This is a genomic window from Rhizobacter sp. OV335 (assembly GCF_900142965.1).
Lineage (GTDB): Bacteria > Pseudomonadota > Gammaproteobacteria > Burkholderiales > Burkholderiaceae_C > Rhizobacter.
On the sequence record NZ_FRCQ01000026.1, the window covers coordinates 56,727 to 108,054 of the forward strand.

Annotated in this window: 46 protein-coding genes (1 of these 46 running past the window's edge); 32 read left to right on the forward strand and 14 right to left on the reverse strand. The window is 69.4% G+C overall.

Annotated elements, in window-relative coordinates:
* From BUE42_RS23615 to BUE42_RS23640, 6 genes are all read left to right on the forward strand, one after another.
* A protein-coding gene (locus BUE42_RS23615) for a FecR family protein (protein WP_159445483.1) crosses the window boundary here: on the forward strand, positions 1 to 405 show its 3' portion. Its footprint begins 1,293 nt before the window's first position; the window shows 405 of its 1,698 coding nt (coding positions 1,294–1,698); its start codon lies beyond the left edge, outside the window; its stop codon occupies positions 403 to 405.
* A gap of 66 nt (positions 406 to 471) precedes the next feature.
* Positions 472 to 3,264, forward strand: a complete 2,793-nt coding sequence (locus BUE42_RS23620; protein WP_073467741.1) for an ATP-binding protein — start codon at positions 472 to 474, stop codon at positions 3,262 to 3,264.
* Positions 3,265 to 3,552: 288 nt separating this feature from the next.
* Positions 3,553 to 5,874, forward strand: a complete 2,322-nt coding sequence (locus BUE42_RS23625; protein ID WP_073467742.1) for an alkaline phosphatase family protein — start codon at positions 3,553 to 3,555, stop codon at positions 5,872 to 5,874.
* Between the two features lie 50 nt (positions 5,875 to 5,924).
* A complete protein-coding gene (locus BUE42_RS23630; RefSeq protein WP_073467782.1) occupies positions 5,925 to 7,280 on the forward strand; it encodes a cytochrome-c peroxidase in 1,356 nt (451 codons plus the stop codon).
* Entirely contained in the window at positions 7,277 to 7,909 is a 633-nt protein-coding gene (locus tag BUE42_RS23635) for a hypothetical protein (RefSeq protein ID WP_073467743.1), read from the forward strand. Before BUE42_RS23630 ends, BUE42_RS23635 begins: the two co-directional genes overlap by 4 nt.
* Positions 7,906 to 8,745 carry a 2OG-Fe(II) oxygenase gene (locus BUE42_RS23640; RefSeq protein ID WP_073467744.1) on the forward strand — a complete coding sequence of 280 codons (840 nt, stop codon included), beginning with the start codon at positions 7,906 to 7,908 and terminating at the stop codon, positions 8,743 to 8,745. The genes BUE42_RS23635 and BUE42_RS23640 overlap by 4 nt, the downstream gene beginning before the upstream one ends.
* 28 nt (positions 8,746 to 8,773) lie before the next feature.
* Here BUE42_RS23640 and BUE42_RS23645 read toward each other — a convergent pair whose 3' ends face one another.
* On the reverse strand, positions 8,774 to 9,301 hold the full coding sequence (locus BUE42_RS23645) for a chorismate--pyruvate lyase family protein (RefSeq protein ID WP_143171711.1): 528 nt from the start codon (positions 9,299 to 9,301) through the stop codon (positions 8,774 to 8,776).
* Positions 9,302 to 9,327: 26 nt separating this feature from the next.
* Here BUE42_RS23645 and pabB point away from each other — a divergent pair, with 26 nt between their 5' ends.
* The 3 genes from pabB to BUE42_RS23660 all read left to right on the forward strand — a co-directional run bounded on the left by pabB (position 9,328) and on the right by BUE42_RS23660 (position 13,156).
* Positions 9,328 to 10,743, forward strand: coding sequence for an aminodeoxychorismate synthase component I (gene pabB / locus BUE42_RS23650; protein WP_159445484.1), 1,416 nt, complete (start codon positions 9,328 to 9,330; stop codon positions 10,741 to 10,743).
* On the forward strand, positions 10,740 to 11,468 hold the full coding sequence (locus BUE42_RS23655) for a hypothetical protein (protein ID WP_073467746.1): 729 nt from the start codon (positions 10,740 to 10,742) through the stop codon (positions 11,466 to 11,468). The genes pabB and BUE42_RS23655 overlap by 4 nt, the downstream gene beginning before the upstream one ends.
* Positions 11,469 to 11,542: 74 nt before the next feature.
* A complete protein-coding gene (locus tag BUE42_RS23660) occupies positions 11,543 to 13,156 on the forward strand; it encodes a thioredoxin family protein (protein WP_083614475.1) in 1,614 nt (537 codons plus the stop codon).
* Between the two features lie 10 nt (positions 13,157 to 13,166).
* Here the strand turns inward: BUE42_RS23660 and BUE42_RS23665 are convergent, their stop codons facing one another.
* Both BUE42_RS23665 and gstA read right to left on the reverse strand, forming a co-directional pair.
* A complete protein-coding gene (locus BUE42_RS23665) occupies positions 13,167 to 13,541 on the reverse strand; it encodes a hypothetical protein (protein WP_143171713.1) in 375 nt (124 codons plus the stop codon).
* A complete protein-coding gene (gene gstA, locus BUE42_RS23670; protein WP_073467748.1) occupies positions 13,538 to 14,143 on the reverse strand; it encodes a glutathione transferase GstA in 606 nt (201 codons plus the stop codon). The genes BUE42_RS23665 and gstA overlap by 4 nt, the downstream gene beginning before the upstream one ends.
* Positions 14,144 to 14,272: 129 nt before the next feature.
* Here gstA and BUE42_RS23675 point away from each other — a divergent pair, with 129 nt between their 5' ends.
* Genes BUE42_RS23675 through BUE42_RS23695 form a run of 5 tightly spaced genes read left to right on the forward strand, consistent with a single transcriptional unit; the run spans position 14,273 to position 18,575 of the window.
* The gene (locus tag BUE42_RS23675) at positions 14,273 to 14,641 is read left to right on the forward strand and encodes a glutaredoxin domain-containing protein (RefSeq protein WP_073467749.1); all 369 of its coding nucleotides are present in this window, start codon (positions 14,273 to 14,275) and stop codon (positions 14,639 to 14,641) included.
* Entirely contained in the window at positions 14,638 to 16,110 is a 1,473-nt protein-coding gene (locus tag BUE42_RS23680) for an alpha/beta hydrolase (protein WP_073467750.1), read from the forward strand. The genes BUE42_RS23675 and BUE42_RS23680 overlap by 4 nt, the downstream gene beginning before the upstream one ends.
* The gene (locus BUE42_RS23685; RefSeq protein WP_073467751.1) at positions 16,107 to 16,886 is read left to right on the forward strand and encodes an ABC transporter ATP-binding protein; all 780 of its coding nucleotides are present in this window, start codon (positions 16,107 to 16,109) and stop codon (positions 16,884 to 16,886) included. The genes BUE42_RS23680 and BUE42_RS23685 overlap by 4 nt, the downstream gene beginning before the upstream one ends.
* Entirely contained in the window at positions 16,883 to 18,055 is a 1,173-nt protein-coding gene (locus tag BUE42_RS23690) for an ABC transporter permease (protein WP_073467752.1), read from the forward strand. The genes BUE42_RS23685 and BUE42_RS23690 overlap by 4 nt, the downstream gene beginning before the upstream one ends.
* A 37-nt stretch (positions 18,056 to 18,092) precedes the next feature.
* Positions 18,093 to 18,575 carry a GNAT family N-acetyltransferase gene (locus BUE42_RS23695; RefSeq protein WP_073467753.1) on the forward strand — a complete coding sequence of 161 codons (483 nt, stop codon included), beginning with the start codon at positions 18,093 to 18,095 and terminating at the stop codon, positions 18,573 to 18,575.
* 13 nt (positions 18,576 to 18,588) lie between these two features.
* On the opposite strand, the gene BUE42_RS23700 is transcribed toward BUE42_RS23695, so the two are convergent.
* Positions 18,589 to 18,960 (reverse strand): hypothetical protein, encoded by a 372-nt coding sequence (locus BUE42_RS23700; protein ID WP_047503652.1) that lies wholly within the window; start codon positions 18,958 to 18,960, stop codon positions 18,589 to 18,591.
* A 187-nt stretch (positions 18,961 to 19,147) separates the two neighbouring features.
* On the opposite strand from BUE42_RS23700, the gene BUE42_RS23705 reads away from it, so the two are divergent.
* Both BUE42_RS23705 and BUE42_RS33170 read left to right on the forward strand, forming a co-directional pair.
* On the forward strand, positions 19,148 to 19,843 hold the full coding sequence (locus BUE42_RS23705; RefSeq protein ID WP_159445485.1) for a helix-turn-helix transcriptional regulator: 696 nt from the start codon (positions 19,148 to 19,150) through the stop codon (positions 19,841 to 19,843).
* A gap of 128 nt (positions 19,844 to 19,971) precedes the next feature.
* A complete protein-coding gene (locus BUE42_RS33170) occupies positions 19,972 to 20,130 on the forward strand; it encodes a hypothetical protein (RefSeq protein ID WP_159445486.1) in 159 nt (52 codons plus the stop codon).
* A gap of 298 nt (positions 20,131 to 20,428) precedes the next feature.
* Here BUE42_RS33170 and BUE42_RS23710 read toward each other — a convergent pair whose 3' ends face one another.
* The 3 genes from BUE42_RS23710 to BUE42_RS23720 all read right to left on the reverse strand — a co-directional run bounded on the left by BUE42_RS23710 (position 20,429) and on the right by BUE42_RS23720 (position 23,954).
* Positions 20,429 to 22,456, reverse strand: a complete 2,028-nt coding sequence (locus BUE42_RS23710) for a diguanylate cyclase domain-containing protein (protein ID WP_073467755.1) — start codon at positions 22,454 to 22,456, stop codon at positions 20,429 to 20,431.
* 158 nt (positions 22,457 to 22,614) lie between these two features.
* Positions 22,615 to 23,598, reverse strand: a complete 984-nt coding sequence (locus BUE42_RS23715; protein WP_073467756.1) for a Bug family tripartite tricarboxylate transporter substrate binding protein — start codon at positions 23,596 to 23,598, stop codon at positions 22,615 to 22,617.
* A 14-nt stretch (positions 23,599 to 23,612) separates the two neighbouring features.
* Entirely contained in the window at positions 23,613 to 23,954 is a 342-nt protein-coding gene (locus BUE42_RS23720; RefSeq protein ID WP_083614477.1) for a YkgJ family cysteine cluster protein, read from the reverse strand.
* Positions 23,955 to 24,128: 174 nt separating this feature from the next.
* Between BUE42_RS23720 and mnmG the strand changes: the two genes are divergently transcribed.
* The 4 genes from mnmG to BUE42_RS23740 are packed head-to-tail and all read left to right on the forward strand — an operon-like array spanning position 24,129 to position 28,174.
* Entirely contained in the window at positions 24,129 to 26,111 is a 1,983-nt protein-coding gene (gene mnmG, locus BUE42_RS23725) for a tRNA uridine-5-carboxymethylaminomethyl(34) synthesis enzyme MnmG (protein WP_073467757.1), read from the forward strand.
* Positions 26,098 to 26,754: a 16S rRNA (guanine(527)-N(7))-methyltransferase RsmG gene (gene rsmG, locus BUE42_RS23730; RefSeq protein WP_073467758.1), complete on the forward strand. Its 657-nt coding sequence runs from the start codon at positions 26,098 to 26,100 to the stop codon at positions 26,752 to 26,754. The genes mnmG and rsmG overlap by 14 nt, the downstream gene beginning before the upstream one ends.
* Before the next feature lie 2 nt (positions 26,755 to 26,756).
* Positions 26,757 to 27,368: a LysE family transporter gene (locus BUE42_RS23735; RefSeq protein ID WP_073467785.1), complete on the forward strand. Its 612-nt coding sequence runs from the start codon at positions 26,757 to 26,759 to the stop codon at positions 27,366 to 27,368.
* A 26-nt stretch (positions 27,369 to 27,394) separates the two neighbouring features.
* Positions 27,395 to 28,174: a ParA family protein gene (locus tag BUE42_RS23740; RefSeq protein WP_073467759.1), complete on the forward strand. Its 780-nt coding sequence runs from the start codon at positions 27,395 to 27,397 to the stop codon at positions 28,172 to 28,174.
* Between the two features lie 17 nt (positions 28,175 to 28,191).
* Here the strand turns inward: BUE42_RS23740 and argC are convergent, their stop codons facing one another.
* Positions 28,192 to 29,133, reverse strand: coding sequence for an N-acetyl-gamma-glutamyl-phosphate reductase (gene argC / locus BUE42_RS23745; RefSeq protein ID WP_073467760.1), 942 nt, complete (start codon positions 29,131 to 29,133; stop codon positions 28,192 to 28,194).
* 55 nt (positions 29,134 to 29,188) lie between these two features.
* On the opposite strand from argC, the gene BUE42_RS23750 reads away from it, so the two are divergent.
* The 5 genes from BUE42_RS23750 (at position 29,189) to BUE42_RS23770 (ending at position 35,881) form a co-directional block, all read left to right on the forward strand.
* The gene (locus tag BUE42_RS23750) at positions 29,189 to 29,767 is read left to right on the forward strand and encodes an RBBP9/YdeN family alpha/beta hydrolase (protein ID WP_200799018.1); all 579 of its coding nucleotides are present in this window, start codon (positions 29,189 to 29,191) and stop codon (positions 29,765 to 29,767) included.
* Positions 29,768 to 29,784: 17 nt separating this feature from the next.
* Complete coding sequence (locus tag BUE42_RS23755) at positions 29,785 to 30,678, forward strand: ParB/RepB/Spo0J family partition protein (RefSeq protein ID WP_073467761.1); 894 nt, start codon at positions 29,785 to 29,787, stop codon at positions 30,676 to 30,678.
* 371 nt (positions 30,679 to 31,049) lie between these two features.
* On the forward strand, positions 31,050 to 32,972 hold the full coding sequence (locus tag BUE42_RS23760; protein ID WP_073467762.1) for a PrkA family serine protein kinase: 1,923 nt from the start codon (positions 31,050 to 31,052) through the stop codon (positions 32,970 to 32,972).
* Positions 32,973 to 32,996: 24 nt separating this feature from the next.
* Positions 32,997 to 34,274: a YeaH/YhbH family protein gene (locus BUE42_RS23765; protein WP_073467763.1), complete on the forward strand. Its 1,278-nt coding sequence runs from the start codon at positions 32,997 to 32,999 to the stop codon at positions 34,272 to 34,274.
* Positions 34,271 to 35,881, forward strand: coding sequence for a SpoVR family protein (locus BUE42_RS23770; RefSeq protein WP_083614479.1), 1,611 nt, complete (start codon positions 34,271 to 34,273; stop codon positions 35,879 to 35,881). Before BUE42_RS23765 ends, BUE42_RS23770 begins: the two co-directional genes overlap by 4 nt.
* Before the next feature lie 9 nt (positions 35,882 to 35,890).
* Here BUE42_RS23770 and BUE42_RS23775 read toward each other — a convergent pair whose 3' ends face one another.
* The 3 genes from BUE42_RS23775 to BUE42_RS23785 form a co-directional block, all read right to left on the reverse strand.
* Positions 35,891 to 36,508 (reverse strand): DJ-1/PfpI family protein, encoded by a 618-nt coding sequence (locus BUE42_RS23775; protein ID WP_073467788.1) that lies wholly within the window; start codon positions 36,506 to 36,508, stop codon positions 35,891 to 35,893.
* A 31-nt stretch (positions 36,509 to 36,539) separates the two neighbouring features.
* Positions 36,540 to 37,013 (reverse strand): Dps family protein, encoded by a 474-nt coding sequence (locus BUE42_RS23780; RefSeq protein WP_143171714.1) that lies wholly within the window; start codon positions 37,011 to 37,013, stop codon positions 36,540 to 36,542.
* 122 nt (positions 37,014 to 37,135) lie between these two features.
* The gene (locus tag BUE42_RS23785) at positions 37,136 to 38,056 is read right to left on the reverse strand and encodes a LysR substrate-binding domain-containing protein (RefSeq protein ID WP_073467765.1); all 921 of its coding nucleotides are present in this window, start codon (positions 38,054 to 38,056) and stop codon (positions 37,136 to 37,138) included.
* A 175-nt stretch (positions 38,057 to 38,231) separates the two neighbouring features.
* Here BUE42_RS23785 and BUE42_RS23790 point away from each other — a divergent pair, with 175 nt between their 5' ends.
* Positions 38,232 to 38,804, forward strand: a complete 573-nt coding sequence (locus BUE42_RS23790; protein ID WP_073467766.1) for a hypothetical protein — start codon at positions 38,232 to 38,234, stop codon at positions 38,802 to 38,804.
* Between the two features lie 6 nt (positions 38,805 to 38,810).
* Here BUE42_RS23790 and BUE42_RS23795 read toward each other — a convergent pair whose 3' ends face one another.
* The gene (locus BUE42_RS23795; protein ID WP_073467767.1) at positions 38,811 to 40,022 is read right to left on the reverse strand and encodes a Yip1 family protein; all 1,212 of its coding nucleotides are present in this window, start codon (positions 40,020 to 40,022) and stop codon (positions 38,811 to 38,813) included.
* 111 nt (positions 40,023 to 40,133) lie between these two features.
* Entirely contained in the window at positions 40,134 to 42,224 is a 2,091-nt protein-coding gene (recG, locus tag BUE42_RS23800; RefSeq protein ID WP_073467768.1) for an ATP-dependent DNA helicase RecG, read from the reverse strand.
* 81 nt (positions 42,225 to 42,305) lie between these two features.
* Here recG and queA point away from each other — a divergent pair, with 81 nt between their 5' ends.
* The 4 genes from queA to BUE42_RS23820 all read left to right on the forward strand — a co-directional run bounded on the left by queA (position 42,306) and on the right by BUE42_RS23820 (position 48,574).
* Complete coding sequence (queA, locus tag BUE42_RS23805) at positions 42,306 to 43,406, forward strand: tRNA preQ1(34) S-adenosylmethionine ribosyltransferase-isomerase QueA (RefSeq protein WP_073467769.1); 1,101 nt, start codon at positions 42,306 to 42,308, stop codon at positions 43,404 to 43,406.
* On the forward strand, positions 43,393 to 44,550 hold the full coding sequence (gene tgt, locus BUE42_RS23810) for a tRNA guanosine(34) transglycosylase Tgt (RefSeq protein ID WP_073467770.1): 1,158 nt from the start codon (positions 43,393 to 43,395) through the stop codon (positions 44,548 to 44,550). The genes queA and tgt overlap by 14 nt, the downstream gene beginning before the upstream one ends.
* Positions 44,551 to 44,639: 89 nt before the next feature.
* Positions 44,640 to 46,958, forward strand: coding sequence for a putative bifunctional diguanylate cyclase/phosphodiesterase (locus tag BUE42_RS23815; RefSeq protein WP_083614480.1), 2,319 nt, complete (start codon positions 44,640 to 44,642; stop codon positions 46,956 to 46,958).
* 17 nt (positions 46,959 to 46,975) lie between these two features.
* Positions 46,976 to 48,574, forward strand: a complete 1,599-nt coding sequence (locus BUE42_RS23820; RefSeq protein WP_073467772.1) for a GMC family oxidoreductase — start codon at positions 46,976 to 46,978, stop codon at positions 48,572 to 48,574.
* A 4-nt stretch (positions 48,575 to 48,578) separates the two neighbouring features.
* Here the strand turns inward: BUE42_RS23820 and BUE42_RS23825 are convergent, their stop codons facing one another.
* Complete coding sequence (locus BUE42_RS23825; RefSeq protein WP_083614484.1) at positions 48,579 to 49,763, reverse strand: class I SAM-dependent methyltransferase; 1,185 nt, start codon at positions 49,761 to 49,763, stop codon at positions 48,579 to 48,581.
* Positions 49,764 to 49,821: 58 nt separating this feature from the next.
* Between BUE42_RS23825 and BUE42_RS23830 the strand changes: the two genes are divergently transcribed.
* Complete coding sequence (locus BUE42_RS23830) at positions 49,822 to 50,817, forward strand: threonine ammonia-lyase (RefSeq protein WP_073467774.1); 996 nt, start codon at positions 49,822 to 49,824, stop codon at positions 50,815 to 50,817.
* A 5-nt stretch (positions 50,818 to 50,822) separates the two neighbouring features.
* On the forward strand, positions 50,823 to 51,155 hold the full coding sequence (locus BUE42_RS23835) for a hypothetical protein (RefSeq protein ID WP_073467775.1): 333 nt from the start codon (positions 50,823 to 50,825) through the stop codon (positions 51,153 to 51,155).
* Positions 51,156 to 51,328: the final 173 nt, after the last annotated feature.

Below are 51,328 nucleotides of genomic sequence, written 5' to 3' on the forward strand. Positions count from 1 at the left end.
CGCTACCACTGGCGCATCGCGAGCATCGCCGCCGGCGACGACCCCGGCCCGTTCAGCGACGCCAGCAGCTTCGAGCTGCGCGAGACGCCACCGCCGGCCACGCTCGCACCGCCGAAGGACGAGGGCGGGCAACTGGTGTTCCGCTGGCGCGCCCGCAGCAGCGACGACGCCTACGACGTGCAGGTCGCGACCGATGCCGCCTTCACGCAGCTGGTGCTGGAGCGGCGCGAGAACCTGCCCGAGCTGGTGTTGTCGCGCCCTGCCCCCGGCCGCTACTTCCTGCGCGTGCGCACGCAGCAGGCCGACGGCTTCACCGGCCCGTGGGGCGCGACCCAGCAGTTCGACGTGCCGCGCAGCCTGTGGTGGTGGCTGCTGCCGGGCGCCGCGGTGCTGCTGTTGCTGTGAGGGCGGTGCCGTGAGGGCCACGCCATGAGGGCCACGCCATGAGGGCCACGCCATGAGGGCCACGCCATGAAATGGCCCGCGCCGACCGGCCGCCGCGCGGTGCTCCTCGCGCTCGTGGCGAGCGTGCTGCTCGCCGGGCTGATCGCCGCCAGCGGCACGCTGGCGCCGGCGCAGACCGCCTGGCACGACCTGCAGGCGCGCGTGCTCGCAGCGCGCGACGGTGCGCCCGGCGTGCTGGTGGTCGACATCGACGAGGCCTCGGTCGCGGCGCTGCGTCCGCAGTTCGGCGGCTGGCCGCCCGATCGCGCGCTGCTCGCGCTGGTCACCGAGTACCTGCTGGACATCGGCGCGCGCAGCGTCGCGATCGACCTGGTGCTGGCCGACCCGCGCGACGGCGATGCGGCGCTCGCCGCCACGCTCGCGCGCCACCCGGGCCGCATCGTGCTGGCGGTCAGCGTGGCGCCGTCGCCGCCCGGCGACGGCGAGTGGCTGCCGCCGCAGCCCGGCCCGGGCGGTTGCGGTGCGCAGGCCTGGCCGGGGCTGCTGATGCCGTCGGCTGCGCTGATGGCGGCCTCGCCGGTGCTCGGCATGGTGTCGACGCCGACCGATGACGACGGCCAGTTGCGCGCGCTGTCGCTGTGGCATGCGTCCACCGTGCAGGGCGTGCCGGCGCTGGCGCTGGCCTCGCTGCTGGCGGCCGACGGCGTTGCGCCGGGCGGCCTCGCGTGCGCCGCGGGGCAGGCGCGGGCGGGCGATCGCCGCTGGCCGGTCGACGCGGCCAGCCGCGTGCGGCCGCGCTGGCCGGCGCGCGGCGACGCCGTCGCGCTGCGGCCCTACCTGTCGGTGGTGCAGGCCGCGCGCGGCGTGCTGCGCGATGACGACCTGCGCGTCCAGGTGCAGGGCCGCAGCATCGTGATCGGCGCGAGCGCGGTGCTGAACGACCGGGTGCAGACGCCGCTCGGCCCGCGCTGGGCGCCGGCGGCGCTCGCGCAGATGCAATCGGCGCTGGCGACCGGGGCCTTGTTCGCGCCGCCGCGTCTCGCGCTCGATGCACTGTGGTGGCTGCTCGCGTTGCTGCCCGGTGCCATCGCGCTGCGGCGCGGCAGGCTGCGCTCGCACGCCGACCTGGCCTGGTGCGCCGCCACGCTGCTCGCGCTGCTGCTGCTCGATGCGGCCGGCGTGCTGTGGCGCGCGCAGCTGTCGAACGTGCTGCAGGTGCTGGTCGTGCCCGCCAGCCTGGCCGCGCTGTCGCAGTGGAACGGCCGCCGCGTGCTGCGCGCCGAGCGGCTGCAACTGGAGCGCGAGCGCGCCGGCGCCGAGGCCGCGAGCCGCATGAAGAGCGAGTTCCTCGCGCACATGAGCCACGAGATCCGCACGCCGATGAATGCGCTGCTCGGCTCGGCCGAGCTGCTCGCGCAGACCCGGCTCGACGAGCGCCAGGGCCGCCACGTCGCGCTGTTCCAGTCGGCCGGCGCGAGCCTGATGGAGATCCTGAACGACCTGCTCGACCTGTCGAAGATCGAAGCCGGCCTGCTGGAGCTGCACCGCCAGCCGTTCTCGCTGGTCGAGCTGGTCGCGAGCCAGACGGTGCTGTTCGAGGCGCGTGCGTCGCAGAAGGGGCTGCGGCTGCTGACGCAGTTCGACCCCGAGCTGCCGGCGGTGGTCGACGGCGATGCGCCGCGCCTCGCGCAGGTGCTGCGCAACCTGCTGGGCAATGCGGTCAAGTTCACGCAGCGCGGCAGCGTGACGCTCGCGGTGCACCGGCTGCCCGACACGCCGGGGCACCTGCGTTTCGAGGTGCGCGACACCGGCATCGGCATCCCGGCCGACCGGCAGCGCACGATCTTCGAGGCCTTCGCGCAGGCCGACAGCGGCGTCGCGCGGGCCTACGGCGGCACCGGCCTGGGCCTGACGATCAGCAGCCGGCTGGTCGCGCTGATGGGCGGGCGCATCGGCGTCGAGAGCCGCGAAGGCGAGGGGTCGTGCTTCTTCGTCGAGGTGGCGCTGCCGGCCAGCATCGAGGCGCCGGTGGCGGTGTGGGCGGTCAGCACGCCCGGGCCCGACGGCGCGATGCTGAGCTCGCTGCGCATCCTGCTGGCCGACGACAACCCGCAGAACGTGCTGCTGGTGCAGGCCTACCTCGAAGGCGAAGGCCACCGGCTGGACGTGGTGCACGACGGCGCGGCGGCCGTCGAGCGCTTCGCGGCGCAAGCCTACGACCTGGTGCTGATGGACGTGCAGATGCCCGGCATGGACGGCTACCAGGCGACCGCCGCGCTGCGCGCGCTGGAGCGGCGGCGCGGCAGCGCCCCGGTGCCGGTGGTGGCGCTGACCGCGAACGCGCTGCCCGACGACGAGCGGCGCAGCCTGCAGGCCGGCTGCCAGGCGCACCTGACCAAGCCGTTCTCGCGCGCGCAGCTGCGGCGCGTGATCGCCCGGCTGACCGGTGCGACGGAGCAGCCGGCCGCGTCGCACCGCCCCGAGATCGCGGCCTTCGCCGACGCGCCGCCGCCGTTGCCGGCGCTGGCCGCGCTGCCCGGCTTCGACCTCGCGACGGCGCTGGCGCGGATGGAAGGCCAGGTCGCGCTCTACCTGCGCGTGCTGCAGGCGGCTCGCGATGCGCTCGCCGCGTGGAACGGCCGGTTCGCCGCGGCCCAGGCGGCCGGCGATGGGGCACAGGCGCTGCGGCTGGCGCATGACTTGAAGTCGACGGCAGCGACCTTGGGTGCCGTGCCGCTGGCCTCTGCGGCCGCCCAGGTCGAGGCCTTGCTACGCCAGAACGCGGCGGTGCCACCGGAGTTGATCCGCGAACTGGAAGCGCAGATTCAACTGTTGCTGGGGGCGCTAACTGAGTTGTAGATGCCTTGTTTGCTGATCAGCAATTCGGTGCGATTTTCATAAGTTATGGGTTTTCCGCTTATTTGCTGTACAGCAAATCCACCGCAAACCCCGCTCCCGAACGTGCCCGACGCCGCGACGCCGACATCCGGCGACACACGCGCCCACAGTACTTTACGAACCGTCGCACAGCGAGCCGCCATGCGGGTTGCCGCGTGCCGGCGTGGCGATGGAAGCGGTTCCTGACACCGATCCGTCATGTGCGCTGCCTAGAGTCCGCCGCGCTCACCCACCCTTCCGGACCCAGCCATGCGAAGCATCATCACCGCACCAGCTTTCTCGACGTCCCGCACCGCCTCCCTCACCCTGCTCGCCGCCGCCGTGCTCGCGGCCTGCGGCGGCAGCGACAGCTCGTCGCCCGCACCGGCACCTGCCCCCACCCCGACCGTCAGCGGCGTCGTCACCGCGACCCAGTTCGTCGCCGGCAGCGCGACCGACCCGACCGTCACCGCCTCGTACTACCAAGGCGCCAAGGTCTGCGTCGACGCCAATGCCAACGGCGTCTGCGACGCCGGCGAGAACCCGGCCGTCACCGACGCGCACGGCAAGTTCACGATCACGATGGCCACCAAGGCGGCACTGATCGCCGACATCGGCACCGACGCCACCAACACCGCCAGCGGCGCCAAGGTCGCGAGCCGCGACGTGCTGCGTGCCTCGCTCGACCAGGTCGTCGAGCAAGCCGGCGGCAGCATCGTGATCAGCCCGCTGTCGTCCGAAGTGCTGCGCACGATGGAAGCCAACGGCGGCACCTACGCCGCCGAGAAGCAGAACCTCGCCAGCCGCATCGGCGTCAGCGCCGCCAACCTGCTGGCCGACGTCAACGGCGTGGCCGGTGCCGAACAGGCCGCGATGCTGGCCGAAGCCAAGGTGCTGGACAACCGCTTCACTTTCGCGATCACCAAGCTCGACCGCGGCGACCTCTACCCCGACGCACTGGCCGTGCCGGGCGGCGACCCGCGCCTGAACGGTGCCGCCAACGTGACGCAGGCGACCGCCCCGGCCGGCGACGACACGCGCGCCAAGATCACGTTCGCGCAGGCCGAGCAGGCCGCGTTCAACCTCGAAGGCGTTCCGCGCTACGACAACGTGTTCGTCGTGATGCTCGAGAACAAGGCCACCTCGTCGATCGCCGGCTCGCCGTTCGCCCCGAAGATCAACGCGCTGCTGAAGGCCGGCAACCAGCTGACCTCGTACTACGCGACCGGCAACCCCAGCGAGCCGAACTACACCGCGCTCGGCGGCGCCGACGACTTCGGCATCACCGACGACAGCCAGTGGAACTGCGATGCCACCGGCGACAACGCCGTCAAGGACCTGCCGCTGCCGGACAAGACCCAGACCGGCCTGGCCAGCTCGCCGTTCGCCGCGACCTGCACGCAGGCCGTCGGCGTCAACCACAACATCACCGCGCCGAACCTGTTCAACGCGCTGAGCGCGGCCGGCCTGACCTGGCGCACCTACAACGAGTCGATCAACCCGGGCCAGGACTACCGCACCGACAGCGTGGCCGATGCCGCGGTGATCGCGGCCGACCACGTCTACGCGCCCGGCACGCTCGCCAACAACACCGCGCAGATCGGCACCACCGGCCTGGCGCTGCCGCTGCCGGCCGGCCTGTACAAGACCAAGCACCACCCGGGCATGGCCTACCAGAACGTGCGCAGCGCGGCCGAATGGAAGTACAGCAACCGCACGATGGGCGGCGGCCAGTGGGATGCGGTGATGAAGAACAGCACCGCCTACGGCGTGCCGGCGAACTACGACGTCGACCAGCTCGGCACCGACCTCGCGAGCGGCCACATCGGCACGCTGAACTTCCTGGTGCCCGACCAGTGCGACGACATGCATGGCATCACGGTCAAGGGCAGCGTGGCAGGCGGCGCCACCGGTGTCACCGCGAGCGACTGCAGCAGCGTGGCCAACAACGTGCCGAACGCCACCGGCGGCGCGATCATCGCGCGCGGCGACAACTACGTCGACGCGCTGGTCAAGCGCATCCAGGATTCGCCGATCTGGAAGAACCCGAACAAGCGGGTGGCCATCGTGCTGATGTTCGACGAAGGCAATGCGACCAGCGGCTTCAACTCCTGCTGCGGCTGGAGCGTGCCCAACGGCAGCGTCGCCAAGCCGCTGAAGCAGAACGCCGACGGCAGCTTCTCGCCAGATGCGTCGATCAACAACTACGCACGCGGCAACCACGGGCACGGCCAGAGCATCTTCGGCATCCTGAGCAACCAGGCTTCGGCACCGAAGGGCGTCAGCGACAACGACGCGTACAGCCACTTCTCGCTGGTGCGGACCTTCCAGGACATGTTCCAGCTGGCCGACCCGGCGGTCGATGCGACGTACATGAACCGCTCGAAGTACACCGAGCGCTTCATCGCGGCCAACATCCTGAACCTGCCGGAGTTCACCGGCAGCGCCGACACCCACTTCGACGCGGTGCGTCCGATCAACCACGCCTTCGTCGCACCGGCCGGCTACACGGCCAAGCAGTCGGCCGACGTGACGACCGCGGCGCAGATCGGGCCGGACGCCGTGCAGACCAACGTCTGGTCCCTGAAGTAAGCCGTACCGCCGCCGGCCGCGGGACACCCGTGGCCGGCGGCACCTTCATCATGCAAATCAAATCGTTCCACCGGGCCGCGGCGTTGATCGCGGCCTTCGCGCTGGCGGCCTGCGGAGACGGCGCGCCGAGTGCTGCGCCCGCCGTTGCCGCCGCCTCGGCCGCGAGCACCACAGGATCGTCCAGCACGCTCAGCCTCGCCGCCCAGGTCGGCGAGAAGATGTTCGTCGACGCCCGCCTGTCCGGTTCCGGCCAGCTCGCCTGTGCCAGCTGCCACGACCCGAAGAACGCCCACGCGCCGGCCAACGACCTGGCGGTGCAGCCCGGCGGCGCCGACCTGAAGGCCGCCGGCACGCGCGCCGTGCCCTCGCTGCGCTACAAGGACGTGACGCCGCCCTACGCCGACCTGCTCGACAACCCCGACGGCATCAGCGTGCCCGGCCCGGGTGGCGGCTTCGCGTGGGACGGCCGCGCAGCGACCCTCGCCGAGCAGGCCCGCATCCCGCTGCTGGCCGCCAACGAGATGGCCAATGCCGATGTCGCCGCGGTGGTCGCCGAGCTCAAAGCCGGCGCCTACGCGGAGCTGTTCCGCCAGGCCTTCGGTGCCGACGTGTTCGCCGACACCGACACCGCGTTCGCGAAGGCCGGCCTCGCGCTGCAGGCCTACCAGCTCGAAGACCGCAGCTTCCACCCGTACTCCAGCAAGTACGACCTGTACGCCGGCAACAAGATCGGCGGCACGCTGACGCCTGCCGAGGTGCGCGGCTTCAAGGTGTTCGCCGACCCGCAGGTGGGCAACTGCGCCTCGTGCCACTACCAGGGCGCGGGCCTGAACGGCAGCTCGGCGTTGTTCACCGACTTCTCGTACGAGGCGATCGGCGTGCCGCGCAACCCGGCCATCCCGGCCAATGCCGACCCGGCCTACGTCGACACCGGCCTGTGCGGCCCGCTGCGCAGCGACCACCCGCCCGCCGCCGGCAACACCTTCTGCGGCATGGTGAAGGCCCCGACGCTGCGCAACGTGGCCACGCGCAAGAGCTTCTTCCACAACGGCGTAATGCATTCGCTGGAGCAGGTGATCCGCTTCTACAACACGCGCGACACGCTGCCGGAGATCTGGTACCCCACCGTCGGCGGCAAGCCGAAGGCCACGCCGGATGCCGGCTTCCCGAGCTACGGCCTCGTGAAGACGCAGTACGTCGGCGGCAAGGTGAAGAAGTACGACGACCTGCCGCCGCAGTTCGTCGCCAACATCGACACGCAGATGCCGCTGGACGGCCGCAAGGCCCACAGCGCACCGCCGATGAGCGAGCAGAACATGGCCGACCTGGTCTGCTTCCTGAACACGCTGACCGACGGCTACCAGCCGCCCGCATCGGCCCCTTCCACCAGTCCCTGCACGCAATGAACTCGCTGTCTTTGAACCCCCTGTCCTTCCGGCTGCTCGCGCTGATGGGCGCCGTGCTCGCCATCGCCGGCTGCCACCCGGCGCCCGACCAGGCCACCTTCACCGCGGCGATGAACAACTACCTCGCGAAGCGCGGCGACCTGTGCCTGGGCAAGTCCGCCTGGCCGATCGACGTGACCCAGCACGAGATCGACGTCGGCGGCCGCAATGCGCGGCAGATGCCGGTGCTGGAACGGCTCGGGCTGGCCAGCTCCAGCGTCGCCGACGTGGTGGTCGACGACGAAGGCACGAAGCACGCGATGAAGGTGCGCCGCTTCGACCTCACCGACGCCGGCAAGCGCTACCTGGTGCAGCGCGATGCGAAGACGCGCGACTTCTGCGCGGCGCACCTGTCGCTCGACCGCGTCGTCGGCTGGAAGCTCGACCGGGGCGAGCGCGGCCCGGACACGCATGCGCGCGTGACCTACACCTACCAGGTCGAGGCGGCGCCGTGGACGCGCGACGGCGAGATCCAGAAGGTGTTCCCGGTCGTCGCCGGCGTGGTGCGCGGGGCCGGCACGGCGCAGCTCGAAGAGAACTTCGTGCGCACCGAGCAGGGCTGGGTCGCGGTGGACCTGCTGGGCACATGACGGCCCAGCTGCGCTTTGCGCCGGCGCTCGGCGAGTGGGTCGCGCAGCACCTGGCGCAGGGGCAGCCGCCGGCCGCGCTGGTCGACGCGATGCGCGAGCGGCAGGTGGCCCCGGCGGCGGCGCAGGCCATCGTCGGCGCCTTCGTGCGGGCGCGCGAGCGCGGCCTGCCCTTGCCGGTCGACACGGTCGCGCTCGGTACGCGCCTGGCCGAGGGGCCGGTGGTCGAGACGAACGACCGCCGCATCCGCGTCGCGATGCGCGCCGACGCGCCGGTGCTCGCGGTGCTGCAGGACGTGCTGGACGCCACCGAATGCGACGAGCTGATCGCGCTGGCCCGCCCGCGGCTCACGCCGTCGACGCTGGTCGACCCGATGACGGGCCGCGACGTGGCGAGCGGCCTGCGCGGCAGCCTGGGCATGTTCTTCCGGCCGGCCGAGACGCCGCTGATCGCGCGGCTGGACCGGCGGCTGGCCGAGCTGATGGGGCTGCCGGTGTCGCACGGCGAAGGCCTGCAGTTGCTGCACTACCCGGCGGGAGCCGGCAGTGCGCCGCACTTCGATTTCCTGCAGCCGTCGAACGAGGCCAACCGCGCGTCGATCGCGCGCAGCGGCCAGCGCATCAGCACGCTGGTGTGTTACCTGAACGAGGTGGCGGCCGGCGGCGAGACCGACTTTCCGCAGCGCGGCTGGCAGGTCACGCCGCAGCGCGGGCAGGCGGTGTACTTCGAGTACGACGGGCTCGACGAGCGCTCGCTGCACGCGAGCCGCCCGGTGCTGGCCGGCGAGAAGTGGGTCGCGACGAAGTGGATGCGCGAGCGGCCGTTCGTCAGCCTCTGAGACAGTCAGCCTCTGAGCGGGTCAGCGGTCAGCCGAGGACCGGCTCGGCCTGCGGCACCAGCCCGCCGCGGAACACCTCGAAGATCAGCATCAGCGGCCCCTCCGGCGTGACGATGCGGTAGGCCCGGCTGGCCCGCGCATCCGGCAGGCCGACCACCTTCCACAGCCCGGCCTCGAGCGCCGGTTCGCTCTCGATCGGCTGGCGCTGCACGAACAGGCGGGCCAGCAGGTGGCCGATCGGCGCGGCGCCTTCGTCGAGGCCGCGCAGGAACCAGTCCGGCACCGCGTCGAGGCGGGTGTACGACAGGTTGTCCATCAACACCTGGCCGCCGGCCACCAGGCTCGTCACCCGCTCCAGCCACGACGTGCCGCCGAGCTGCTCGGCCACGGTGCGCGGCACATCGGTCGTGCGGTGCTGGTGGTGCAGCATCACCTGCACCGGCAGGCCGCACATCGCCGAGCAGGTGCGCGTGGTAGAGCCGTCCTGCGCGAGCAGCAGGCGACGCAGCGCTTCGTGCCGTGCCGCCCCGGAGAAAAGTTGCCGCTCTACACTCATGCGCCCTGTGTCCTGTGCGTGACTGCGTGGCCGATTCGAAGTCGACGATCCTACCCCTGACGCTCTCCGGCCGGCCACAAGACCTGTGCGCCCGCCTGCTTTCTGCCGGCCCGGCCGCGCTGCTGGAGAGCAGCAAGCCGATGCGCGGCCTGTCCGGCTGGTCCTACCTGGCCGGGCCGCCGGCTGCCGTGCTCGAGACCGATGCCCACGCCACCACGTTGCGCGACGCGCACGGCCACCTGCTCGACCACTGGAGCGACCCGTTCGACGCGCTGCGCGACGTGCTGGCCCGCACCGTGCTGCCGGCCGGCGACGCACGGCCCGCCGGCCTTGACTTCGCCGGTGGGTGGCTGGGCTGGCTCGGCTACGACCTCGCACGCCACGTCGAGCGGCTGCCGGTGCGGGCCGCGATCGACCCCGAGCTGCCGATGCTGCGATTGCTGTTGTGTGACCAGGTGCTGGCCCACGAGCACGCGACACAGCGCTGGTACGCCTGCCGCAGCCATTGGCCCGACCTGATCGCCGACCCACGCGACGACGCCTGGCAGGCCCTGCTCGCCACCGCGGCAGGCCCGGCCCCGCGCGCGACGCAGTTCCGCGCCGGCGAGATGCGCTCGCGCACCCCGCCCGCGCGCTACCTGCAGCAGGCGCGCGAGGTGCTCGGGCTGATCGCGCAGGGCGACATCTTCCAGGCCAACCTGTCGCACCGCCTCGAGGGCGACTTCGAAGGCGACCCGTTCGCGCTGTACCGCACGCTCACCACGCTGAACCCGGCGCCGTTCGCCGCCTACCTGCCGCTGCCGCGCGGCGCGATCGCGAGCGTGTCGCCGGAGCGCTTCCTGCGGCTGGACGGCCGCGACGTCAGCGCGCGGCCGATCAAGGGCACGCGCAGCCGCGGCGCCGATGCGCAGGCCGACGCGCAGCAGCGCGCGGCGCTGGCCGCGAGCGTGAAGGACCGGGCCGAGAACCTGATGATCGTCGACCTGATGCGCAACGACCTGGGCCGCGTCGCGCAGGTCGGCAGCGTGCGGGTGGACGGCCTGTTCGAGATCGAGGCGCACCCGAGCGTGTTCCAGATGGTGTCGACGGTGCGGGCGCGGCTGCGCGACGGCACCGGCATCGCCGAGCTGCTTCGCGCCTGCTGGCCGCCGGGCTCGATGACCGGTGCGCCCAAGGTGCGCGCGATGGAGATCATCGAGGCACTGGAGCCGGTGCGCCGCGGGCCGTACGCCGGCACCATCGGCTACTTCGACGCGGCCGGCGGCATGGACCTGTCGGTGGTGATCCGCACCGCGGTCGTGCACGACCAGCGGGTGATGGTGCAGGTCGGCGGCGCGATCGTCGCCGATTCCGACCCGCGCGAGGAGCTCGACGAGACGCTGGCCAAGGGCCGGCTGCTGTTGCATGCCTTGCGCGAGGGGTCGACACTGCCGATTCAATGAACGCCACCGTGAGCCCAGCCAACCACCTGCTGACCGCCGTGCACCGCCGCCGCCTGCGCGAGGTGTGGCGCTCGGCCGGCTGGCCGTGCCAGGACCTGGTCGAGGTCGAGTTGCTGTTCCTCGGCCTGCTCGAACGGGTGCTCCAGGCCTCGGGCCACGAGACGCTGCGCGTCACCGAGGCCGGCATCGCGGTGCTGGCCGAGACGCTGCAGCGCAACCGCGCGCGCCGCGATGCGCACGAGCAGCTGGTGGAGCGCGTCGCGCGCGAGATGACGCGCGCCGGCCGCCTCGCGTGGCGCGGGCTGTCGGTGCGCGCGAAGGTCGACGAGGGCTGGGTGATGGCGATGCCCGACGTGTTCTCGATCCGCCACACCACCGTCGAGGCCTACCTCGAACCGATCGTCCATGAGATCAAGGTGCAGCGCAGCGACCTGCTGTCCGACCTGCGCCGCGCCGCCAAGCGCGCGGCCTACCTGCAGCTGAGCAGCGAGTGCTGGTACGTGCTGGCCGAAGGCATCGCGCGCGCCGACGAGATCCCGCCCGAATGCGGCGTGCTGGTGGCGCGCGGCGATGGGCTCGAGGTCGAACGCGCCGCGCCGCGGCGGCCGATGCGCATGCCCTTCCACCTGTGGATGGCGCTCGCGCGCGCGACGCCGCTCGAAGGCTGGCGCGACGAGGACGCGCAGGCGCACCTGGGGGCGCAGCCTTCGTTGCCAGGCGAATAAGGTCTGTCGGATTTCGAGGATCGATCCATCGCGGATGCGCCACACTGGACGTCTTGCGCCCGGGAGACATGCCCATGAGAACCTACCCGCCCTTCGCGATCCTGAGCTTGCTGGCCGTGCTGGCCGCCTGCTCCCGGCAGGAAGCCCCGCCTCTGGCCGCTGCCACCGCCGTCCCCATCGTCGGCGCCGCCAGCGCGCCGCACGACGCGCCCGGGATTGCGTGGCGCCAGGCCGCAAGCGACGCCGATGTCGATGCCGCCTTCGCCGACGCGAAATCCGCGAACAAGCCGGTCTTCGTCTACTGGGGCGCCAAGTGGTGCCCGCCGTGCAACCAGGTCAAGGCCACGCTCTTCAACCGGCAGGATTTCATCGAGCGCTCGCGCGCCTTCGTGCCGGTCTACATCGACGGCGACAGCCCGGGTGCACAGAAACTCGGCAGCCGGTTCGCGGTGCGCGGCTACCCGACGATGGTGCTGTTCAACCCGGCGGGCGCCGAGGTGACGCGCCTGCCCGGCGAGGTCGACGCCGCGCAGTACACGCAGGTGCTGACGCTCGGCATCAGCGCGCAGCGGCCGGTGAAGGCGGTGCTCGCCGATGCGCGCACCGGCAGCGCGGGCCTGTCGGCCAACGACTGGAAGCTGCTCGCGTTCTACTCGTGGGAGACCGACGAGCAGCAGGTGCTGCCGAAGGCGCAGTCGGTCGCCGTGCTGCGCCAGCTCGCGCAGGGCTGCCCGGCCGACCAGCCGGAGACCTCGCAGCGGCTGCTGCTGAAGGCGCTGACCGCCGGCGACGCGGCGCAGGTGAAGGCGACGCCGGCCGACCGCGAGCGTGTGCTCGCGCTGCTGGCAGATCCGGCCGCCGCCCGCGCGCAGATGGACGTGCTGACCGTCAGCGCCGCCGACCTGGTGCGGGTGCTGTCGGCCCCGAAGACGCCGGCGCGCCCGCAGCTGCTGGCCGCCTTCGACGGCGCGCTGAAGGGCTTGCAGGCCGATGCGACGCTGTCGCGCGCCGACCGGCTGACCGCTCTGATCGCACGCGTCGACCTGGCCCGCATCGATCTTGCGAAGGACGCCCCGCCGGCGCTGCCAGAGGCGCTGCTGGCCGAGGTGCGCGAGCAGTCGGCGCGCGCCGACCGCGAGATCACCGACGGCTACGAGCGCCAGGCGGTGATCACCAGCGCAGCCGACATGCTGGAGATGGCCGGCCTGCTGGACGAGTCGGACGCGCTGCTGAAAGCCAACCTCGCGAAGAGCCATTCGCCGTACTACCTGATGCTCGGGCTGGCTTCCAACGCGAAGAAGCGGGGCGACAAGGCCGGCGCGCTGCACTGGTACGAAGAATCGTTCGAGAAGAGCGAAGGCCCGGCAACCCGGCTGCAATGGGGCGCGCGCTACCTGGCGGCGCTGGTCGACCTGTCGCCGCAGGACGATGCGCGCATCGAGCGCGCCGCGCAGCAGCTCTTCACCGAAGCCGCCGGACAGCCGGGTGCCTTCTACGAGCGCAGCGGCCGCTCGCTGCAGCGCGCCAGCGACAAGCTGCTGGCCTGGCAGCGCACGCCCGGCCAGCGCGCGGCGGTCAAGCGGCTGCAGGCGCAACTCGACGCCGCGTGCCGGCAGCTGCCCGACGGCGACAGCCAGCGCGCCACCTGCGACGCGCTGCTGAAGACACCGGCCCGCAAGACGACCTGAGGCCCGGTCGCTATTTGTTGGCGGCCGCCTTCTTGCGGGCGCCCAGCTGCAACTCGTAGCGGGCGCCCTTGTCGCGGTCGGCGAACTGCAGCGTGTCGCCTTGCCAGGCGTAGTCGGCGCTGAACTCGTCGAGCTGCATGCTGCCCTGCGTCAGCACCACGTCGAGCTGGCTGCTGTGCAGCTTCAGCCGGTAGACGATGTCGCTGAGCTGCACGCGCACCTGCTGGCGGCTGCGCCAGTCGACCTGCGCCGGGCCGCAGGTGGGCGCGGCGTCCGACAGCGCGACGCACAGCTGCCCGTCGTATCGGCCGGGTGCGGGGGCGGCATGGGCCGCCACCGCCACCACGGCGCACCAGCACGCGAAAACGCTTCGGAGATGAATCACGTCAAGCCTTCCGCCTTCAGCGCGTCTTGCACGGCAGGGCGCGCGCCGACTCGCTCCACATACGCCGACACGTTCGCCAGCCCACCGAGCTCGACACCCACGCGCGGTGCCCAGCGGCTCACGGTGAAGAGGTAGGCGTCGGCGATGCTGAAGTGCTCGCCCATCAGGTAGGCCTTGCCGCTCAGCTGGCCGTCGAGCCAGGCGAAGCGGCCCTGCAGCTTGGTGCGCATCACCGCCTTCGCCTCTTCCGGCATCGCCGGATTGAACAGCACGCCGAAGCCCTTGTGCAACTCGCTGGTGATGAAGTTCAGCCACTCCTGCACCCGGTAGCGCAGCATCGTGCCGTTGGCCGGCACCAGGTTCTTCGTCGGCACCTGGTCGGCGATGAACTGCAGGATCACCGGGCCCTCGGTCAGCCGCTCGCCGGTGTCGAGTTCCAGCAGCGGCACATAGCCCTTCGGGCTGATCGTGTAGTAATCGGTGCCGTCGGCGAGCTGGTGCGTCTTGGTGCTGGCCAGCACCGGTTCGAAGGCGAGGCCGGCCTCGCGCAGCACGATGTGGGGCGACAGCGAGCAGGCGCCGGGGCTGTAGTAGAGCTTCATGATGAAACCTTCGTCGGGGTGGCGGACCCCGGTATTACACAGCGTGCGTGCGGCCGGCGCCATCGGGGCCGAGGAGGTGCCCGTGTCGGCTAATCTCCCGCCTTTGCACCGAAGTGCACTGGAGCCCGCATGCCGCGCCAAGTCCTTGAAGAATCCCGATTGCACCCGGCGATCCGCGAGAAGGTCGCGACGCTGAACGCGGACATCGTCCACAACGTGCAGGCCGCCGCCGCGTCGAACCCGGTGCTGGTGGTCGGCATGGCGCAGAACCCGCACTGCCGCGGCGTGCGCCGGGCGCTCGAAGCCGTCGGCATCGCGCACCACTACCTGGAGTACGGCAGCTATTTCAGCCTGTGGCGGCGCCGCGCGGCGCTGAAGATGTGGACCGGCTGGCCGACCTTCCCGATGGTGTTCGTCAAGGGCACGCTGGTCGGCGGGCAGACCGACGTGCAGCGGCTGATCGACAGCGGCGAGCTGAAGCGGCTGCTGGGCGAATGACCCGCACGCTGCTTGCCGCGGCGCTGGCTGCCCTGCTCGCCGTTGCGGCCGTGCCGGCCCGCGCCGCCGACGAGGCGACGACGCCCTGCCGCGTGGCCGGCCTGCGCAACGAGGTGCGCTGCGGCCAGGTGCGGCGCCCGCTCGATCCGGCCCGGCCGGCGGGTCCGCAGATCGACGTGCACTACGTTGTCGTGCCGGCGATGGCCCGGCGCAAGCTGCCCGACCCGGTGTTCCTGCTGGCGGGCGGGCCGGGCCAGAGCGCGATCACGCTGGCCGGCAGCGTGATGCCGCTGTTCCAGCGCCTGAACAACCGGCGCGACATCGTGTTCGTCGACCAGCGCGGCACCGGCCGCTCGGCGCCGCTCGCCTGCGACGACGGGCCCGAACCGGGACTGGCCGGCGAGGCCGACCCGGCCCGGCAGTTCGCCCGCATGGCCGCCTGCCGCGACCGCCTCGCGGCGCGCGCCCCGCTCGCCGCGCCAGCCGACCTCGGCTTCTTCACGACCACGCTCGCGATGCAGGACCTCGATGCCGTGCGGGCACAACTGGGCGCACCGCGCATCGACCTGGTCGGCGCGTCGTACGGCACGCGGGCCGCGCTGGAGTACCAGCGCCAGTTCCCGGACCGCCTGCGGCGCAGCGTGCTCGACGGCGTCGCGCCACCCGACATGGTGCTGCCGGTCAGCTTCTCGACCGATGGCCAGCAGGCCTTCGATTCGCTGCTCGCCGCCTGCGAGGCCGAGGCCGCCTGCACGCGCGCGCATCCAGCGCTGCGTGCCGACTGGAAGGCGCTGCTCGCCGGACTGCCGCGCGAGGTCGGCGTTCCGCATCCGCTGAGCGGGCGCATCGAACGCTTCATGCTGACGCGCGAGATGGTGCTGGGGGCGGTGCGCGGCACGCTGTATGCACCGTGGATCGCCGCCGCGTTGCCGAGCGCGCTGCACGACGCAGCGCAGGGCCGCTTCGAAGGCCTGGTCGGGCTGGGTGGCTTGCTGAGTGCGCGCAAGGGTATGGGCCTCGCGATGGGCATGCATTTCAGCGTCGTCTGCGCGGAAGACGCGCCGCGCATGGCCCAGGCCAGCGACCCGCCCGGCGCCGACTTCGGCCGCACGCTCGGCGCTCTGTACGCACGCGTCTGCGCCGACTGGCCGCGCGGCGCGGTGCCCGACTCCTTCTACCGCTTGTCGGTCAGCGCGACGCCGGTGCTGCTGCTGAGCGGCGGGCTGGACCCGATCACGCCGCCACGCCATGCCGACCGCGTCGCCCGCGCGCTCGGGGCGCAGGCGCGCTCGGTGGTGGTGCCGAACGCCGGCCACGGCGTGATGGGCGTCGGCTGCGCGCGCGACCTGATCCAGCGCTTCATCGACGCGGCCGACGACGCCGCGGCACTCGCGCTCGACACCACCTGCCTGGTCGCGGTGCCACGTCCGCCGGCCTTCGTGCCGCTGCAACCCGGAGCGCCGACATGATCCGCATCGACCACGTGGCCAAGCGCTTCACCGCCGCGCGCGGGCGCAGCGTGCAGGCCGTCGCCGACGTGTATCTGAATGCCCCCGACGGCTGCATCACCGGCCTGCTCGGGCCGAACGGCGCCGGCAAGACGACGACGCTGCGCATGCTGGCCGGGCTGATCACGCCGGATGCCGGCCGGCTCGAGGTCGATGGGCTCGACGTCGCGACGCAGCCGCGGGCCGCGCTCGCGCGCATGGGCGTGCTGGCCGACGCGCGCGGGCTGTCGCCGCGGCTCAGCGCGCGCGAGAACATCGTCTACTACGGCCGGCTGCAGGGGCTCACGCGCGACGCCGCCCATGCGCGCGCCGAGGCGCTGGCCGAGTCGCTCGACCTGAAGCCGCTGCTCGAACGCCGCACCGACGGCTTCAGCCAGGGCGAGCGCATGAAGACCGCGCTGGCCCGCGCGCTGGTGCACGACCCGGCGAACATCGTGCTGGACGAGCCGACCAACGGGCTGGACGTGCTCGCCACGCGCGCGCTGCGCGAGGTGCTGCGCCATCTGCGCAGCCCGGCCGGCGGCGGCAAGTGCATCGTGTTCTCGACGCACATCATGCAAGAGGTGGAGCGGCTGTGCGACAGCGTCTCGGTCGTCGCGCACGGCCGCACCGTCGCCAGCGGCACGGTCGCCGAGCTGCTCGCGCAGACCGGCGAGCAGGATTTCGAGGAGGCCTTCGTGAAACTCGCCTTTGCCGAGGAGCTCGCGCACCCGGTGCATCTGGAGGCTTCGGCATGAGCGGCCTGTCGTTGCTGGCCATCGTGCTGCGCAAGGAGCTGGCCGATGCGCTGCGCGACCGCCGCACGCTGATCGTCGTGCTCATCTCCAGCGTGCTGCTCGGACCGCTGGTGCTGGTCGCGCTGTCGGGCCTGATCGCGACGCTGGAGGCGCAGGCCGAGAAGCGCGAGGTCGTCGTCGCCGGCATCGAGCATGCGCCGGCGCTGCGCAACTTCATCGAACGGCAGAGCTACGTCGTGACGCCTGCCCCGGCCGACTACGAGGCGAAGCTGCGGGCGCAGAAGCTCGGCGACCCGGTGCTGGTGATCCCGCCCGGCTTCGAGGCCGCGCTGGTGCGCGGCGAGCAGCCGGTGCTGCAGATCGTCTCCGACACCGGCAACAAGGCGGCCGAAGCCGGTGCCGGCCGCGTGCAGAGGCTGCTGGCGGCGTACGCCCGCGAGCGCGGCACGCTGAGCCTCGCGCTGCGCGGCGTGTCGCCACAGCTGCTGGAGCCGATGCAGGTCGAGGAGCACGACCTCGCCAGCGCGCAGGGCCGCGCCGCGCAGCTCACCGGCATGCTGCCGTTCTTCGTGATCATGGCGGTGGTCTACGGCGCGCTGAATTCCGCGCTCGACACGACTGCCGGCGAGCGCGAGCGCGGGTCGCTGGAGCCGCTGCTGGCCAACCCGGCGCCGCGCTGGGCGCTGGTCGGCGGCAAATGGGGCGCGGTGTTCGCGCTCGCGATGCTGATCGCGGTGCTGTGCTGCCTGAGCTTCCTGCCGGCGCAGTGGCTGCTGCGCAGCGACACGCTGCAGGCGATGTTCCAGTTCGGCTGGGTCGAGGCGCTGCTGTTCATCGCGTTGCTGCTGCCGCTGGCGGCGGCGCTGTCGGCCTTGCTGATGGCGGTGGCGATCCGCTGCAAGACCTTCAAGGAAGCGCAGGCGAACAGCACGGTGGTGGTGCTGGCGGCCTCGCTGCTGCCGCTGATGACCCTCTTCAACCAGGGCGGCGAGGCCTGGTGGCACGCGTGGGTGCCGGGCCTCGCGCAGTTCACGCTGATGACGCGCGTGCTGAAGGGCGAGGTGCTGGCGATGCAGCCGATCGCGATCTCGCTGGCCGTGTGCACCGTGCTGACGGTGGTGAGCGTCGTCTTCGTCGCGCGGCACCTGCGCGCCGCGGCCGTCCGCTAGAGATGACGACGCCCCGGACGGCGGGCATCATGTCGGGATGAGCACTGCACCCCTTTCCCTCGACGCGCTGCAATGGCGCTTCTGCCGCTTCGACGAACTCTCGCTGCGCGAGCTGCACGACATCTACATGACGCGCCAGCAGGTCTTCTCGGTCGAACAGAACTGCGCGTACCTCGATGTCGACGGCCATGACGAAGCGGCATGGCACCTGGCCGCGTGGTTGCCTTCGCAGCGCCAGCCGCTGGCATACGCGCGGCTGCTGCCGCCTGGCGCGAAGTATGTGGAGCCGTCGATCGGACGGGTGATCACCGGCGAGGCCGCGCGCGGGCTGGGCCTGGGCCGCGAGCTGGTGCGGCGCGCGATCGCGCATGCGCGCGAGGTGCTGCCCGGACACGGGATCCGCATCTCGGCGCAGTCGCGCCTGGAGGCGTTCTACGCGAGCTTCGGGTTCGAGGTGGTTGGCGAGCGCTACATGGAAGACGGGATCCCGCACACCGAGATGGTGCTGGCAGCGGGCTGACGCGGCGCGACCCTCACGCCGCGCGGTCCAGTGCCCGCTGCACCTCGTTCTGCCACGGCAGCGTGTGCACGATCTCGTTGAGCCGCATCGCCACTTCCATGCCGCTGAGCTTCTCGCCGCCGGCGCCCAGCAGCTGCAGGTTGGTGATCAGGCCGAGCGGGTCGGCCATCGCGACGATGCCTTGCTCGAGCTGGACCCAGTCCCAGGCCACGCCGGCCGCGCCTTCGGAGAGTGGCCCGCCCCACAGCGTCTGGCCGGTGCTCGGGCCGTCGTCATCACCGGGATTCAGCACGCGGGTGCCCAGGTGAACGAAGTGAAGATCGGGGGTGCTGTCCGCTTGCCACTTGACGGGTGGCCAGGCGTAGATGGTCCATGCAGGCGTCATAGCGGTTGATCGTGTTGATCCCTGAGTTTTGTGATTGGCCAATAATGTGGTCAAGTCCAGGGCACGCCAAGCTGTAAACCTTGCCAGCTGTAATTTCTGTCAGCTGTAAGACCTGTCAGGTCGCTTGAGGTAGTGAGGACGAAGCAAACGGTTGCGAGGTGAGAGGACCATGCTGCAAGGTGGGTACATGTCAGTGCTGCAGGCGGGAAGCCGCGACGAGTTCCTCGGGGAAATCGTTCGCTTCACGCAGCAGCTCGGCTTCGAGAAGGTCAGCGCGACAACGGTCATCGACCACTTCCTGGGCGAGCCGGAGTTCATCGCGGTCGACAACGCGCCTGCGGCATATCGCGAGACCTATGAGGCCGTGAGCAACGGCAGCAAGGACCCGGTGATGCAGCACTGCAAGCGGCAGAGCGTGCCGATCATCTGGGACCAAGATACCTACACCTCGCGTGGGCTCGGCGAGAAATGGGAACAGCAGGCGCGATTCGGCTACAGCTGTGGCATCGGCTTGGCGCTTCATCTGCCGGACGGAAAGCACTTCGTGTTGGGGGTTGAGCGAGACAAGGCGTTGCCTTCCGACCGCCAGGAACTGACGCGTATCGTGGCCGACCTGCAACTGTTCGCAGTGCATGCCTACGAGGGCGCTTCTCGCATCCTCATCCCGGCGGCACAGGAGCCGGGGGCTTCGCCACTCACACCTCGCGAGGTTGAGACTCTTCGATGGACGATGGATGGCAAGACCGCGTGGGAAGTCGGCAACATCCTCGGTATCAGCGAGCGAACTGCTGTACTGCATGTGAACAATGCGATGCACAAACTAGGATGCGTCAACAAGCATCAGGCCGTTCTGAAGGCCTTGCGCATGGGGCTGATTCGTTGAGTTTTGCACTGCCCGAACTTGGCGTGCAGCGATACCTGTAAGAGCTGACAGTTACCGCAAACGAGGGGGGCTGCTGCAATAGAGCCAGTGCACGAGTTGGCGTGCACGCAGCAAGCCAGGAGCTCCTCATGCAACAAGCAATCACACTGATCCCTTCGACGCAATCGAACGACAAGGTTCGCTTCGAGAGCGAGTCGAAGATCGTTCGCAATGAGCCCGTCGTTCTCGACAGCAAGTTGCTGCGTCTGATCAGCGGCGGCACCGACCTGCCGAACAAGACTTGGTGAGATGTTCTGACTGCTGCGTCAACAGCAGTGCTTGCAAGGCAAGGTTAGGCAAGAAGTTGATCGAGCAGTGATCGGGCGCTCCAAATTCCCGGGATCACTGCAACGAACTCAGCGGAGGAAGTAGTAAATCGAAGAGGAACCCGTGAGCGGCTGTCACCGCAGCGAGGTTCCCTCGAAGAGACGGGGGTGTCCCTGATCTCGTCAATGTCAGTGTGCCAAGCCAGGTCTGTTGCGCTTTGAATTGTCGAAGTGACAACAGGCTTGGCCCGGCCGCCTCAGCTCCCGCGAGGCCGGCCCTTCAAACCCCCACCAGATTCTGAGCCGCGGCCATCGCAGTGGTATAGACCACCACCTGGTTGCGTCCATCGCGCTTGGCGGCATAGCAGGCCATGTCGGCGGCCTTCAGCACGTCGACCGCGCTCACGAAGCCGGCGTCGACGTGCACGAGGCCGATGCTCGCCCCCACGCTGAGGCTGCGGCCCTCCCAGGCCAGGCGATAGCCGTTGATCGCCGCCCTCAGGCCGTCTGCCAGTTCCACCGCGCGCTTGACCGGACAGTGCGGCAGCAGCACGGCGAACTCGTCGCCCCCCAGGCGTGCCACCGTGTCCGATGGCCGCACCCGGTCCTGCAGTTGCGTGGCGATGTCGCGCAGCAGCGCGTCGCCGGCCGCATGCCCCGCGCTGTCGTTGACGGCCTTGAAGCGGTCGAGGTCAATGAACAACGCGCAGAACGGCTGCTCGCCCGCTCTCAGCGTGGCCTCCTCGAGGACCTTCTCGAACTGCATCCTGTTGGCCAGGCGCGTCATCGCATCATGCGTTGCCGACCACGACAGCCGCGCATGGCGTTCATGCGCCTCGGTCACGTCCTCGACGATCCAGATGATGCCGGCACGCCGGTCGCTGTCGGGCAACAGGCTGCCGCGGATGTGGCCCCAGAACGTGCTGCCGTCGCGCCGCACGAGTTGGCTCTCGGCCTCGAACACGCCGGTCTCGCCCAAGGCGTCGCGCGACTGCTGGCTCAGTTGCTGGTGCTGCAATTCGCTCGCGAAGACCTGCCGCGTGTCGTGCCCCAGCAGCTCGGCCTTGTCGCGTCCGAACAGCTCGCAGAAATGCCGGCTCACCAGCTCGAACCGTCCTTCGCGCGTGAGCGCGATGCCGGCATGCGCCGCATCCAGGACGGCCTGCAGCTGCATCAGCAGACGATGGGTCTCGCGGCCCCGCAGCGCCCGCTGTTCGACGACATGCTGGAAGGCGCGCGACAGCGCACCGATCTCGCCACCACCGCGCGGCCAGTCGCCGCGCAGGGGTGCCTCGTCGTCGAGCAGGCTCATCGCCCGCGCATGCAGGCGCGAGATGGGCCGCGTGATGAACCAGGCCAGCAAGCCCGCGAGCAAGGCCGCCGCCAGGCCCACCAGCGCGCCGACGCGCCAGGCCGTGTCGCGCGCGGCGGCCAGCGATTGCATCGCATCGGTTTCGGGGGTGACGTGGACGAGCATCCATTCCGCGGCCGGCACGCCGGCCAGCGCCACCAGGTAACCGTGGGTCACCGTGGCCGTGCCCTCCACGTGGATCGTGCTGCCATCCAGGACCCAGCGCTGGAACTCGGCGCTCAGGCCGATCTCCTCGCGCGCATGGCCCAGGATGCGCTGCGGATCGGCATGCGCCAGGATCTGCCCGCTCTTGTCGATCACGAGATCGCGCGAGTTGTCGCGGCCGGACGAATCCCGCAGGAACGACAGCAGCCCGGTCTTGTCCAGGCGCAACGCGCCACCGACGACCGCCGTGACCTCTCCATCGACCTGCCGCACCGGCACCGCGAAGATCAGGACGGCCGCATGGCTGATCGCGCTGACCAGCGGTCGCGACACCACCGGCAGCTTTTCGCGCATCGCGCGCTGGAAGTACTCGCGGTCGGCCAGGTTCGGAAGCTTGGTGCCCGGCACGCCCTTCTCGAGGCGCACCAGCAGATCCCCGTTCGGGGCCAGGATGAAGACGGAATCGAACAGCAGGCCGGCGGATGGCTTGTCGATCAGGAACTGCGTCAGCGCGGGTCGGTCGCGCAGCAGTTCGGGCCGCACCTGGCTCGCGACACCTTGCAGCGCCGTCTGCAGCAGCTCGAGCTTGCTGGACAGCAGGCTGGCCGTGCGCTCCACGTCGTTCGCGCTCTGCAGCAGCAGTTGCTGCCGCGAGCGGCTCTGCGTGGTCGACAGCACGAAGTGCGTCGTCACCGCCGTCGCGGCAACTGCCGTGACCACGCCGGCCGCAACGATCTTGAACTTGACCGAAGAGGCAATCCGACGCAGCAGTTGACGAAACTTCAACACCATGGACGACGATCCAGCCACGGTGTCGGCGGCAACCCAGCGCCGCCGTCAGACCGTGTCCGCGGATGCTCCCACGGGCCCGCCGCCGGCAAAACGCCGGGAAGCGCGTCGATCGTGGTTCAGTTCCACCGTTGCCAGATGAGCGGCGGACGATCGGAAGCTCAGTCCGGCTTGATGCGCGCCCGCGTGATCACCGGCTTCCAGCGTGCCTGTTCCTGCGCGATGAACTGCGCGAACTGCGCCGGCGTGTTGCCGATCGCCTCGGCCGCATCGCCTTCCAGCCGCTCTTTCGCGGCCTGGGAGCGGATGGCCTTCGCGGCCTCCACCGCGAGGCGGTCCGCATACGTTTGCGCGAGGCTGGACGGGGCCAGCAACCCGTACCACTGCGTCATCTCGAAGTTCGGGAAGCCCTGCTCGGCCACGGTCGGCACGTCGGGCAGTTGCGCCAGGCGTTGCTTCGACCCGGTGGCCAGGCAACGCAGCTTGCCGGCCTTGATGAACTGCAGGATCGCCGGCGCACCGACCGAGGCGGCATCGAGGCGCCCCGCCAGCAGGTCCGTCAGCTGCGGACCGGTGCCGCGGTACGGCACATGCACGATGAACAGGTTGGCGACGGCCTTCAGGTACTCCATCGCCAGGTGCCCCGCGCTGCCGTTGCCGGCGGAGCCGAAGTTCAACTGCCCCGGCTTGCTGCGCACCAGCGCGATGAACTCCTTCAGGTTCTTGGCCGGCACGTCCGGGTGGACGACGTAGAGGCTGGGCACCTTGGCCAGCAAGGTGATGGGGCGGAAATCCTTGATCGGGTCGTACGGCAGCTTGTCGTACATGAACGGGTTCACGGCCAGCGTGCCGATGTGGCCCAGGATCAGCGTGTGCTGATCTTCGGCGTGGGCCACGTCGGCCATCGCGATGTTGCCGCTGCCGCCGGGCTTGTTCTCGACATAGACCGTCTGGCCCAGGCCCTTGCCCAACTCGACGGCGGTCGAGCGGGCCACGATCTCCGAGCTGCCGCCCGGCGCGAATGGCACGACGAAGCGGATCGGCTTGGTCGGCCAGGCGGCACCCTGCCCCCAGCCGATCGACGGAAGGCTGCCGGCCGCCGCGGCCGCGAGCCAGGTGCGGCGGGTGATGGATTCGAATGGCATGTGGAGGTCTCCGCTCAGTCAGGATGGACCAGTCTAGAGAGCGGCCCCGCGTTCGGCATTGGGGGTAGCCGCAGCGGGTGTTCGCCGAGCTGCGGCGAGGTCTCGCGCTCGAGCCGGGTCAACCAGCGGATCGCATGATCGGCGTCGACGCCGCACATCTCGGCGCTGGGTTGCAGCGATCCACAGACTGCTGGCCGATCCGGGCGCCCGAAGATCTTGCAGCGCCGTTGCGCGTCGAGTTGAACGCACGGCACCCCCGCCGGCTTGCCCTCGGGCATGCCGGGAATCGGTGTGCTGATCGACGGCGCGGTGCAGCAGGCGCCACAACCGGATCGGCAAGCCAAACTCGCATTCATCAGTTGTTCCACGTGAAACCAAGGTGTCGATGAAACCACGCCGCACGCACGGCAGGCTGCGACAACGGATGACGGGAAGCCGGCCCCCGCCTAAAATTCAGCCCTCGCCGGCGCCCCTCGCGCCCTGCGCCTGCAGCGCGGACGACCGCCGCTGCAACCCCAACCGGAGCCCCCATGTTGTTCCCCCATGATTTCGACGTGATTGTCGTCGGCGGCGGCCATGCCGGCACCGAGGCCGCGCTCGCCGCGGCCCGCATGGGCTGCAACACCTTGCTGCTGACACACAACATCGAGACGCTGGGCCAGATGAGCTGCAACCCGTCGATCGGCGGCATCGGCAAGGGGCACCTGGTCAAGGAGGTCGATGCGCTCGGCGGCGCGATGGCGAGCGCCACCGATGAAGCCGGCATCCAGTTCCGCATCCTCAACGGCTCGAAGGGCCCGGCCGTCCGCGCCACCCGCGCGCAGGCGGACCGCATTCTCTACAAGGCGGCCATCCGCCAGCGGCTGGAGAACCAGCCGAACCTGACGCTGTTTCAGCAGGCGGTCGACGATCTGATCGTTGAAGGCGATCGGGTGGTTGGCGCCGTCACGCAGGTCGGCATCCGCTTTCGCGCCCGGACCGTCGTGCTGACGGCCGGCACCTTCCTCGACGGCCGCATCCACGTCGGGCTGCAGAACCATGCCGGCGGCCGCGCCGGCGATCCTCCTGCGGTGTCGCTGTCCGCCCGCCTGAAGGAACTGAAGCTGCCGCAAGGTCGGTTGAAGACCGGCACGCCGCCACGCCTGGACGGTCGCACGATCGACTTCTCGAAGCTCACCGAACAGCCGGGCGACCTGGACCCGATGCCGGTGTTCAGCTTCATGGGCCATGCGTCGCAGCACCCGCGCCAGCTGCCTTGCTGGATCACGCACACCAACGAGCGCACGCACGAGATCATCCGCAGCGGCTTCGACCGCAGCCCGATGTTCACCGGCGTGATCGAGGGTGTCGGGCCGCGCTACTGCCCGAGCATCGAAGACAAGATCAACCGCTTTGCCGACAAGGACTCGCACCAGATCTTCCTCGAGCCGGAAGGGCTGACGACGCACGAGTTCTACCCGAACGGCATCAGCACCAGCCTGCCCTTCGACATCCAGCTGGCGGCGGTGCGCTCTATGCAGGGCTTGGAGAATGCGCACATTCTTCGGCCCGGTTATGCGATCGAGTACGACTACTTCGATCCGCGCGGCCTCAAGGCCAGCTTCGAGACCAAGTCGATCGACGGGTTGTTCTTCGCCGGCCAGATCAACGGAACGACCGGCTACGAAGAGGCAGCAGCCCAAGGCCTGTTCGCCGGCATCAACGCCGCCCGCCAGGTACAAGGCCGCGACGCCTGGACGCCCCGCCGCGACCAGGCCTACCTGGGCGTGCTCGTCGACGACCTGATCACCAAGGGCGTGACCGAGCCCTACCGCATGTTCACCAGCCGCGCCGAATTCCGGCTGCAGCTGCGCGAGGACAACGCCGACCTCCGGCTCACCGAGGTCGGCCGTGAGATGGGCTTGGTGGACGACGAGCGCTGGGTTGCCTTCAACCGCAAGCGCGATGCTGTTTCACGTGAAACCGAACGGCTGCGTTCAACCTGGGTGCACCCCAACCTGCTGCCGGCGGCCGATGCCGAGCGCTTGCTGGGCAAGGCCATCGAGCATGAATACAGCCTGGCCGACCTGCTCCGGCGCCCGGGCGTCGGCTTCGACGCCATCGCCGAGGTCGCCGCCATCGCGAAGCCGGACTCGGCCGTCTCGCGTGCGGCACTCCACGCCGAGCTGGGTCAGACACTCGCCGACACGGTGATCGAGCAGGCCGAGATCAGCATCAAGTACGCCGGCTACATCACCAAGCAAAACGACGAGGTCGAGCGCGCCACCCATTTCGAGAACCTGCGCCTGCCGGCCGAACTCGACTACACCCAGGTGACCGCCCTCAGTTTCGAGGCCCGGCAGAAGCTGACGAAGCACCGGCCCGAGACACTGGGGCAGGCCTCGCGCATCTCCGGCATCACCCCGGCCGCCATTTCGCTGCTGCTGATTCACCTGAAGAAGGGCCGCTTCAAGGAATTCATGGCGACCGACCGCGCGGGCAACGACACGACGCCAACCGATGCAGCCGCCTGAGGCCCTCACCCTCGCCAGCGGTTTGGAACGGCTAGGGCTCGCGCTCGATGCCGACCAGCAGGCCCGCCTCCTCGCCTACCAGGACCTGATCGCGAAGTGGAACCGCGTCTACAACCTGACGGCGGTGCGCGACCCGGCCGAGATGTTGACCCACCACCTGCTCGACAGCCTGTCTGTCGTGCTGCCGCTGCGCCGACATGCCGCCGGACGACCGCTGCGCCTGCTCGATGTCGGCAGCGGGGCCGGCCTGCCCGGCGTCGTGCTCGCCATTGCCGAACCGCAGTGGCACATCTCCTGCGTCGACACCGTCGGCAAGAAGGCCAGCTTCATTCAGCAAGCCGCGGCCGAGCTGGGCTTGCGCCAGCTTCGCTCCGAGCATGCGCGCGTGGAGGAGATGCCACCGGCCCAGGCTGACGTGGTCACGTCCCGTGCGTTCGCCTCGCTGAGCGATTTCACCCGGCTGACCGCCAAGCACCTCGCACCGGCCGGCGGCACCTGGATGGCGATGAAGGGCAAACCGCCCACCGCCGAGATCGCGGAGCTGCCGGCGATCCTCGATGTGTTTCACGTGGAACCGTTGCAAGTGCCCGACCTCGACGCCGAGCGCTGCCTGATCTGGATCCGCCCGCGGGCCGCCGAATGACGGTGCTCGGCATCTCCGACTACGGCTCGTTCTGCTTGGCCATCGTGCTGTTCCTGGCCCTGCCCGGCCCTGGCACGCTGGCCTTGCTGACCTCGACCGCGAAGGGCGGATTCCGCGCCGGTGCAGCCGCCACGTTCGGGCTGATCGCCGGCGACCAGGTCCTGCTGTGGCTCGCCGTCGGTGGCGTTGCCGCGTTGCTCGCCTCCCATCCGACCGCGTTCCGGCTGGTGCAGTACGGCGGTGCGGCGTACCTGGCCTGGATCGGCCTGCGACTGCTGCTGGCCAAGCCAGGGGATGCCTCGCCGATCCGCATCGAGCCCCGCGACTACGCGCGCCAAGCCTTCCTGATCACCTTGCTGAATCCGAAGGCCATCGCGTTCTACATGGCCTTCTTCCCGCTGTTCATCAACCCGGCCACGCACCGCGGCGCGATCACCTTTGCCGCGATGGCCGCGACGATCGCGTTGATCACCCTCGCCTACTGCCTCACGCTGTGCGCCTTTGCGCAGTCGGTGTCGAACAAAGTCCGCCGGCATCGCCGATTGGCCGCGTGCTTGCAGAAGGCGGCTGGTATCTTCCTGATCGGCTTCGGCATTCGCCTCGGCAGCAACTGATCCCTCTTCCAGCACCGCCCTCCTCCATGACCCGCATCTTCTGCATCGCGAACCAAAAAGGCGGCGTCGGCAAGACGACGACCACCGTCAACCTGGCCGCCGGTCTGGCGCTGATCGGCCAGCGCGTGCTCGTCGTCGACCTGGATCCCCAGGGCAACGCGACCATGGGCTCGGGCATCGACAAGCGGGCGCTGTCGCTGAGCGTCTACGACGTGCTGCTGGAATCGGCGACGATCGCCGAAGCCCGGCAGCGCAGCGAGAAGGTCGGCTACGACGTGCTGGGCGCGAACCGCGAACTGGCCGGCGCCGAGGTCGAACTGGTCAAGCTGGAGCGGCGCGACAAGCGGCTGAAGACCGCGCTGGAGGCGGTGACCACCGACTACGACTTCGTGTTGATCGACTGCCCGCCGTCCTTGAGCCTGCTGACGCTGAACGGCCTGTGCAGCGCGCACGGCGTGGTGGTGCCGATGCAGTGCGAGTACTTCGCGCTCGAAGGGCTGTCGGACCTGGTCAACACCATCAAGCAGGTGCATGCCAACCTGAACCCCGACCTGCAACTGATCGGCCTGCTGCGCGTGATGTTCGATCCGCGCATCACACTGCAGCAGCAGGTCAGCGACCAGCTGAAGGTGCACTTCGGCGACAAGGTCTTCAACAGCGTGATCCCGCGCAACGTGCGCCTGGCCGAAGCGCCGAGCTACGGCCTGCCGGGCGTGGTGTTCGACCCGGCCTCGCGCGGTGCGCAGGCTTTTGTCGAATTCGCGGCCGAGATGGTCGCGCGGGCCAACGAGGGCGTCCCGGCCTGAAGGCTGGCTCCGGGGTCTTACAGCCCCAGTCCTTCGTCCAGCCCGAGGTGCACGTTCATCGACTGCACCGCCGCGCCGCTGGCACCCTTGCCCAGGTTGTCGAGGCGCGACATCAGCAGCAGTTGGTCGTCGCTGGCGAACACGAAGAGGTCGACGCGGTTGCTGTCATTGCAGGCCTGCACGTCGAAGAAGCCGTCTTCGAGCGTCGGCGCATCGCGCAGCGGCATCACGCGCACGAAGCGCTCGCCTTCATAGCGCCGGCTCAGCGCCGCATGCACCGATTCTGCGCTCGCGCTCGCCGACAAACTCGACAAATGCAAGGGCACACTCACCGCCAGACCCTTGTAGAAGCTGCCAACAATCGGCATGAACACCGGCTTCGTCGTGAGCCCGGTGTGCGCCATCATTTCGGGGAGGTGCTTGTGCGCGAGCGTCAGGCCATAGGGCCGCGGCGCGTCGAGGCGCGCGTCGCCGCCCGCTTCGTACTGCTCGATCATCTTCTTGCCGCCACCCGAATAGCCGGTGATCGACGTGGCACTGACGCCGAGCGAGGCCGGCACCAAGCCGGCATCCACCAGCGGACGCATCAGCAGGATGAAGGCGCTGGCGTGGCAGCCCGGGTTCGCGATGCGCTTGCTGCCGCGCAGGCGCTCGCGCTGGTCGGCGGCCAGTTCGGGCAGGCCGAACACCCAGCCCGGCACCGTGCGATGCGCCGTGCTGGCGTCGATCAGGCAGGTGTTGGCGTTGGTCACCAGCGCCGCTGCTTCGCGCGACGCCGCATCCGGCAGGCACAGGAAGGCCACGTCGGCGGCATTCAGCAAGCGGGCGCGTTCGGCGGCATCCTTGCGTCGGTCGGCATCGATGCGCAACACTTCGACGTCGCTGCGCGCCGCCAGGTATTCGTTGATGCGCAGACCGGTCGTGCCTTCCTGACCGTCGACAAACACGCGATGCTTCATTGAATCGTCCACCTGCCCAAAAAAAGAATTCGGACCGCGAGGATAAGCCACCTGCATGACAAACGCCCACCCGCAAGCCCTGCACGACGTGCGGGTGCTCCTGCTCCCCGGCTGGGAGAACTCCGGCCCCGGCCATTGGCAAAGCCTCTGGGAACGTGAACACGGCGACCTCCGCGTCGAACAGGCCGACTGGCTGTGGCCGAAGCGTGGCGACTGGATGGCCCGCCTCGAAGACGTGCTGCTGCAGGACGAGCGCCCCGCGCTGCTCGCCGCGCACAGCCTGGGCTGCCAGCTGGTCGCCGCCTGGGCTGCACATTCGCGCCACACGGCCCGCGTGCGCGGCGCCTTGCTGGTCGCGCCGCCCGACATCGAGCGCGTCGACATGCCGCCGCAGCTGACGCCGTGGCGCCCGATCGCCCGCCAGGCCCTGCCCTTCGCGAGCATCGCCGTCACCAGCAGCGACGACCCGTTCTGCGCGCCCGAGCGCGCCGCCGGCATGGTCCGCGCGTGGGGCAGCCGGCAGGTCGACATCGGCCCGCGCGGCCACATCAACGGCGACTCCGGGCTCGGCGCCTGGCCCGACGGACGCGCGCTGCTGCAATCGCTGCAGTCGACGACGGCCCGCGCCGGGTGATCGGGGAAAATGCCCGGATGGCAACCAAGAAACCCAAAGGCCTCGGCCTCGGCCTCGAAGCATTGCTCGGCCCCACGGTCAACGACAACCCCGTTCCGGTCAACGACGGCACGCCGCGCACGCTGAAGCTGACTCAGCTGCAGCCCGGCAAGTACCAGCCGCGCACCCGCATGGACGAAGGCTCGCTGTACGAGCTCGCCGAGAGCATCAAGGCGCAGGGCATCATGCAGCCGGTGCTGGTGCGGCCGGTCGCGCCCAACCGCTACGAGATCATCGCCGGCGAACGCCGCACGCGGGCCGCGAAGCTGGCCGGCCTCGACGAGGTGCCGGTGCTGGTGCGCGAGGTGCCCGACGAAGCCGCCGCGGCGATGGCGCTGATCGAGAACATCCAGCGCGAAGACCTGAACCCGCTCGAAGAGGCGCAAGGCATCGCGCGCCTCGTCAACGAGTTCCACCTCACGCACGAGCAGGCGGCGCAGGCCGTCGGCCGTTCGCGCAGCGCGGCGAGCAACCTGCTGCGCCTGCTGAACCTCGCCGAGCCGGTGCAGCAGATGCTGATGGCCGGCGACCTCGACATGGGCCATGCGCGCGCGCTGCTGCCGCTCGACGGCGCGCACCAGATCATCGGGGCCGCCGAGATCGTCGCGAAGAAACTCAGCGTGCGCGAGGCCGAGAAGCTCGTCACGAAGATGGGCTCGTCGCGCCAGCAACCGCTGCTGCGCGTGCCGAAAGAGAAGCCGCGCGACATCGCGCGCATCGAGGAAGAACTCTCCGATGCATTGACCGCGCAGGTCGAGATTCGCGTCAAGAAACGCACCAAGCGCGGCGAACAAGGCGAAGTCGCCATTGCCTTCGGCTCGCTGGAGGAGTTGAATGGGTTGCTCGACAAGCTCGGACTGACGAACACCTGAGAACAGCACCTGACATGCCGATCGACACGCGGTTGTCCGCAAAATCCCTGAGCCCCGCATCAGGAACTTCCCCGGCCGCAAACGGCTCATTGCATGCATCATCCACTCAGGTGGGTGACACGCTGCAACAGACGGGGGCACACTATTTGCTGTACACCTTCATCTCAACGAAGCGTTGAACAGCGGGCGTTTTTCACCACATCTCCACGCACACGACATCCCAAAATGACGCAAGCTTGAATCACGAAATGAGCTGACCTTTGAAGGAAAGCTCTGATGGAGCCCTCCACCGGGACTTCATCAGAACTTCCCCAGACGGCAGCGAAGGTGGCCCCTTCGCTGTCGCCATCCCGATGTCTTAGGAGGTCAGCATGGACGTGATCAGCCATTTCGCAGCGCGCTTCGAGCGCACCCGTGAAGAGGAACTCTCGCTCGAAGAGTACCTCGCCGAGTGCAAGCGCAACCCCGTGGCCTATTCCACCGCTGCCGAGCGCATGCTCCAGGCGATCGGGGATCCACAGACCATCGACACACGCAACGACCCGCGCCTGTCCCGTCTGTTCGCCAACAAGGTCATCAAGATCTATCCGGCCTTCGCCGAGTTCTACGGCATGGAAGACTCCATCGAGCAGGTGGTGTCGTATTTCCGGCATGCCGCGCAGGGGCTGGAGGAAAAGAAGCAGATCCTCTACCTGCTCGGCCCGGTGGGCGGCGGCAAGTCGTCGATCGCCGAGCGGCTGAAGTCGCTGATGCAGGAAGTGCCCTTCTACGCGATCAAGGGCTCGCCGGTGAACGAGTCGCCGCTCGGCCTGTTCGATGCGGTCGAAGACGGCGCGATCCTCGAGAAGGAATACGGCATCCCGCGCCGCTACCTGCAGCGCATCCTGTCGCCGTGGGCCGTCAAGCGGCTCGACGAGTTCGGCGGCGACATCCGCAAGTTCCGCATCGTCAAGCGCTTCCCGTCGGTGCTCAAGCAGGTCGGCATCGCGAAGACCGAGCCGGGCGACGAGAACAACCAGGACATCTCGTCGCTGGTCGGCAAGGTCGACATCCGCAAGCTCGAGACCTACGCGCAGGACGACCCCGACGCGTACAGCTACTCCGGCGGCCTGTGCCTGTCGAACCAGGGCCTGCTCGAGTTCGTCGAGATGTTCAAGGCGCCGATCAAGGTGCTGCACCCGCTGCTGACCGCCACGCAGGAAGGCAACTACAAGGGCACCGAAGGCTTCGGCGCGATCCCGTTCGACGGCGTCGTGCTCGCGCACAGCAACGAGAGCGAGTGGAAGGCATTCCGCAACAACAAGAACAACGAGGCCTTCCTCGACCGGATCTACATCGTCAAGGTGCCGTACTGCCTGCGCGTCAGCGAAGAGGTCAAGATCTACGAGAAGCTGCTGCGCGGCTCGTCGCTGGCCCAGGCGACCTGCGCGCCGGGCACGCTGAAGATGATGTCGCAGTTCGCGACCCTGACCCGGCTGAAGGAGCCCGAGAACAGCAGCCTCTATTCCAAGATGCTGGTGTACGACGGCGAGAACCTGAAGGACACCGACCCGCGCGCGAAGAGCTTCCAGGAGTACCGCGACTACGCCGGCGTCGACGAGGGCATGAGCGGCGTCTCGACGCGCTTCGCGTTCAAGATCCTGTCCAAGGTCTTCAACTTCGACAGCACCGAGGTCGCCGCGAACCCGGTGCACCTGATGTATGTGCTCGAGCAGCAGATCGAGCGCGAGCAGTTCGCGGCCGAGACCGAGCAGAAATACCTCGCCTTCATCAAGGAGCACCTGGCGGTGCGCTATGCCGAGTTCATCGGCAAGGAGATCCAGACCGCCTACCTCGAGAGCTACAGCGAGTACGGCCAGAACATCTTCGACCGCTACGTCACCTATGCCGACTACTGGATCCAGGACCACGAGTACCGCGACACCGACACCGGCGAGGTGTTCGACCGCGGCTCGCTGAACGCCGAGCTCGAGAAGATCGAGAAGCCGGCCGGCATCGCGAACCCGAAGGATTTCCGCAACGAGATCGTCAACTTCGTGCTGCGTGCCCGCGCCAACAACGCCGGCAACAACCCGGTCTGGACTAGCTACGAGAAGCTGCGCACGGTGATCGAGAAGAAGATGTTCTCGAACACCGAGGAGCTGCTGCCGGTGATCAGCTTCAACGCGAAGGCGAGCGCCGACGAGGCCAAGAAGCACGAGGACTTCGTGACCCGGATGGTGGCCAAGGGCTATACGTCGAAGCAGGTGCGCCTGCTCTGCGAGTGGTACCTGCGCGTGCGCAAGAGTTCGTGATCTGACGACCCACGAAAGGTCCACATGCTCCAGCAGATCATCGACCGGCGGCTGGCGGGCAAGAACAAGTCCATCGGCAACCGCGAGCGCTTCCTGCGCCGCCACAAGGACCAGATCCGCGAGGCGGTCAAGCGCGCGGTCGATGGGCGCGGCATCCGCGACATCGCGCAGGGCGAGGACATCCACATCCCGAAGCGCGACATCGCCGAGCCGGTGTTCGGCCACGGCCAGGGCGGCAAGCGCGAGATGGTGCACCCGGGCAACCAGGACTACGTGCGCGGCGACCGCATCGAACGGCCCAAGGGCGGCGGGGGCGGCGGTGGGGGCGGACAGGCGAGCGATTCCGGCGAGGGGGACGACGACTTCGTCTTCCACCTCAGCAAGGAAGAGTTCATGCAGGTCTTCTTCGACGACCTGGCCCTGCCCAACCTCGCCCGCACGACGCTCGCCGAGACGCCCGAGTTCAAGACCCACCGTGCCGGCTACAGCAGCGATGGCACGCCGAACAACCTGCACGTGGTGCGCTCGATGCGCGGCGCGATCGGCCGGCGCATCGCGCTCGGCGCCGATTCGCGGCGCGAACTGGCCGAACTCGAGGCGCAGCTGGTGCAGCTCAAGCGCCATCCGCACCCGAACCCGTTCGCGCACGAGATCCCGCCGCTCGAGCTGCAGATCGAAGCGCTGCGCGCCCGCCTGAAGCGCATCCCCTACCTCGACCCGATCGACCTGCGCTACCGCAGCCGCGTGCGCGTGCCGGTGCCCACCTCGAAGGCGGTGATGTTCTGCCTGATGGACGTGTCCGGCTCGATGGACGAGGCGCGCAAGGATCTGGCGAAGCGCTTCTTCATCCTGCTGTACCTGTTCCTGACGCGGCACTACGAGAAGATCGACATCGTCTTCATCCGCCACCACACGCAGGCGCAAGAGGTCGACGAGCAGAACTTCTTCCACTCGACCGAGACCGGCGGCACCGTGGTGTCGAGCGCGCTCGTGCTGATGGAAGAGATCGCCCGGGCCCGCTACCCGACCAGCGAATGGAACATCTACGGCGCGCAGGCGAGCGATGGCGACAACTGGCACCACGACAGCGGACGCTGCCGTGAGCTGCTGGCCAACAACATCCTGCCGCTGTGCCGCTACTTCGCCTATGTGCAGGTGGCCGAGGAAGAGCAGAACCTGTGGGACGAGTACTCGGCGCTGGCCGCCGACGCGAAGGCCTTCGCGATCCGCAAGGTGACCGAGGCCTCGCAGATCTACCCGGTGTTCCGCGAGCTGTTCAAGAAGGAGGGTGCACCGACATGAACCTCCAAGTCACTCCACCGTGGGGCGCCGAGAGGCGCAAGAACCAGATGCTGACCGCTTCCCCGAAACGCCGCGCCGCCGACCTGGCCGCGCCCAAACGTGCGCACGCGCCGCTGCCCTCGCCCACCGACTGGTCGTTCGAGCTGGTCGAGCGCTACCACGAGGTGATCAAGGCCACGGCCGAGCGCTACGGACTCGACACCTACCCGAACCAGCTCGAGATCATCACCGCCGAGCAGATGATGGACGCGTATGCGTCGGTCGGCATGCCGGTGAACTACCGCCACTGGAGCTACGGCAAGGAGTTCATCTCCACCGAGAAGAACTACCGCCGCGGCCACATGGGCTTGGCCTACGAGATCGTCATCAACTCCGACCCCTGCATCAGCTACCTGATGGAGGAGAACACGATGGCAATGCAGGCGCTGGTGATCGCGCATGCGGCCTACGGGCACAACAGCTTCTTCAAGGGCAACTACCTGTTCCGCATGTGGACCGATGCGTCGTCGATCATCGACTACCTGGTCTACGCGAAGAACTACGTGACCGAGTGCGAGGAGCGGCACGGGCTGGAGGCGGTCGAGAACTTCCTCGACAGCTGCCATGCGCTGATGAACCACGGCGTCGACCGCTACCGGCGGCCGAGCCGCAAGTCGCTCGCGCAGGAGCTGGCCGACGCGAAGGACCGCGAGGCCTATGCGCAGCGCCAGATCAACGAGATGTGGCGCACGCTGCCGCGCAAGGCGGACAAGGCCGCGCTCGAAGAAGCCGAGTCGCGGCGTTTCCCGGAAGAACCGCAGGAGAACCTGCTGTACTTCATCGAGAAGCACGCGCCGCTGCTGGAGCCGTGGCAGCGCGAGATCGTGCGCATCGTGCGCAAGGTGGCGCAGTACTTCTACCCGCAGCGCCAGACGCAGGTGATGAACGAGGGCTGGGCCACGTTCTGGCACCACTCGCTGCTGAACACCATGTACGACGACGGCCACCTGAGCGACGGCATGATGATCGAGTGGCTGAAGTCGCATACCAACGTGGTGTACCAGCCGCGCGTCGGCGACCGCGGCTACAACGGCATCAACCCGTATGCGCTCGGCTTCGCGATGTACACCGACATCAAGCGCATCTGCCAGAAACCGACCGACGAGGACCGCCACTGGTTCCCGCAGCTGGCGGGCACCGACTGGCTCGAGTCCATCGACCATGCGATGCGCAACTTCAAGGACGAGAGCTTCATCGGCCAGTACCTGTCGCCGAACCTGATGCGCGAGTTCCGGCTGTTCGCGATCGTCGACGACGAGAAGGACAAGGAGCTGGAGGTCTCGGCCATCCACGACGAGAGCGGCTACCGGCGCGTGCGCGAGGCCTTGTCGCACCAGTACGACCTGGGCAGCCGCGAACCGAACATCCAGGTCTGGAGCGTGAACCTGCGCGGCGACCGCTCGCTGACGCTGCGCCATGCGCAACACAACGACCGGCCGCTGCACGACAACGCGCAAGAGGTGCTGAAGCACGCGGCCCGGCTGTGGGGCTTCGGCGTGCACATGGAGAGCGTCAACTCGGCGGGCGAGGTGCAGAAGCGCTGGTCGGTGCCGGCGCCCTCGCATTGAACGAACCCGTCAGAGCAGCAGTTCGTCGGGCGGGATGAAGGCGCGCACGGTGTCGATCAGCTTGTCGACGTAGGCCTCCTTCTCGCCCACCGGCGCCACGTAGTGCAGCGCCTTCGACGTCGCATCGACGCCGGCACGCCGCAGCATCGCCCAGGTGGCGAGGTACTGCGAGGCCATGCAGCCGCCGGCCGTCGCGATCGGGCCGCGCGCATGGAACGGCGCATCGACCACCCGCACGCCGGCCTCGACCACCCACGGCTTGGTCGTCAGGTCGGTGCAGGCCGGAATGTCGGCCAGCAGCCCCAGCCGCGCCAGCAGCAGCGTGCCGGAACACTGCGCGCCGATCAGCTGGCGCACCGGGTCGAGCTGCAGCCGGTCCAGCAGCGCGCTGTTCTCGGCGATCGCCCGCGTGTAGATGCCGCTGCCGAACAGCACGATGTCGGCCTCGTTCGCGAACTCCAGCGGCTGCTGTGTCTCGATCGTCACGCCGTTCATCGACGTGAGCCGCTGGCTCGGGCCGGCGATCTCGACCGTCCAGCCGGACGGCCGCAGCCGGTTCATCAAGCCGAGCGCAATGAACGAATCCAGCTCGTTGAAGCCGTCGAAGGTGACGATCGCCGCTCGCACCGCGGTGGGCCCGTTCATCGCGCCGGCCCGTTCACTCTTCGAGCAGGCTGCGCAGCATCCACGCAGTCTGTTCGTGCACCGTCAGGCGCTGGGTCAGCAGGTCGGCCGTCGGCTCGTCGCCGGCCTTGTCGGCCAGCGGGAACAGGCTGCGCGCGGTGCGCGCCACCGCCTCGTGGCCCTGCACCAGGATGCGCACCATCTCGAGCGCCTTCGGCGGCACGGCCGGCGCGTCCTTGATCGAGGCCAGCGCGCCGAACTGCGCATACGACCCCGGGGCCGGGTGTCCGAGCGAGCGGATGCGCTCGGCGACCGGGTCGACCGCGGCCCACAGCTCGGTGTACTGCGTCATGAACATCAGGTGCAGCGTGTTGAACATCGGCCCGGTGACGTTCCAGTGGAAGTTGTGCGTCGTCAGGTACAGCGTGTAGGTGTCGGCCAGCAGCTTGCTCAGGCCACCGGCGATCGCCGCGCGGTCCTTGTCGCTGATGCCGATGTGGATGCCCATGCCGCCGCTCGGGGCGGTCGCGGCTGCGGGAACGGATACGGTCTTGGTCTTCTTCGCCATCTGGGAATCTCCGGGAAACAAGGTGAATTCGGGTTCGAGTCTAGTCAGGCTTCAAAGGCCCCTCATGACACTCTGCTGACGCCTTCGAGCGGGCAGGCGTAGATCGCGTTGCGCAGCGCGGCGATCGCCTCGTAGCGCGTGAAGGTGCGGCGCCATGCGAGCACCACGCGCCGCGTCGGCACCGGCGTCGCGAACGGCACGTAGCGCACGTGCGGCTGCTGGTCTTTCGGCACGCTGAGCTGCGGCACCACGGTGATGCCCATGCCCGACGCCACCATGTACTTGATGGTCTCGAGCGACGAGCCCTCGAAGCTCTTGCGGATGCCCTCGGCATCGCTCGAGAAGCGGGCGTACTCGGGGCAGACCTCGAGCACGTGGTCGCGGAAGCAGTGGCCGGTGCCCAGCAGCAGCATCGTCTCCTGCTTCAGCTCCTCGGCGGTGATGCGCTTGCGCTTGGCGAGCGGGTGGTCCTTGGGCAGCGCGACGACGAAGGGCTCGTCGTACAGCGGCGCGATCGCGAGGCCGGTGTCGGGGAAGGGCTCGGCCATGATCGCGCAGTCGAGCTCGCCGGTGCGCAGCATGTCGAGCAGCCGGGCGGTGAAGTTCTCCTGCAGCACCAGCGGCATCTGCGGCACCCGCTCGATCGCCTGCTTCACCAGGTCGGGCAGCAGGTAGGGGCCGATCGTGTAGATCACGCCGACGCGCAGCGGCCCCGACACCGGGTCCTTGCCGCGCTTGGCGATCTCCTTGATGCCGGCCGCCTGGTCGATCACCGACTGGGCCTGGCGCACGATCTCTTCGCCGAGCGGAGTCGCGCTGACCTCGTTGGAGCCGCGCTCGAACAGCTTGACGTCGAGCTCTTCCTCGAGCTTCTTGATCGCGACGCTGAGGGTCGGCTGCGAGACGAAGCAGGCCTCGGCGGCCCGCCCGAAGTGCTTCTCTCTCGCGACGGCGACGATGTATCGCAACTCGGTCAGTGTCATGGCATCCCGCTCAAGCCTCCAGCGCGGAGGAAGCGGAAGAATATCCGACACCCGGGCGCGCGTCATGCGCCTGCCGGCATCACCTTGCGATACCCCGGGCCGTGGCGCTTGCGAAGGCCGGAGCGCCAGCAGATTCTCCGGCCCGCGGCATCTGCCGCGCACCGGAAGACCCCGAATGAGCAAGCCCCCTTCACGCATCCTGAGCGCCGCCTCGCTGCTGGCCGTGGCCTCGCTGTCGGCCGCCCTCAGCGCCTGCTACGTCGTGCCGATCGACCCGCGCACCGGCCAGGGCTACCCGATCCAGCGCGCCGATGCCCGTGGCGATACGCCACCGCCCGCCAGCGTGACCGTCGTGACGCCCCCCACGCCTGCGGCGCCGCCCGCCCCCACCGTGCTGAACGCCCGGCTCTACCCGCTGAACACGCAGGCCAACAAGGGCGGGCTGCTGACGGCCGTCGTGGTCGACAACAACACCGGCCGCGGCAGCTTCACGCTGTCCTACCTGGGCGACACGATGCAGGGCGAGAGCACCCGCGTCGACGCGAGTTACGCCGCCTTCGGGCGCATCTACAACGAGGTGCTGGGTCTGAACCAGCGCAGTTTCAGCGGGCGCCGCGGCATCGCGAACGCGTATGGCGGCAAGGGCGTGAATGCCCAGTGCGAGTACCTGATCACCGGGCCGGGCATCGGAACCGGCGCCTGCCAGTTTTCCGACGGCGCCCGCTACCAGATCCACTTCGGCAGCTGATCGGCCTCAGGCCTTCGCGGGGCGCTTGACCGCTTCGAGCTTGTCGAGCCCGACGGCCTCGAGCGCCTTCTTCAGCGCCGCCAGATCGACCTGCTGGCCCTTGGCCTCGACGACCACGCCATTGGTCAGCAGCACCGTCACCTCGCCATGGCTGCCGTCCTTGCGGTACTCCTCGCGCACGGTGCGCTCGTCCTGCTTGTAGACCTTCTCGACCTGCTCGGTCGTCTCCTTGTCCATCGTCATGCCGGACCAGGCGGCCAGCGCCGCGAGGCCGGCCGTGCCGCCCAGGTCGGTGATCGTCAGCTGCACGCGCTTGTCGGCCGCGGCATACGAGGCCTTGGCCATCGAGCTCGCGATGCCGATCGCCTGGCCGCCCTGCGATTCGATCGATTCGCGCTTCAGCTCGCCCAGCGCCTCGGGCAGCACCGCCTTCAGGTCGGCCGGCGCGATCGGCTGGCCGTTGCCGCCGGTCAGCGCACCCATCATCTCGCCCATCGCCTTGCCGGTGGCGGCGGGGTCGCCGGACTTCTGCGCCTCTTCCATGCGCTTGCCGGCCTCTTCCAACTTCTTCGAGAGGTCATCCATCTTCGCGGTGTCGACCTTGATCTCGCCACCCGGCGTCTTGATCGTCACCGCACTGCCGTGCGAGCCGGCCCAACCACCCCACGAGCCCACGCGCATCGGCCCGCCCATCGCCGTCAGCGCGCCCAGCACGATGTAGATCACGATCGCGCAGACGATCACCACCGCCGTGTACGCGCCCGCCTTGTCCTGCGGGCACTTCATCAGCACCGGCAGGCCGAGGTAGATCAGGTAGATGCCATACAGCGACGCGACGATGCCCAGGATCCACAGTCCCGGTACCAGGTGGAACACGCCACCGATCCAGCCGGCGGTGCTGGCATACGCCACCAGCTTCAGCGCGCTGACCTGCCCCTTGGTGCCGCCGAAACTGGGCGCGAGTGCATCGACGATCAGCGTCAGCACAAAGACTTTCACGAGCGCCAGCACATAACCCAGCACCAGCGTCGACAGCCCCCAGAACCCCAGTCCGACAATGAAGATCAGGCCGAGGAACGACGCGACCGGCGGGATCGCCGCCAGGATCAGCACGTAGCCCTTGTAGATTGAGGCCTGTGTCGCCGGCTCGGCCTCGATCACCGGCCAGGTCTGCTTCGGCTTCAGCAGGATGTCTTGCACACGCTGGATCAGGTTCATGGGGCAGGCCCTCCGCGGTTGATGGTGCCGCGCGGATGCTATCCCGCGCGTTCGGCCGGCAGGGCGCCAGAAACTAGGGGGATGCCCGCGCGGCCTCGCGCCTTCAGGCCCTCAGGCCTTCAGGTACTCGGCCTTGCCGCCCAGCCAGCGCGCCACGTGCTGCTCGGCGATGCGCGGATGCTGCGCCAGCAACAGCGTCGCGACGGCCCGCGCCCGGTGCACCAGCGCCTCGTCGAGCGCGAGGTCGGCGAAGCGCAGCAGCGGCGCGCCCGACTGCCGCGCGCCGAGGAACTCGCCCGGCCCGCGGATCTCCAGGTCGCGCCGCGCGATCTCGAAGCCGTCGTTCGTCTCGGCCATCGCGCGCAGCCGGTCCTTGCCGGTCGGCGACAAGGGCGCCGTGTAGACCAGCACGCACACGCTCGCGACCGAGCCGCGCCCGACACGACCGCGCAGCTGGTGCAGCTGGCTCAGCCCGAAGCGCTCGGCGTGCTCGATCACCATCAGCGACGCGTTCGGCACGTCGACGCCGACCTCGATCACCGTCGTGCTGACCAGCACCTTCATCTCGCCCGCGGTGAACAGCGCCATCACCGCCGCCTTCTCCGCCGCCGGCATGCGGCCGTGCAGCAGGCCGACCATCTCATCCGGCAGCGCCTCGCACAGCTGCTGGTGCGTGGCGGTCGCGTTCTGCAGGTCCAGCGTCTCCGATTCCTCGATCAGCGGACACACCCAGTACACCTGCCGGCCACGTGCCACCTCGTCGGCGATGGTCAGGATCACATTGCCGCGGCGCGCATCGCTGAAAACCTTGGTGACGATCGGCGTGCGCCCGGGCGGCAGTTCGTCGATGGTGCTCACGTCGAGGTCGGCGAACACCGTCATCGCGAGCGTGCGCGGGATCGGCGTCGCGCTCATCATCAGCAGGTGCGGCTCCAGCGCGCCCTGCTGCAGCTTGGCGCGCAGCGCGAGCCGCTGCGCGACACCGAAGCGGTGCTGCTCGTCGATGATGGCCAGCCCGAGCCGCGCGAACTCGACCGCGCCCTGGATCACCGCATGCGTGCCGACCACCAGCCCGGCCTCGCCCGAGGCCACGCGCGCGAGCATCTCGCGCCGCGCCTTGCCCTTGCGGCTGCCGGTCAGCCAGGCCACCTGCACGCCCAGCGGCTCGAGCCAGCCGACCAGCTTGCGGAAATGCTGCTCGGCGAGGATCTCGGTCGGCGCCATCAGCGCGCACTGCCAGCCTTCGTTCATCGCGATCGCGGCCGACAGCGCGGCCACCACCGTCTTGCCCGAGCCGACGTCGCCCTGCAGCAGCCGGTGCATCGGCACCGGGCGCTGCAGGTCGATGGCGATCTCCTCGACGACGCGGCGCTGCGCCGCCGTCAGCGAGAACGGCAGCGCCGCGAGCAGCTTCTCCTGCAGGCCGCCGGCGTGCACCGTGAAGGCCGGCGCCTGCTGCAACGCCCGCTCCTGCTTGGCCTGCAGCTGCGACAGCTGCTGCGCGAGCAGCTCCTCGAACTTCAGGCGCTGCCAGGCCGGGTGGCTGTGGTCCTCGAGCGTGGCCAGGCTCACGTCGGGCGTCGGGTGGTGCAGGAAGCGCAACGCGTCGCGCAGGCTCATCAGCCCGGACGGCAGCAAGGCCGGCGGCACGATCTCCGACAGGTCGGCGCGCTGCAGCCCCGAGGCCACCGCCTTGCGCAGGTAGGCCTGCGGCAGCGTCGCGCTGGTCGGGTAGACGGGCGTCAGCGCCTCGGCCAGCGGCGTGCCGTCGTCGACGCCCTTGAAGTTCGGGTGCACCATCTCGCGCCCGAAGAAGCCGCCGCGCACCTCGCCGCGCGCCCGCACCCGCTTGCCGACGCCGAGCGTCTTCTGGTGGTTCGGGTAGAAGTTCAGGAAGCGCAGCCAGAGTTCCTCGGTGCCGTCGTCGATCTTGACGACCAGCTGGCGGCGCGGGCGGAACTGGATCTCGCACTCGCGCACGATGCCTTCGACCTGTGCGTTGTCGCCGTCGCGCAGCGATGCGATCGGCGTGATGCGGGTCTCGTCCTCGTAGCGCAGCGGCAGGTGCAGCGCGAGGTCGATGTCGCGCACCAGGCCCAGCTTCTCCATCGCCTTCTGCGGGGCCGATTTTTCGCGCGCGGGCACGGCGGCGGGAGGTTCGACGGGGGACTCGCTGGGAGAGGAGGCGGCGCGACCGGGCATGCGCGGATTCTGCCGCGTCGACCGACCGTGGAAGAATCCGTCCCCTGCAGATCTTCGTCAGGCCGGTCCAGCCTGCATGCCATGTCGTCCGATTCCGTTCCTTTCCCCACCTCTCGCCACTTCACCCTGAGCGATTTCGACTTCGCGCTGCCGCCCGAGTTGATCGCGCAGCACCCGGCCGCCGAACGCAGCGCGTCGCGCTTGCTCGACGGCCGCAGCGCACCGCCCATCGACCGCATCTTCCGCGAGCTACCCGCGCTGCTGCAGCCGGGCGACCTGCTCGTCTTCAACGACACGCGCGTGATCAAGGCCCGGCTGTACGGCGCCAAGGCCAGCGGCGGCGCGGTCGAGGCGCTGGTCGAACGGCTGCTGCCGAACAACGAACTGCTGATGCACCTGCGCGCCAGCAAGTCGCCGAAGCCGGGCCAGACGGTGCGCTTCGCCGACGCCTTCGATGCCGAGGTGCTGGGCCGCGGCGGGCCGGACGGCAGCCTGTTCCACCTGCGCTTCCCGTCCGACCCGCTGGCATTGCTGGAGCGGCACGGCCATGTGCCGCTGCCGCCGTACATCACGCATGCCGACGAGGCCGACGACGAGCGGCGCTACCAGACGGTGTTCGCCGCGCGGCCGGGCGCCGCCGCCGCGCCGACCGCCGCGCTGCATTTCGACGAAGGCGTGCTGGCGGCGCTGCGCGAGCGCGGCGTCGGCAGCGCGAGCGTCACGCTGCACGTCGGCGCCGGCACCTTCCAGCCGGTGCGCAGCGAGAACATCGCCGAGCACACGATGCACAGCGAATGGTTCGAGGTGCCGCAGGCCACGGTCGACGCGATCGCGCGCACGCAGGCGGCCGGCGGGCGGGTGGTGTCGGTCGGCACGACGACGCTGCGCGCGCTGGAATCGGCCGCGCGCGGCGGCGTGCTGCAGGCCGGCAGCCGCGACACCGACATCTTCATCACGCCCGGCTTCAGGTTCCGCGTCGTCGACGTGCTGGTCACCAACTTCCACCTGCCGAAGAGCACGCTGCTGATGCTGGTCAGCGCGTTCGCCGGCTACGAGCACGTGATGGCGCTGTACCGGCATGCGATCGCGCAGGGGTATCGGTTCTTCAGCTATGGGGATGCGATGCTGCTGGAGCGCCCCACCTCTTCCGTTGCCGGACAATCCCCCCATGCTCCAGTTTGACCTCCTCAAGACCGAAGGCCACGCGCGCCGTGGCCGCCTGACGCTGAACCATGGCGTCGTCGAGACCCCCATCTTCATGCCGGTGGGCACCTACGGCACCGTCAAGGGCGTGATGCCGCAATCGCTCGAAGACATGGGCGCGCAGATCATCCTCGGCAATACCTTCCACCTGTGGCTGCGCCCGGGCGTCGACATCCTGCGCCAGTTCGGCGGGCTGCACCGCTTCGAAGGCTGGACCAAGCCCATCCTGACCGACAGCGGCGGCTTCCAGGTCTGGTCGCTCGGCGACATGCGCAAGATCAGCGAGGAAGGCGTGCGCTTCGCCTCCCCTGTCAACGGCGACAAGCTGTTCCTGACGCCCGAGATCAGCATGCAGATCCAGCGCGCGCTGAACAGCGACATCGTGATGCAGTTCGACGAGTGCACGCCCTACGAAAGCAAGGGCCACCTGACCACCGAGCGCGAGGCCCGCAGCTCGATGGAGCTCAGCCTGCGCTGGGCGCGCCGCTGCCTGGCCGAGTTCCAGCGCAACGAGAACCCGAACGCGCTGTTCGGCATCGTGCAGGGCGGCATGTTCGAGACCCTGCGCGAGGAATCGCTCGCGTCGCTGGTCGAACTCGACCTGCCCGGCTACGCGATCGGCGGTGTCAGCGTCGGCGAGCCCAAGGCCGAGATGCAGCGCATCATGGCCCACACGCCGCACCGGCTGCCGGCCCACAAGCCGCGCTACCTAATGGGCGTCGGCACGCCGGAAGACCTGGTCGAAGGCGTCGCCGCCGGCGTCGACATGTTCGACTGCGTGATGCCGACCCGCAACGCGCGCAACGGCCACCTGTTCACCCGCTTCGGCGACCTGCGCCTGCGCAACGCCCGCTACCGCACCGACGAGCGCCCGATCGACGAAACCTGCAGCTGCCACACCTGCAAGGGCTTCAGCCGCGCCTACCTGCACCATCTCGACCGCTGCGGCGAGATGCTCGGGCCGATGCTCACCACCATCCACAACCTGCACTACTACCTGAACCTGATGCGCGAGGTGCGCGACGCGCTCGACGCCGGCCGCTTCGCCGAGTTCACGAAGCAGTTCGCCGCCGACCGCGCACGCGGCCCGGGGCCGATCCCGGAACCGGCTAACCTGCCGTGAAGTCGTTCACGCTCGCCGCCGTCGCGTGTGCACCAGCGACGGGCACACTCAGCAGCTTTGCCAGATAGCAGCCACGTCAGCCCGACCCGATGCTCCGCCGATTGATCTCGACGGGTGAGCGCCTGTGGGCGTCCTTGCACGCCTTCCTGCAGTTACCAGGCCGCCCATCCCAGGACACCGACAGCCGCGTTCAGCTGAGCGCGCTGCGCATCGTCCTGCTCAGCGGCATCACGCTCGAAGCGGCGATCGCGCTGCACAGCTCGTGGATCGGGCTGCAGCGCGGCGTCTACTACATCCTCGTCATCGTCATCGCGTTCTACGTGGCGCTGCTGGCAGCGATCCGCTGGTCGACGCAGCACCAGCGGCTGGCCAGCAACGGCCTGATCGTCATCGTCTACGCCGCCGGCGTCGTGATCGCCACCTGCGTGCGCATCCCCGAGGTGCAGCGCCTCGGCTACGTGTTCTGCTATTCGGCGCCGCTGCTGGCGGGCCTGCTGCGCGGCTACCGGCTCGCGCTGGCGCTGATGGCGCTGAACCTGGTGCCGTTCGGGCTCGCGGCCTCGGGCTTCGTGATGCCCAACGTGTTCGGGCTCGACGTCACGCTCAACACCTCGCCGCTGTACATCCACGGCCTGCTCTTCACCTTCTTCAACTTCTGCTTGCCGCTTGCGGTGTTCCGCATCCTGAGCGCGGCCACGCATTCGCGAGAGCACGCGCAGCGCATGCAGGACCTGTACGAGGACCTGTTCGAGAACCAGGGCACCGCCGTCGTCGTGTGCCGCGACGACGGCCGCGTGCGGCGCGGCAACCGGCTGTTCGCGCAGCTCGCCGGCAGCGGGTTCGACGACCAGCCGCTGTCCCGCTGGCTGCGTTCGACCGCCCCGGAGGGTAGCGCTGTCCCGAGCTTCGACGCCGGCACCGAATGGCTGGCCGGCGAGGGCCGCGCGCAGCGCCGGCTGGTGGTGCGCAACCGCTTCGCCTGCGGCGACCGCCACTTCGCGGTGAGCTTCCAGGACGTGACCGAGCTGCGCGAACTGCAGCGCAACCTGGTGCGCAGCCAGGCCGAGGCCGAGTACCTCGCGTCGCACGACGTCGTCACCGGCCTGCCGCGCCCGGAAGGCATGGCACAGTGGCTCGATCGCCAGCGCGCGATGCTGCTGCCCGGCATGGTGATCCCGGTGGTGTCGTGCGGACTCGGCTCGCTGCGCCAGGTCAATGCGCGCTTCGGCATGGCGCAAGGCAACCAGTTCATCGTCGCGTTCGCGAACGCACTGCGCGAGGCCGGCGGCAAGGACAGCTACATCGCCCGCACCCGCGGTTCGATGCTGAGCATCGCGCTCCCGCCGGTGCCGGCGGTGCAGGCGACGATGGCCGTCACGCGGCTGCGCCGGGCGCTGCCGCAGCAGCTGCAGGTCGGCAGCGGCCACGTGCTGGTCGAGCTGGCGGTCGGCGCCGCGCTGTTCCCGATCGACAGCGCGCAGGCCGCCGAGGTGATGCACCGCAGCGGCGTCGCGATGGAGCTGTCGCGCGAGGGCGCGAGCGCCGACGAGGTCGGCACGCCGATCAGCGAGCGCGCGGTCAGCCGCCGCATCGCGATCGAATCGGCGCTGGAGCGTGCGATCGACGACCGCGAGCTGCACGTCGTCTACCAGCCGCAGGTGCGCTCGAACGGCCAGCTGCTCGGCTTCGAGGCGCTGGTGCGCTGGAACAGCCCGGCGCTCGGCGCGGTGTCGCCGGCCGAGTTCGTGCCGGTGGCCGAGCAGATGGGCTGCGTGTCGCGCATCACCGACTACATCCTCGACGAGGTGTGCCGGCAGCTCGCGCTGTGGATGGCGGCCGGCGCGCAGGCGCCGCGCGTCGCGGTGAACCTGTCGGCGCGCGACCTCGACCGCGACAACCTGTTCGAGACGGTGCTGGCCGCGGTCGGCCGCTACGACGTGCCGGTCGGCGCGCTCGACCTGGAGGTCACCGAAACCTTCCTCGCCGAGCGGCCCGAGCGGGCGCTGGCGCAGTTGAAGCTGCTGCGCGAATGGTCGTTCAAGATCTCGATCGATGATTTCGGCACCGGCTACTCGTCGCTGTCCAAGCTCGCCGACCTGCCGATCGACGTGCTGAAGATCGACCGCAGCTTCCTGCTCGACCTGCCGGGCAATGCGCGGCGCGAGCGCATCGTGCGCTCGATCGTCACGCTGGCCAACAACCTGCACCTGCAGGTGGTGGCCGAAGGCGTCGAGCGCGGCGCGCAGCTGCGCTTCCTGCAGATGCTGGGCGTCGACGCCTACCAGGGCTTCCTGTTCCACGCACCGGCCCCGGCCGAGCACTGGACGCCGATGCTGCTCGGCGGCCTGCCGTCGATCGAGGACCTGATGCTGCCGGGGCCGCCACAATTCGGCCACAGCCTCATCTGAGAAACACGGGAGACAGCGTGACGGGAGAGGTCGATTACCTGATCGTCGGCGGCGGCTCGGCCGGCTGCGTGCTCGCGAACCGGCTCAGCGCCGACCCGGCGACCACGGTTGCGTTGATCGAGGCCGGCGGCGATGGCCGCGGCGCGCTGATCGACATGCCGGTCGGTGCCGTCACGATGTTGCCGACGCGCCTCAACAACTGGGCCTTCGAGACCGTGCCGCAGCCGGGCCTGAACGGTCGCCGCGGCTACCAGCCGCGCGGCAAGGCGCTGGGCGGCTCGTCGGCGATCAACGCGATGATCTACACCCGCGGCCACCGCAGCGACTACGACCACTGGGCCGCGCTCGGCAACCCGGGCTGGTCCTACGACGAGGTGCTGCCCTACTTCAAGAAGGCCGAGAACAACGAGCGCCTGCACGACGAGTTCCATGGCCAGGCCGGCCCGCTGCACGTCAGCGAGCTGCGCAGCGCGAACCCGTGGCAGCAGGTCTGGCTGCAGGCGGCATGCGAGGCCGGCTTCCCGATCAACGACGACTTCAACGGCGCGAGCCAGGATGGCATCGGCATCTACCAGGTCACGCAGCACCGCGGCGAGCGCTGGAGTGCCGCGCGCGCCTACCTGCACCCGGTGATGGACGCCCGCGACAACCTGCACGTGCTGACGAAGGCGCAGACGCTGCGCGTGCTGTTCGACGGCAAGCGCGCGGTGGGCATCGAGATGGCGCGCGGCCGGCAGGTCGAACGCCTGATGGCGCGCCGCGAGGTGATCCTGTGCGCCGGCGCGCTGCAGACGCCGCAGTTGCTGCAGGTGTCGGGCGTCGGCGATGGGGCCTTCCTGCAGCGCACCGGCATCCACCTGAAGCACCACCTGCCGGGCGTCGGCCGCAACCTGCAGGACCACATCGACTTCGCGTTCGGCTACCGCGTGCCCGACACCGCGCTGTTCGGCTTCTCGCCAGCCGGCAGCCTCAACGCGCTGCGCGAGTACGGCCGCTACCGGCGCGAGCGCCGCGGCCTGTTGACCAGCAACTTCGCCGAGGGCGGCGGCTTCCTGCGCGTGTCGCCGGACTCGCCGGCACCCGACGTTCAGCTGCACTTCGTCGTCGCGCTGGTCGACGACCATGCGCGCAAGCTGCACCTGCGGCACGGGCTGTCGTGCCATGTGTGCCTGCTGCGTCCGCGCAGCCGCGGCACGGTGCTGGTGCAAAGCGGCGACATCCGCGACGTGCCGCTGATCGACCCGAAGTACTTCGACGATCCCGACGACCTGGAGGTGCTGGTCGAAGGCTGGAAGCTGACGCAGCGCCTGCTGCAGGCGCCGGCGATCTCGTCACGCCTGAAGCGCGACCTCTTCACGCCGGGCGTCGCGAGCGACCACGAGATCCGCGAGGTGATCCGCAACCGCGCCGACACCATCTACCACCCGAGCGGCACCTGCCGGATGGGCGGCGATGCGCAGGCGGTGGTCGATGCGGCGCTGCGCGTGCACGGGCTGCAGGGGCTGCGCGTGGTCGACGCCTCGGTGATGCCGACGCTGATCGGCGGCAACACGAACGCGCCGACGATCATGATCGCCGAGAAGGCGGCCGACCTGATCCTGGCCGCGGCCGCCTGAGCATTCAGGCCGCGGCGAGCAGCGTCTCGAGGCAGTGCTCGCGGATGCCGTAGAAGGCCTTGATCTCGCGGATCTGCGCCAGCACCTCGTCGGCCGGTTTGGGCTGCGCGCGCTTGACCGCCAGGATCATCTTGTTCTTGCTGGTGTGCTCCAGCGCGACGAACTCGAACACCTGCGTGTCGTAGCCCTGCGAGTCGAGCAGCAGTGCCCGCAGGCCGTCGGTCAGCATCTCGGCCTCCTGGCCGAGGTGGATGCCGTGCTGCAGGATCGGCCGCAGCGGGTGCGGGCTCAGCAGCTGCGGGCGGATCTGCTTGTGGCAGCACGGCGAGCACATGATGATGGACGCGCCGGCGCGGATGCCCATGTCGATCGCGTAGTCGGTGGCGATGTCGCAGGCGTGCAGCGCGATCATCACGTCGACCGGCTCGCGCGCATGCGTGCGCACGTCGCCGTGGCGGAATGTGAGGCCGGCCATGGCGTTGCGCTGCGCGGCCGCGTTGCACAGGCGCACCATGTCCTCGCGCAGCTCGACGCCGGTGACGTGGGCGTTCATGCCGCGCATGCGGTGCAGGTACTCGTGCATCGCGAAGGTCAGGTAGCCCTTGCCGGCGCCGAAGTCGAGCACCCTCACCTCTTTCGCGTCGCGCAGCGGCGAGGCCTTCAGCGCGCTGTCGAGCACCTCGACGAACTTGTTGATCTGCTTCCACTTGCGCGCCATCGCCGGCACCAGCTGGTGCTGCGGCGTGGTGACGCCGAGGTCGGTGAGGAACGGGCGAGCCAGATCGACGAAGCGGTGCTTCTCGCGGTCGTGCCCGGTGGCCGCACCGTCGGCCTCGTGCTCGACGGCCGCCACGCGCAGCGTCTGCTGGCCCTTCTTGCTGACCATCAGCTGCACGTCTTCGGCGCGCGTCATCAGGTGCAGGTGGCCGAACAGCTCGGTGGCGCGCTCGCGCAGGCTCTGCAGGCCGTCGGCGAGCGGCATGTTCTTCGTCACGTCGCGGGTGCGGTGGGTGTAGACGAAGCTGAGCGTGTCGGCGTCGCGCACCTGGATGCGGCGCACCGTGGCGCGCAGCAGGTCGGGCTCGGGCCCGCGGTACTTGGCCAGCACCAGCTTGACGAACGTGTGCTCGTCCAGGCTGTCGGCCAGCCGCTTGAAGAACTTGTCGCCGTCGCTCGTGCTGCTCGTCATCCGCCGCATTATCCCGGGCCCTCGGCCACCGCATCGCTTGCGCGGACAATCCGTCTCCATGAACCCCGACACGCCCTTCCCTTCTCTGGATGACATCCGCGCCACCGCCGACCGCCTGGCCGGCAAGGTGCTCGCCACGCCGGTGTGGCGCTGGCAGACCGGCGCGGTCGCGACCCGGCTCGCGCCGTCGACCGAGGTCTGGCTGAAGCTCGAGCTCTGGCAGACCACCGGCAGCTTCAAGCTGCGCGGCGCGCTGAACTGCATCGAGGCGCTCGACGCCGACGCGAGGCAGCGCGGCATCGTCGCCGCGAGTGCCGGCAATCATGCGATCGCGGCGGCGTACGCGGCGCGCATCGCCGGCACCAGCGCGACGGTCGTGATGCCGAAGCACGCGAGCCCGCTGCGCATTTCCACCTGCGAGGGCTTCGGCGCGAAGGTCGTGCTGGTCGCCAACGTGCACGAGGCCTTTGCAGGCGCGCAGGCGCTGGTGGCCGACGAGGGCCGCACGATGATCCACCCGTTCGACGGCCCGCGAACCTCGCAGGGCACCGCGACGGTCGGCCTGGAGTTCATGCAGCAGGTGCCGCAGCTCGATGCGGTGGTGGTGCCGGTCGGCGGTGGCGGATTGATTTCGGGCATCGCTGCGGCCGTCAAGCAGATCAATCCGGCCTGCCGCGTCTATGGGGTCGAGCCGTTCGGTGCGGATGCGATGTACCGCAGCTTCCAGGCCGGCGAGCCGGTGAAGCTCGACGCGGTCGACACGATCGCCGACAGCCTGGGCGCGCCGTATGCCCTCGCCTACAGCTTCGGCGTGTGCCGCCGCTTCGTCGACGAGATCGTGCGGGTGTCCGACGACGACCTGTGCCGCGGCATGCACGATCTGTTCATCGACATGAAGCTCGCGGTCGAGCCGGCGCCAGCCGCGGCGGTGGCCGCGCTGTTTGGCCCGCTGAAGGAGCGGCTCGATGGCCGCCGCGTCGGCCTGGTCATGTGCGGCAGCAACATCGACGCGGCCCGCCACGCCGAACTGGTGGCGCGCGGCAAGCCGGCCTGACGAGCATGCCGCGGCGGCCGAAGCATCACTACAGCGTCTACGTGGTGGAGCTGGCCGATCAGGTGTGGAACGAGCCGAGCTTCCGCAAGGCGAACCCCGACTACCAGCTGGGCAAGCCCTTTGTCTATGTTGGCATGACCGGCCTGGACCCGGATGTGCGCTTCGACAAGCACAAGGCCGGCATCCAGGCGAACCGTTTTGTCACGGTCTACGGGCTGCGCTTGCTGCCGAAGCTGTACGAGGTCTACAACCCGATGCCGTATGACGGGGCACGGGACATGGAAGTGGAACTGGGGATTGCGCTGCGGGAGGCCGGGTTCGGAGTCTGGCAGGCGTAGCGCGTCACGTCGCGTCGCGGCGGGTGGCGGGAGGGGCTGGGGACTCATGCCGGGGCGGTCGGCCCGGGGGCCGACTCCACGAAGAAGATCGGCTTCGGGGGTGCATCGGCAAACTCCCTCCACTCACTTCGTTCGTTGTGGTCAAACAGTGCCGATGAGTCGGTCTACGAAGC

Coding starts and splice junctions, on each gene's coding strand:
- BUE42_RS23620 (WP_073467741.1), top strand. CDS start 472: ATGAAATGGCCCGCGCCGACCGGCCGCCGCGCGGTGCTCCTCGCGCTC.
- BUE42_RS23625 (WP_073467742.1), top strand. CDS start 3,553: ATGCGAAGCATCATCACCGCACCAGCTTTCTCGACGTCCCGCACCGCC.
- BUE42_RS23630 (WP_073467782.1), top strand. CDS start 5,925: ATGCAAATCAAATCGTTCCACCGGGCCGCGGCGTTGATCGCGGCCTTC.
- BUE42_RS23635 (WP_073467743.1), top strand. CDS start 7,277: ATGAACTCGCTGTCTTTGAACCCCCTGTCCTTCCGGCTGCTCGCGCTG.
- BUE42_RS23640 (WP_073467744.1), top strand. CDS start 7,906: ATGACGGCCCAGCTGCGCTTTGCGCCGGCGCTCGGCGAGTGGGTCGCG.
- BUE42_RS23645 (WP_143171711.1), bottom strand. CDS start 9,301: ATGAGTGTAGAGCGGCAACTTTTCTCCGGGGCGGCACGGCACGAAGCG.
- BUE42_RS23655 (WP_073467746.1), top strand. CDS start 10,740: ATGAACGCCACCGTGAGCCCAGCCAACCACCTGCTGACCGCCGTGCAC.
- BUE42_RS23660 (WP_083614475.1), top strand. CDS start 11,543: ATGAGAACCTACCCGCCCTTCGCGATCCTGAGCTTGCTGGCCGTGCTG.
- gstA (WP_073467748.1), bottom strand. CDS start 14,143: ATGAAGCTCTACTACAGCCCCGGCGCCTGCTCGCTGTCGCCCCACATC.
- BUE42_RS23675 (WP_073467749.1), top strand. CDS start 14,273: ATGCCGCGCCAAGTCCTTGAAGAATCCCGATTGCACCCGGCGATCCGC.
- BUE42_RS23680 (WP_073467750.1), top strand. CDS start 14,638: ATGACCCGCACGCTGCTTGCCGCGGCGCTGGCTGCCCTGCTCGCCGTT.
- BUE42_RS23685 (WP_073467751.1), top strand. CDS start 16,107: ATGATCCGCATCGACCACGTGGCCAAGCGCTTCACCGCCGCGCGCGGG.
- BUE42_RS23690 (WP_073467752.1), top strand. CDS start 16,883: ATGAGCGGCCTGTCGTTGCTGGCCATCGTGCTGCGCAAGGAGCTGGCC.
- BUE42_RS23695 (WP_073467753.1), top strand. CDS start 18,093: ATGAGCACTGCACCCCTTTCCCTCGACGCGCTGCAATGGCGCTTCTGC.
- BUE42_RS23700 (WP_047503652.1), bottom strand. CDS start 18,960: ATGACGCCTGCATGGACCATCTACGCCTGGCCACCCGTCAAGTGGCAA.
- BUE42_RS23705 (WP_159445485.1), top strand. CDS start 19,148: ATGTCAGTGCTGCAGGCGGGAAGCCGCGACGAGTTCCTCGGGGAAATC.
- BUE42_RS33170 (WP_159445486.1), top strand. CDS start 19,972: ATGCAACAAGCAATCACACTGATCCCTTCGACGCAATCGAACGACAAG.
- BUE42_RS23710 (WP_073467755.1), bottom strand. CDS start 22,456: ATGGTGTTGAAGTTTCGTCAACTGCTGCGTCGGATTGCCTCTTCGGTC.
- BUE42_RS23715 (WP_073467756.1), bottom strand. CDS start 23,598: ATGCCATTCGAATCCATCACCCGCCGCACCTGGCTCGCGGCCGCGGCG.
- BUE42_RS23720 (WP_083614477.1), bottom strand. CDS start 23,954: ATGAATGCGAGTTTGGCTTGCCGATCCGGTTGTGGCGCCTGCTGCACC.
- mnmG (WP_073467757.1), top strand. CDS start 24,129: ATGTTGTTCCCCCATGATTTCGACGTGATTGTCGTCGGCGGCGGCCAT.
- rsmG (WP_073467758.1), top strand. CDS start 26,098: ATGCAGCCGCCTGAGGCCCTCACCCTCGCCAGCGGTTTGGAACGGCTA.
- BUE42_RS23740 (WP_073467759.1), top strand. CDS start 27,395: ATGACCCGCATCTTCTGCATCGCGAACCAAAAAGGCGGCGTCGGCAAG.
- argC (WP_073467760.1), bottom strand. CDS start 29,133: ATGAAGCATCGCGTGTTTGTCGACGGTCAGGAAGGCACGACCGGTCTG.
- BUE42_RS23750 (WP_200799018.1), top strand. CDS start 29,189: ATGACAAACGCCCACCCGCAAGCCCTGCACGACGTGCGGGTGCTCCTG.
- BUE42_RS23755 (WP_073467761.1), top strand. CDS start 29,785: ATGGCAACCAAGAAACCCAAAGGCCTCGGCCTCGGCCTCGAAGCATTG.
- BUE42_RS23760 (WP_073467762.1), top strand. CDS start 31,050: ATGGACGTGATCAGCCATTTCGCAGCGCGCTTCGAGCGCACCCGTGAA.
- BUE42_RS23765 (WP_073467763.1), top strand. CDS start 32,997: ATGCTCCAGCAGATCATCGACCGGCGGCTGGCGGGCAAGAACAAGTCC.
- BUE42_RS23770 (WP_083614479.1), top strand. CDS start 34,271: ATGAACCTCCAAGTCACTCCACCGTGGGGCGCCGAGAGGCGCAAGAAC.
- BUE42_RS23780 (WP_143171714.1), bottom strand. CDS start 37,013: ATGGGCATCCACATCGGCATCAGCGACAAGGACCGCGCGGCGATCGCC.
- BUE42_RS23785 (WP_073467765.1), bottom strand. CDS start 38,056: ATGACACTGACCGAGTTGCGATACATCGTCGCCGTCGCGAGAGAGAAG.
- BUE42_RS23790 (WP_073467766.1), top strand. CDS start 38,232: ATGAGCAAGCCCCCTTCACGCATCCTGAGCGCCGCCTCGCTGCTGGCC.
- BUE42_RS23795 (WP_073467767.1), bottom strand. CDS start 40,022: ATGAACCTGATCCAGCGTGTGCAAGACATCCTGCTGAAGCCGAAGCAG.
- recG (WP_073467768.1), bottom strand. CDS start 42,224: ATGCCCGGTCGCGCCGCCTCCTCTCCCAGCGAGTCCCCCGTCGAACCT.
- queA (WP_073467769.1), top strand. CDS start 42,306: ATGTCGTCCGATTCCGTTCCTTTCCCCACCTCTCGCCACTTCACCCTG.
- tgt (WP_073467770.1), top strand. CDS start 43,393: ATGCTCCAGTTTGACCTCCTCAAGACCGAAGGCCACGCGCGCCGTGGC.
- BUE42_RS23815 (WP_083614480.1), top strand. CDS start 44,640: ATGCTCCGCCGATTGATCTCGACGGGTGAGCGCCTGTGGGCGTCCTTG.
- BUE42_RS23825 (WP_083614484.1), bottom strand. CDS start 49,763: ATGACGAGCAGCACGAGCGACGGCGACAAGTTCTTCAAGCGGCTGGCC.
- BUE42_RS23830 (WP_073467774.1), top strand. CDS start 49,822: ATGAACCCCGACACGCCCTTCCCTTCTCTGGATGACATCCGCGCCACC.
- BUE42_RS23835 (WP_073467775.1), top strand. CDS start 50,823: ATGCCGCGGCGGCCGAAGCATCACTACAGCGTCTACGTGGTGGAGCTG.